Genomic DNA, 57671 nt, shown 5'->3' with positions numbered 1-57671 from the left:
GATCGTCTTCCAGGGCGCGATGCACTCCCTGAACGCGGTACGCCGGGTCGGGGACCAGATCGCCGAACCCCTGCTGCTGCACGGCCGGGTGACCCCGGGGCAGGCGCGGCGGCGCACCGCCGAACTCCTCGAACAGGTCGGCCTGCCCGCCGCCCGCGCCGCCGCCCATCCGCATGAGCTGTCCGGCGGGCAGCGTCAGCGCGTGATGATCGCGATGGCGCTGGCGTGCGACCCCCGGCTGATCATCGCGGACGAGCCGACGACGGCGCTGGACGTGATGGTCCAGGCCCAGATCATGCGGCTGATCGAAGGGCTCGTCACCGACCGCGATCTGGCGCTCGTCCTGATCAGCCACGATCTCGCGGTACTGGCGGACACCTGCGACCGGCTCGCGGTGATGTACGCGGGCCGGGTCGTCGAGGAGGGCCCGGCCCGCGCCGTGTACGAGGACGCCCTGCACCCTTACGGCCGGGCGCTGTCGGCGGCGTTCCCCCGGATCGGTGACCCCGCCTCCCGGTTCGCCCCGCGCGGACTGCCCGGCGACCCGCCGGACCCGTCGGCGCTGCCGCCCGGCTGTTCCTTCCATCCGCGCTGCACGGCGGCCCTCGACACCTGCGCCGAGGACGACCCCGCGCTGCGCGGGACCGAGGACGGTCGACGGCGCGCGGCGTGCGTCCTGGTGGGGGTCGGCGATGTCCCGGGCCCGGGAGCCGTCCCGGCGGCGGAGGCCGTCCCGGTGCCGGGGGCGGTCACCGAAGCGGGCGGGCCGGGCGGCGGACCTGCCGACGGGCCCAGGGCGCCGGAGACCGCGCCCGGCCAGGAGCCGGAGGACGGCGTGAGGAGCGGGACGACACCATGAACGCTGACCACGACGGCATCGGCCACGGCCCGGGGGGCGACGGAACCGGCCCGGCGGGTGACGGGAACGGCCCGCGGTACGACGCGAGGGGACCCCACGGCAACGGGGACAGCCCGGGGAACGACGGACCCGGACCGCACGGCGGCGCAACCGGCCCCGGCAACGACGGGACCGCGCCACCGCTGCTCAGCGCCCGCGACCTGCGGGTCGCCTTCCCCGGCAGGCGGGGCGCGGCCGAGGCCCGCGCGGTCGACGGTGTCGACCTCGATCTGCGGCGCGGCGAGATCGTCGCCCTGGTCGGTGAGTCCGGCTGCGGCAAATCGACCCTGGCCCGCACCCTGCTGGGGCTGGTGCGCCCCACCTCGGGCACGGTCGGCTTCGCCGGGAAGCCGCTGGAGTACGGCGGCCGGGCCCTCAAGGCGTACCGCCGCCGGGCGCAGCTGGTGCTCCAGGACCCGAGCGGATCGCTGAACCCACGGCACACCGTGTACGACGCGGTGGCCGAAGGGCTGCGCATCCACCGGTACGGGGGCGACGAGCGGGCGGCGGTGACCGGGGCGCTGGCCCGGGCGGGGCTCCGGCCGCCGGAACGGTTCCTGCTGCGGTACCCGCACGAGCTGTCGGGGGGCCAGCGGCAGCGGGTGGTGATCGCGGGCGCGCTGGTGCTGGAACCGGAACTGCTCGTCGCGGACGAACCGGTGGCCTCGCTGGACGCCTCGGTGCGCGGGGAGATCCTGGCGCTGCTGCTGCGGCTGCGCGCCGAACTGGGGCTGGCCGCGCTGGTGGTGACGCACGATCTGGGCCTCGCGTGGAACATCGCGGACCGGGTCGCGGTGATGTACCTGGGGCGGATCGTGGAGACGGGTTCGGTGGAGACGGTCCTGACCGCCCCTCAGCACCCGTACACCCGGGCGCTGCTGTCGGTCCTGCCGGAGGCGCCCGGCACCCCGGTGATCCTGTCGGGCGAGGCACCCGACCCGTCACGTGTGCCGTCCGGCTGCCGCTTCCATGTGCGCTGCCCGGTGCTGGCGGAGGGCGGGGCGGGGCACAGGGGCGTCGCCGCCGCCTGCCGCACCCAGGACCTCCCCGTCCTCCCGGCGACGCCCCTGGCCCATACGGCGTGCCACTGGGTCGCGGCGGGGCGGACCGGCGGACCGGGGTAGATCAGGCCCGTACGACGTGAGGGACGGGTACGGGTCGGGTGGGCCGGGGTGCAACGCGTAGTGCGCGCACGGGCCGTACGGCCGGTGCTACGCCTCGGCGATCAGTTCGCGGGCCTGTTTGACGTCCTCGGCCATCGCGACGAGCAGCGCGTCGATCGTCTCGAACTTGGCCATCCCCCGGACGTACGCCAGGAAGTCCACGGCGACGTGCAGCCCGTACAGGTCCAGTCCGACGCGGTCGATCGCGTACGCCTCGACCGTGCGGGCGGTGCCGTCGAAGGTCGGGTTGGTGCCGACGGAGATCGCCGCGGGCATCGCCTCGTCCCCGACGTTCAGCCAGCCCGCGTACACACCGTCGGCGGGGATCGCGGTGTGCGGCAGGGTCTCGACGTTGGCCGTGGGGTAGCCGAGCTCCCGGCCCCGCTGCGCGCCGCGGACGACGACGCCCTCGACGCGGTGCGGACGGCCGAGGATCTCCGCGGCCCCCGCGACATCGCCCGAGGCGACCAGCCGCCGGGTCAGCGTGGACGAGAACGGTTCGCCGCCGCCCGCCGTGCCGCTCACGTACAGATCGACCAGGTCGACCTTGAAGTCGTTGGTGGCGCCCAGCTGTTCGAGCAGGGCGACGTTCCCGGCGGCCTTGTGGCCGAAGCGGAAGTTGGGGCCCTCGACCACGGCCTGGGCGTGCAGCTTGTCGACGAGGACCTTCTCCACGAAGTCGGCGGGCGACAGCTTCGAGAACTCCGCGGTGAACGGCAGGATCAGCAGCGCGTCCACCCCCAGCGCGGCCATCAGTTCGGCGCGCCGGTGGTGCGGGGCGAGCAGCGGGGGGTGGCTGCCGGGGCGGACCACCTCGCTGGGGTGCGGGTCGAACGTGACGACGACCGCGGGTACGCCCAGCTCGCGGGCGCGTGACACGGCACGGCCGATGATGAGCTGGTGCCCGCGGTGGACCCCGTCGTAGGACCCGATGGTGACGACGCTGCGCCCCCAGTCCTCGGGGATGTCCTCCAAGCCACGCCAGCGCTGCACTGTGCCGCTCCTTGTCGCAATTCCTGGTCGAACCTGTGCCGTACGTCGGTTCCGCGCCATGGGCCGGACCCCGGCCGGACGCGGACGGACCGCCGGGGCGGTCCGCCGGAACCGTACCGCTCCGCCGGAACCCGGTGACCCGGTGCTGTCCGCCGGACCCGCCGAATCCGCAGGTCTAAGAGTGCCATGCCGTACCGGTCGGCCCGGCATCGGCATCGGGCTGTGACACGACGCACCCCCGGGTGTCCGGACTGTCCCGGTAGGCCGATGGTGCGAAGCCGTCCGGAACACGGCCGGGGGCGGGACCGGGGGGACCGGGGAGGGCCGGGGGGACCGGCAGGGCTGGAAGAGCCAGGACGGCCGGGACAGCCGGGAGGACCGCGCGGCCTCCAGGGCCTTCGGGGCGGGCGGTTGAGGTGTGACGGGCGGGTCCCGGGCGGGTCGGGGCGGCCTCCCCGGCGCGCGCGGTCCCCCCGGCGGCGGCACGCAGCGCCGCGGCGAGCACCTCGGGATCGTGTTCCCCGGCCAGCAGGGCGTCCAGCAGTTCCCGGCGCGGCCCACGGGACCCCTCCGCGCCGGGAGTGGCGAGCACGGCGGCGAGCACGGCCCGGACCTCGGCTGCGGCACCCTCCGCGAGTGCGGTGACCAGCGGACGGAGCACGTCGACGGCCGCCGCGCCCTGCTCGGCCCGGCGCTGGACGTACCCGGCGGCGGCACGGGCCGCCTCCGGCCGCCGCACGGCCAGTTCCCGTACCAGCGCGGCGATCCGGTGGGCGGGTCCGGGCGCGGTGACCCCGGCGAGGGTGCGCAGCCCCTCGGCAACGACCGCCGGGGGCGCGTGGCGCAGCCGGGCCTCGAACGCGGCGAGCACGGGTCCGGGGTGGGTGCGCAGCGCCCCTTCGAGGGCGGCGGAGGGCATCGCGCGGTCGCCGGAGGCGAACCGGTCCAGTGCGGCGGTCAGGAAGCGTGCCCTGGTCAGCGGGTCGAGGACGAGCATGGCGAGTCCGGCGCCGGCCGGTTCGCCCGCGCCGAGCAGGAGGTGCGCGGCGTCGCGGAGCGCGGCCCGGTCCCCCTCACGGACGGCGTGGGCCGCGGCCCGGGGCCCGTACCGGGCGGCCTCGGCGTGCCGGCCGTGCCGGGCCCAGCGGGCGACGGCCGCGCACAGTGCGGCGGTCTCGTCGGCCGCGAGTGCCGCCATCAGTTCCTCGCCCCGGGGGTGCGGGTCGGCGGCGAGGGCCTCCACCAGGGCCGCGGGGGCGCGGCGGCGTTCCGCGTACAGGACGGACTGGGCGACGTCCGCGACGGTGGCACCGGGTGCGGCGGTGAGTGGCCGTCCGTCGGTGAACCAGCGCAGCAGCGGGGGCGCCGTCCGCTCGGGGTCGGCGCGCAGGAGGGCGGCCACGGTGTCCAGATAGCGGGGGCCGGCGGGACCGCCGCCGGGGCCGTCGGCCACGACGAGCAGCCGCAGCAGTTCCAGCCGGTCGGCGTCCGGCAGCCGGGGCGTCAGCCAGAACGACGGCCCGAACGGGGGCCCGGTCCCGGGCGGTCCGTCCCCGTCACGGCGGGTGGCCGCGGTCCGCGCGGTCCGCTCCGCGAGATCCCGCAGGACCCCGAGGTACGGGGTGGCGTCCGGAAGGCGGGCGAACACGTCGGCGAGCACCACGGCGGCCCACCGCCCGCCGGGCCCCGGTTCCGGCGCACGGGCCACGAGAGCCGTGAGCAGGTCCCGCAGCCGGTCGGGACCCCGCTCCCGGCCGGTCCGCAGCAGCGCGGCGACGACGGGCCCGAGCCGGAACGGAGGCGGAAGCACGGCCGTCCCACCGCCCACGACGTCGCCACCCCCACCACCGGCGTCCCGCGCCCTGACGATGCCCCACCCCGCACCACCCCCCGGAACCACCCCGAGCCCTCCGACCGACCCAAGGCCCCCTGCCGGACCGAAACCCCGTACCGGACCGATCTCACGCCGCGGGTCGCCGTCACGCACCAGACCGGAGTCACCCACCGAGCCGGTGCCATCCCACGGGCCGATGCCCCTCCCGGAGCCGTCACCCACCGAGCCCCCGTCACGTACCGCACCGATGCCCCTCCCCCCGCCGAGCTCCGGCCTGCCCGGTCGGTCCGGACCGTCGGGGCCCTGGCTCCGGCCCCGGCTCCGGTCCTGCGGCGGCACCCGCTGCTCCACAGCGGTGAGCAGCGCGGCGACCGCGCGCGCCGGGTCCAGCCGGACGGCCTGGAGGCGGTCGCCGAGCTCCTCGTGGCGGAAGCGGTACCCCGTGCCGGTCGGGACCAGCAGCTCCTCCATGAGGACGGCCGCCGCCCAGCCGGTCCGCCGGGGGAACAGCTCCTCGAAGACCGCGGGGGACACCTCGCCCCGCCCGGCGGGACCGGGGTGCGCGCGGGAAGCCGCCTGCCGCGCCCGGCCGCGGAGCCCGGCGGCGAGCCGCCGCAGCTCGCCGGGGTCCGCGCGGCCCGGCCCGGTGAGGCATTCGGCGGTGCGCAGACAGAGCAGATCCAGCTGGGCTCCGAGGATCTCGTGCCTGCCGGGTCTGCCGGGCGGCGGTACGGGCAGGGCCGCGCGGACCCCGGCGAGCAGGGTGAGGGCCAGCGGATGGGCGGCGGCGTCGGGGGCGACGGCGTCGTCCGGGACACCGAGCCGGGCGCGCAGCCGCCGGGCCTCGTCCGCGGTGAGGTCACCGAGGGGTACGCGGACGGGTGCCGCCCCCCGTCCCCCGGTGCCGGGCGGCGCGGCGGTCAGGAATCCGTGGGCGGCCCGGTCCGCGTACTCCGGTCCGCACGCCAGGACCAGCCGCACCCCGTACCGGTCGAGCCACGCGGCCGTGCGGGCCGTCCACGCCATGGTCCAGTCGTGGAGGCGTCCCGGTGAGCCGTGGGCCCGGCCGTGGCCCATGTCCTCGGGTGCGTCGAGGACCACCACCAGCGGGCGCCCGCCGACCCGGGCGACCTGGGCCAGCCGCGCGGCGGCCGTACGCCACTCCTCGGGTCCGGCGGCGGGGAACGGCGCGGGTGACGGGGAGGGCGGGGACACGGCGGTGCCCCGGGGCGCGCGGCGGTGCAGGACCCGGCCCACCGCGTCGGCCAGCCCCGTGTCGGTGCCGGGGATGTCGCCGCCCCGCAGCCACACGGTGGGGGCGGGCGTACGGCCCCGGGCGCGGCGGGCGGTGTACGCGGCGAGCTCCGTGGTCCGTCCGCTGCCGGGCGGACCGGTGAGGAGGCATACGGCCGCCGGTCCGTCGCCGAAGGCGGTGAGCCGCCGGGCGGGCTCGTCCCGAGTGATGTGGTGCGCGGGCAGGGACGGCGACCGGTCGTGGGCGGCGGTCAGGGCGAGGACGCCCGCGAGGTTGAGGTCGGCGCCGTAGGCGGGGACCGTCGTCGTGTTCACGGCCAGGGCGCGGGCGAGCGGTCCACGGGAGCCGGTACGGAGCGGCACGGCGAGGCCCGCCGCACGGCGCCCCGCGTCCAGGGCGGTGCCGACGACACCGAGGACCGCGCCGGTCGCCGCGTCGATGACGGGTCCGCCCGCGGCGCCCCCGCCGGGGCGCAGCGCGTCGCTGCCCGCGGTACCGACGGCGAGTTCCAGCGCCCCGCCGATCCGGTGCGCGCCCCTGGCCGAGGTGTAGGTGACGGCGGACTCGCCGAGGACCCGGGCCTCCCGCCACCCGGCGGCGGCGATCCGCACATAGCTGCCGGTGGCGACCTGGGGCCGGGTGCTCACCGGAAGGGGCACCAGACCGAGGCCGTGGCTGCGGACCAGGGCGAGTCCGGTGTCGGGGAGCGGGACCACGTCGTCGTCGGCGACGACACAGGTGCGGCCGTCGGCGCCGTGCAGCACGGTCCGGGTGACGGAGTCGACGGTCTCATGGCTGGTGAGGAGGGTGCCGAGGGTGTCGATGGCGAAGCCCGTGCCGCGGGGGCGGCCGGCCAGGTCGCATATCCGCACCATGCTGCCGTCCGGGGGCGCCCAGGCTTCGGCCGCCCCTGCCACGGAACCCGGCCGTACGGGTCGCCTCGTCCCCATCCCGACCTCCCGCCGTGCCCGGGTGCTCCGACGGTAGGCAAGCGGTGATCAACGGGCCAGCGGGCGGTACGAACGCGCCCCCTTCCGCTCCCCTACTCGCTCCGAGCGCCCACCCGTAGGGGCGGGGTACCCGGGGCCGACCCCGTTGTCCCGGGTGCACGTTCCACCCCGTGTCCCTGCGGCACCATCCGCAGCCGGACACCCACCGCAAGGGGCACGATCAAGGGGCGCGGGGAACTGCGCGAAAGACGAGAACAGCCCCGCACCCGGCGAACCACACCGAGCGGCACCAAGCGCCCCGCCCAGGAACCGCGGGGAACCGCGCGAAAAACCCACGACGGGCACCCGGCGGACAGCACAAGGCAGCACCGGACCGCCCCCGCCCGACGGACCCCGTCAGGCGAAGACCGCGAGGCTCTTCGCCTTGCCCCGATGCTCCTCGACCAGCACGATGAACCGCCCCTCGGCGTCGAAGACGCCCACCGCGCCCCGCCCGGCGTACTCGTCGGGCATGTCCACGCGTACCCCGTTGAGGAGCAGCTTGGCGCGCCGGGTGTCGACGTCCCAGCGGGGGAACGCGGCCTCGGCCGCCTCCGCGACGGGCATGACCGTCAGTTCCTGCTGGAGCTGGTCCAGGGTGCGGGCACCGTCGAGCTTGTACGGTCCGACCCGGGTCCGCCGCAGCGCGGTGAGATGTCCGCCGACGCCGAGCGCGCCGCCGAGGTCACGGGCGAGGGCGCGGATATAGGTGCCGGAGGAGCAGACCACCGAGACCACGAGGTCGAGGACGGGCGTACCGTCCTCGGCGACGGCCTCCCGGACGTCATGCACGGCGAACGACTTCACGGTGACCGGGCGGGCCGGGATCTCGAAGTCCTCGCCCTCACGGGCCCGCTTGTAGGACCGCTTGCCGTCGATCTTGATGGCGCTGACCTTGGACGGGACCTGCATGATCTCGCCGGTCAGTACGGCGACCTGCGCGTCGACGGCCTCGCGGGTCACACCGGCGACGGATGTCGAGGAGGTCAGATCGCCCTCGGCGTCGTCCGTGACGGTGTTCTGGCCGAGGCGGATCGTGCCGAGGTATTCCTTCTCGGTGAGCGCGAGATGCCCGAGGAGCTTGGTCGCGCGTTCGACGCCGAGGACGAGGACCCCGGTGGCCATCGGGTCGAGGGTTCCGGCGTGGCCGATCCGCCGGGTGCGGGCGATGCCCCGCATCTTGGCGACCACGTCGTGCGAAGTGAAGCCCGACGGCTTGTCCACGATGACAAGGCCGTCGGGCGTGGGGTGCGTGCTGGTCATGCCGGGGTGCCGCCGCCGTCCCGGTCACCGGTGCCCGGGGCTCCGGTACCGCCGGTCGCGCCGCCGTCCTCCTGGGCGGGCTCGGCCGCTTCGGCCGCCTCGTCCGTGTCGTCCGCCTCGTCCGTGTCGTCCTCGGGCTTGCGGTAGGGGTCCGCCCCGCCCGCGTAGTCGGCGCCCGCCGAGACCTCGCGGACCTTGGCGTCGGAGGCCCGCGCCCGGTCGAGGAGGTCCTCGATGGCCTTGGAGGTGTCGGGCAGGGCGTCGGCGACGAAGGTGAGGCTCGGGGTGAACTTCACCCCGGCGGCGCGGCCCACCTCGGAACGGAGGATGCCCTTGGCGCTCTCCAGTCCGGCGGCGGCATCGGCCCGCTGCTCGTCGTCCCCGTACACCGTGTAGAAGACGGTCGCCTCCCGCAGATCACCCGTGACCCGGGTGTCGGTGATGGTCACATGCGTGCCCAGCCGGGGGTCCTTGATCCCGCGCTGAAGCTTCTGGGCCACCACCTCCCGGATGAGGTCCGCCAGCCTCTTCGCCCGCGCGTTGTCGGCCACTGGTCCGTCTCCTTCTTCCAGCCTTGCGTGTGCTGCTCGTGCTTCCGATGGTGCTCCGGAGCGGCCGCGGATGCGGCCGGTCCGGTGGTGACGCTGTGGTGGTTCGGCCCGCCGGGGTGCCCGTGGGCGCCCTGGCGTTCCCGTCCCGCCGACCGTGTCCCGCTCGTCGTCCCTAGTCGTCGTCCCAGTCGCCGTCGTGGTGGAGTCTGCGCCGTACCGACAGCAGTTCCACCTCGGGCCGTGCCGCGACCAGCCGTTCGCAGCGGTCGAGCACGTCCGCCAGATGACCGGTGTCCCCGGAGACCACCGCGAGACCGATCTCGGCCCTGCGGTGGAGGTCCTGGTTCCCGGTCTCCGCGACACTCACCGCGTACTTGCGGTGGAGTTCCGCGACGATCGGCCGGACGAGTGAGCGTTTCTCCTTCAGTGAGTGAACATCACCGAGGAGCAGGTCGAAGGACAGTGTCCCCACATACATGGATGTCCGGATGTCCCGCCGGTTCGGGTTCAAGGACCTGACCGCCCGCGCGGCCGGCCCGACGGCCCCGCCCTTCGAACGGGCGGGGACATCAGAACCGTACACGCAACGGCCGGGGCCGATCGACGGGAATTCCTCCCCGCCGACCGGCCCCGGTCCGGGATGCCGGGCCGCCCGGGGTGAGCCGGGCGGCCGCCGGGCGCCTAGGCGCGCGGCTTCTCGCGCATCTCGTACGTCGCGATGACGTCGTCGACCTTGATGTCGTTGAAGTTGCCGAGGTTGATACCGCCCTCGAACCCTTCGCGGATCTCGGTGACATCGTCCTTGAAGCGGCGCAGACCCTCGATGTTGAGGCTCTCCGCGATGACCTTGCCGTCGCGGAGCAGTCGGGCCTTGGTGTTGCGCTTGACCTCGCCGGACCGGATGAGGACACCGGCGATGTTGCCCAGCTTGGACGAGCGGAAGACCTCGCGGATCTCCGCCTTACCCAGCTCGACCTCTTCGAACTCCGGCTTGAGCATGCCCTTGAGGGCCGCTTCGATCTCCTCGATCGCCTGGTAGATGACCGAGTAGTACCGGACGTCCACACCTTCGCGCTCGGCCATCTGCTGCGCACGCCCAGCGGCGCGCACGTTGAAGCCGATCACGATGGCGTCGGAGCCCATCGCCAGGTCGATGTCCGACTCCGTGACCGCACCGACGCCGCGGTGCAGGACCCGGATGTCGACCTCTTCACCGACGTCGAGCTGGAGCAGCGAGGACTCAAGGGCCTCGACCGAACCGGACGCGTCGCCCTTGATGATGAGGTTGAGCTGCTGGATCTCGCCGGCCTTGAGCACCTTGTCGAGGTCCTCGAGGGAGACCCGGCGGACCCGCTTGGCGAAGGCCGCGTTGCGCTCGCGCGCCGCACGCTTCTCCGCGATCTGACGCGCCGTACGGTCCTCGTCGACAACGATGAAGTTGTCGCCGGCGCCCGGGACGTTGGTCAGACCCAGGACCTGGACCGGGGTGGACGGACCGGCCTCGTGGAGCGTGTTGCCCTGGTCGTCGTGCATGGCGCGCACACGGCCGTAGGCGTCGCCGACGACCATCGTGTCGCCGACCCGCAGGGTGCCTCGCTGGACCAGGACGGTCGCGGTGGCGCCACGGCCGCGGTCGAGGCGGGCCTCGATCGCGATGCCCTGCGCGTCCTGCTCCGGGTTGGCCCGCAGGTCGAGCGAGGCGTCCGCGGTCAGGACGACGGCCTCCAGGAGGCCGTCGATGTTCAGGCCCTGCTTGGCGGAGATGTCGACGAACATGGTGTCGCCGCCGTACTCCTCGGCCACCAGCCCGAACTCGGTGAGCTGACCGCGCACCTTGGTCGGGTCGGCACCCTCGACGTCGATCTTGTTGACCGCGACCACGATCGGCACCTCGGCCGCCTTGGCGTGGTTCAGCGCCTCGATCGTCTGGGGCATCACACCGTCGTTGGCCGCCACCACGAGGATCGCGATGTCGGTCGACTTGGCACCGCGGGCTCGCATGGCGGTGAACGCCTCGTGACCCGGGGTGTCGATGAAGGTGATGCGGCGGTCGTCGCCGTTGACCTCGGTGGCGACCTGGTAGGCACCGATGTGCTGGGTGATGCCACCCGCCTCGCCCGCGATGACGTTCGTCTTGCGGATGGCGTCGAGCAGTCGGGTCTTACCGTGGTCGACGTGACCCATGACGGTCACGACCGGCGGACGCGAGACGAGGTTCTCCTCGCCGCCCTCGTCCTCGCCGAACTCCAGGTCGAAGGACTCCAGGAGCTCGCGGTCCTCCTCCTCCGGGCTGACGATCTGAACCGTGTAGTTCATCTCTTCGGCCAGCATGACCAGCGTGTCGTCGGACACGGACTGGGTCGCGGTGACCATCTCGCCGATGTTCATCATGACCGCGACGAGCGACGCCGGGTTGGCGTTGATCTTCTCGGCGAAGTCGGTGAGCGAGGCACCACGCGACAGACGAATGGCTTCGCCGTTGCCGCGGGGCAGCATCACGCCGCCGACCGACGGGGCCTGCATGGCCTCGTACTCCTGGCGCCTCTGCCGCTTCGACTTGCGACCGCGACGCGCGGGACCGCCGGGACGCCCGAAGGCACCCTGCGTGCCACCACGGCCACCGGGGCCACCGGGACGGCCGCCGAAGCCGGGACGGCCACCGCCGCCACCGAAGCCGCCGCCGCCACCGCCGCCGCCGGGGCGACCGGCGAAGCCGCCGCCACCACCGGGACGGGCACCGCCGCCACCGCCGCCGGGACGACCGGCGAAGCCCGGACGACCGCCGCCACCGGCACCGCCGGGACGGGCGCCGCCCGCACCACCGGGACCACGGCCACCGCCGGGGCCACCACCGGGACGCGGGCCGGCAGCGGGACGCTGCGGCATCATGCCCGGGTTGGGACGGTTACCGCCGGGGCCGCCGCCGGGGCGGGGCGCCTGCGGACGGGGCATCCCACCGGGGGTGGGACGTGCGCCACCGGGACCGGACTGCGGACGGGGACCGCCCTGTCCGGCGCCCTGGGGGCGCGGCGCACCGGGGGCACCGGGGCCACCGGGACGGGGGGCGCCGCCCGGACGGGGCGTCTGCGGACGCGCCATTCCGGTGGAGCCGCCCGAGGTGAAGGGATTGTTGCCCGGACGCGGGCCCGCGGGGCGGGCACCGGGACGCGCGGCCTGACCACCGGGGCGCGAGGCACCGGGACGGTCGGGACGGTCGCCACGGCCCTGGCCGCCCTGGCCGCCACCCTGACCGGACTGGCCGGGACGGGCGGGACGCGGGGCGCCGGGGCGCGGGGCGTCACCGGGGCGGTTGCCGCCGGGACGGGCGCCGGAGCCGCTGGGGGCACCGGAACCGCTGGGCGCGCTGGGGGCACCGGAGGGAGCCGCGGGCGCCGACGGCGGCGCGGTGAACTCCGGAACCGTGGGCGCGGGCGACGCGGGGGCCGCCGGGGCGGGCCGCGGGGCCGGCTTGGGACCCGGCCGCGGACCTGCCGACGGCGCGGACGCCGCGGCGGGACGCTCCGCCTCGGGGGCCTTGGGGGCCGCCGGGGCGGGGGGCCGCGGGGCGGCCGGACGGGCCGCCTGCGCGGGGCTCGGGGCCGCCGCGCCGGGGGTCGCCGAAGGCGCCGACGGCATCGGGGGCCGCGGCGCTGCCTTCCTGGGTGCCCCGGGCTTGGCGCCGGACCTGCCGGAGCCGCTGCCCTGCTGGAAAGCGTCAGTCAGTTTACGTACCACAGGCGCCTCGATCGTCGAGGACGCCGAACGGACGAATTCACCGAGTTCCTGGAGCTTGGCCATGACGACCTTGCTCTCCACACCGAACTCCTTGGCGAGTTCGTATACCCGGACCTTAGCCACTTCGCTCCTTTGAGGTCCGGGTTACGCCGGACCGTCGCTACTTCATGGGCGTACTCATCGCGTACTCATCGAGTGCTCATCGCAATCTCGACCTACTTCCGACTCGCGAGGTACTGGGCCGTGCGGGGATTCACACGGCACCTCTTCATCACTGTTCTTACGGGGTTTCGCCTGCGACCACCTGGGTCAGCGCCTGGGTGTCGAGCTGTCCCCGGGCTCGGAAGGCCCGAACGAAAGCCCGACGGCGCACCGCCAGGTCGAGACAGACCGGGACGGGATGTACGTACGCACCCCGGCCGGGCAGCGTACCGCGAAGATCGGGGACGCATGCGTCCCCCTTCTGCACGATGCGCAGCAGTTCGCTCTTGGCCGCTCGCTCCCGGCACCCCACACAGGTGCGCTCAGGGCATGCGCGGGCATGCGTCCGGCCAGACACGTTCTAGTCTACCTCCCCGTACGGACCCCACTTCTTCCGGGCGGGGTCCGGCCATCCGACGGTCCTTCTCAGCGGTGCTCCGGGCGCCCCTCGCGGGGCGCCCGCCGGCCGGATCAGTCCCGGTCGGACGACTGCTCCGGCTGCTCGGTGTCGGGTCGGATGTCGATACGCCAGCCCGTGAGCCGGGCGGCGAGGCGGGCGTTCTGGCCCTCCTTGCCGATGGCCAGGGAGAGCTGGTAGTCGGGGACGATGACCCGCGCGGAGCGGGCCGCGAAGTCCACCACCTCGACCTTGGACACCCGCGCCGGGGACAGCGCGTTGGCGACCATGTCGGCCGGGTCGTCCGACCAGTCGACGATGTCGATCTTCTCGCCGTTCAGTTCGGCCATCACATTGCGCACCCGGCCGCCCATCGGGCCGATGCAGGCGCCCTTGGCGTTCAGTCCGGCGCGGGTGGAGCGCACCGCGATCTTCGTACGGTGTCCGGCCTCGCGGGCGATCGCGGAGATCTCGACGGAACCGTCGGCGATCTCCGGGACCTCCAGCGCGAACAGCTTCTTGACCAGATTCGGATGCGTGCGCGAGAGGGTGACGGAGGGACCCCGTACGCCCTTCGCCACCCGTACGACGTACGAGCGCAGCCGCATCCCGTGCTGGTACTCCTCGCCGGGGACCTGCTCCTGCACCGGGAGGATGGCCTCCAGCCTGCCGATGTCCACGAGGACGTTCCTCGGGTCACGGCCCTGCTGGACCACGCCCGTGACGATGTCGCCCTCACGGCCGGCGTACTCACCGAGGGTCGCGTCGTCCTCGGCGTCCCGCAGCCGCTGGAGGATCACCTGCTTGGCGGTGGTGGCGGCGATCCGGCCGAAGTCCGACGGGGTGTCGTCGAACTCGCGCGCCTCCTGCCCCTCCTCCAGGTCCTCGGGGTCCTCCTTCGCCCAGACGGTCACATGACCCGTCTCGCGGTTGAGTTCCACGCGCGCGTGGCGGCGGCTTCCCTCGGTGCGGTGGTAGGCGATGAGGAGGGCCGATTCGATCGCTTCGACCAGCAGTGAGAAGGAGATCTCCTTCTCCCGCACCAGTCCCCGCAGGGCACTCATGTCGATGTCCACGACTACGCCTCCTCCGCTTCCGTCATGCTGCTGTCGCTGTCGTTGCCGTCATTGCTGTCTTTGTCGTGCTGCTTGCGGTTGAACTCGATCTCGACGCGCGCCTTGGCGATCTCGTCGAAGGCCAGCCTGCGGGCGGTGGGCTTGCGGCCCTTCACCCCGGGGATCTCCAGATCCAGGCCGTCGTCGTCGACCGTGATGATCCGGGCGGTCAGCTCGCCGCCCTCGGTGAGCTGGAACCTGGCCAGCCGGCCGACGGCGCGTACGTAGTGCCGGTGCTCGGTGAACGGCCGGTCGGCGCCCGGGGAGGTGACCTCAAGGACGTACTCCCCCGCGCCCATGGCGTCGGTCGCGTCGAGCTTGTCCGAGATAGCCCGGCTCAGCTCCGCGCAGGTGTCCAGCTGAACACCCTCGTCCGAGTCCACCACGATACGCAGCACACGCCGCTTGCCCGCCGGGGTCACGGTGATCTCTTCGAGATCGAGCTCCTGGGCGGTCACGAGCGGTTCGAGTAGTTCTCGCAGCCTCTCGCTTGGGGTGGTGCTCATCCGGGTGACTCCTCGGCCGCGTGTGCTGTTGTGGAAGGTCCTGTGTCCGCTCAAAGGGTATCCGCTCCGGGAGGGTGTTGCCGTCCGCGGTGGGCCGCCGCCAGGTACGGTGATCAAGGGCGTACCGCCCCTCCCCGCCGCCTTGAGTCCCGGAGGACGTCTGCCGTGCCGTTCCCGCTGCCGACGCGTTCCCGGTCCGGGCCGCGAAGAAGGAGTCTGCTCGCCGGGTTGGCGGGCACCGCGCTGCTCACCGGCTGCACGTCCGGCGACGGCGACGCGGTCTCCGCCACCAGGGCGAGGCAGGCGTCCGCCGCCGAGCGGACCCGGGCCCGGGCGGCCCGGGACAGTGCCGCGCTGGGCGCCCGCTACGACGAGGTGATCGCCGCGCACCCCTCGCTCGCGCGGCGGCTGGGTCCGCTGCGGGCGGAGGTCGCGAGCCACGCGAAGGCGTTCGGGTCCGGCGGGCCGGGCGGCTCGCCCTCCCCCTCGTCGTCCCCTTCATCGTCCGGGGCGCCGTCGGGTGCCGCCTCCGCGGTGCCGGTGCCCGCGGCGCCCAAGGACGCGCTGGCCTCGCTGGCCGCGCGGGAGCGGGAGCTGGCCGACACCCGGACCGTCCAGTCGGTGGACGTGCCCGGGGAACTCGCGCGGCTGCTGGCGTCCGTCGCGGCGTCCGGCGCCGCGCACGCGTATCTGCTGACGGAGGGCGGGAAGTGACCGGCGAGCCGGGTACCCGGAAGCGGCGTAGCCGCGCCGAACTGACCGCGCTGCACGCGGCGCTGGCCGCCGAGCACGCGGCGGTGTACGGCTACGGCGTCGTCGGCGGCAAGGTCGGCGGCGGCGGGGACGCGCAGGTGCGGGCCGCGTACGACGCGCACCGGGCCCGCCGTGACGAGCTGGCGCGCGCGGTGCGCGACCTGGGCGGCACCCCGCGGCCCGCCGCGGCGGCGTACGCGCTGCCGTTCCCGGTCGCGGACCGGGCGGGGGCGCGGCGGCTCGCGGCGCATCTGGAGGACCGGGTCGCCGGGGTGTACGCGGATCTGGTGCGGGCGTCCGAGGGGGCGCGGCGGCGGTCGGCGGCGGGCGCGCTGCGTGAGGCGGCGGTCCGGGCGGCGGGCTGGCGGGGCGGCAGCGTAGCCTTCCCTGGGCTCGCGGAGCGGGCCGCGGGACCGGACGGGTCCGCGGTGCCCCGGGCGTAGGCACTGACGTACATCCGCCGGACGGACGGCGGTGTGCGGACAGGGCGCGGGGACCTCGTACGGTCGCGGTCCCCGTCGGGCGGCGTGTGCCGTCGCGGCAGTCAGGAAGGACACCCCCCACGCATGGTTTTCGAAGCGCCGGAGCGCCTGGTCCGGGCGCTCGCCGAGGCACGCGCCCTCGCGCACGGCGGCTCTCCCCCGGCCGGCGACGCGGCTGACGGCGCGGTGGACGACGAGTGGCTGGACGCGTTGCCCGGCCTGTTCGCCGACGCCGTGGCGCGGGCCGGGCTGAGCGTCGAGCGGGTCCGGGTGCCCGGCGGGCGCAGCAGTCTGGTGGCGCTGGTGCGTGACGCGGACGGGACGCCCGCCGCGCTGAAGCTGGCGCCGCCCGGGGCGGGGCCGGAGCGGGAGCGGGCGGCGCTGGAGCACTGGGCGGGGGTCGGGGCGGTACGGACGCTGGCCGGACCGGTGCCGCCGGGCGCGATGCTGCTGGAGCGGCTGAGCCCCGATGTGCCGGTGCGGTCGCTGCCGGAGGCCAAGTCGATGCTGGAGGCCGTCGGGGTGCTGCGGCGGCTGTGGGTCGCGCCGCCCGTGGGGCACGGTTTCGAGACGGTGGCCGGGCTGACCGGGCGGCAGGCCGCGCAGATGCGGGCGGGCGCGGACGCGCAGTCGGCGGATCTGGTGGACGCGGCGCTGGCGGCCCGGGAGGAGCTGCTCGCGGGCCCGCCCGGCGACGAGGTGCTGCTGCACGGGACGTTCCGGCAGAGCAAGGTGCTGGCCGGTGAGCGGACGCCCTGGCTGGCGGTCGGGCCCGATCCGCTGGTCGGGGAGGGCGCGTTCGACCTGGCGCGGCTGGTCCGGGACCGGGTGGAGGACCTGGTGGCGGCCCCGTCCGGGGCGGGTGTCGCACGGCGCCGGGTGCGCAGGCTCGCGGAGGCGCTGGAGCTGGACGCGGAGCGGGTACGGGGCTGGGCGCTGTTCCGGGCGGTGGAGTCCGGGGTGCGGGCGCACCGGGCGGGGCGGACGGCGGACGCGGAGCTGACGCTGGAGTTCGCGACCTGGCTGTAGGGGTCCCGGCCCGTTCGGGAACCGGATACGGGGGTGCCCCGGAGGGGATGCGGGATTCCTCCGGGGCACCGCCGTGTCCGGCGTGGGTCAGGAGCGGGCGGTGAGGCGCGCCACCGCTTCGGCGACGGGCAGTTCCTCGCGCTCGCCGGTGCGGCGGTCCTTCAGCTCCACGACGCCTTCGGCGGTGCGGCGGCCCGCGACGAGGATCGTGGGCACCCCGATCAGCTCGGCGTCGGTGAACTTGACGCCCGGGGAGACCCCGGCGCGGTCGTCGACGATGACACGGACACCGGCGTCGGCCAGCTGCTGGGACACGTCGAGCGCCAGCTCGGTCTGGGCGGCCTTGCCCGCGGCGACCACATGGACATCGGCGGGCGCGATCTCACGCGGCCAGCACAGCCCCTGGTCGTCGGCGGTCTGCTCGGCGAGCGCGGCGACCGCGCGGGACACCCCGATGCCGTAGGAGCCCATCGTCACGCGGACGGGCTTGCCCTGCTGGCCGAGGACGTCGAGCTGGAACGTGTCGGCGTACTTGCGGCCGAGCTGGAAGATGTGGCCGATCTCGATCGCGCGGTCGAGCCTCAGTCCCGTACCGCACTTCGGGCAGGGGTCGCCCGCCTCGACGACGACCACGTCGAGGTGGTCGTCGACGGTGAAGTCACGGCCGGCGACGACGTTGCGGGCGTGGGTGCCGGGCTTGTTGGCGCCGGTGATCCAGGCGGTGCCGGGGGCGATCCGGGGGTCGGCGATGTAGCGGACCTTCTCCAGGCCCTGCGGGCCGACGTAGCCGCGGACGAGGTCGGGGCGGCCCTCGAAGTCCTCGGCGGTGACGAGCTCGACCACGGCCGGGGCGAGGTGCTCACCGAGCTTGCCCAGGTCGACCTCGCGGTCGCCGGGCACCCCGACGGCGACGATCTCGCCGTCGACCTTCACCAGGAGGTTCTTCAGGGTGGCGGAGGCCGGGACGTCCAGGAACTCGGCCAGGGTCTCGATGGTCGGGGTGTCGGGGGTGTCGAGCTCCTCGACGGGTCCGTGCGCGGCGCCGTCGACGGGGTTCAGCGGGAAGGTGACGGCCTCGGTGTTCGCGGCGTAGTCGCAGGCGGGACAGTCCACGAAGGTGTCCTCACCGGCGGCGGCGGGCGCCAGGAACTCCTCGGACGCGGACCCTCCCATGGCACCGGAGACGGCCGAGACGATCCGGTAGTCGAGGCCGAGGCGCCGGAAGATGTTCTGGTACGCCTCGCGGTGCAGCCGGTAGGACTCGGCGAGGCCCTCGTCGGTGGTGTCGAAGGAGTACGAGTCCTTCATCTGGAACTCGCGCCCGCGCAGCACACCGGACCGGGGGCGGGCCTCGTCGCGGTACTTGGTCTGGATCTGGTAGAGCATGACCGGGAGGTCCTTGTAGGACGAGGCCTGGTCCTTCACCACGAGGGTGAAGATCTCCTCGTGGGTGGGGCCGAGCAGGTACTCGCCGCCCTTGCGGTCCTTGAGGCGGAACAGCAGGTCGCCGTACTCCTCCCAGCGCCCGGACGCCTCGTAGGGCTCCTTGGGCAGCAGGGCGGGGAGCAGGACCTCCTGGGCGCCGATGGCGTCCATCTCCTCGCGGACCACACGGGAGACGTTGTCGAGGACCTTCTTGCCGAGCGGCAGCCAGCTCCAGATGCCGGCCGCGTTGCGGCGGACGTACCCGGCGCGGACCAGGAGCTTGTGGCTGAGCGTCTCGGCGTCCGCCGGGTCGTCGCGCAGTGTCTTGATCATCAGCTTGGACATGCGCTGGACCTGGGCCATGGTGAACTCCTGCTCGGAAAGGGTGATGGCAGGAGGTTAGCCGGGCCCGTGGGGCCCGCGGAAATCGGTTCTTCCGCCGGTGGTCCCTCCGGGGGCGGGTCCGCGGCTCAACGGACGGGCGGTCCGGGCTCCTCACGGCGGTGCAGCGGCAGGTCCGCGCCCATCACGGCGTACGGCTTGGGGGCGCTCGGGAAGTGCACCCGGCGGGCCAGGTCCTGGTAGCCGAGCGCGCGGTACAGGGCGCGGGCGGGGCTCTCGACATCGATGGCGGAGAGGATCGAGCGGGGCTGCGTCACGGCGTCGGTGACGGTGGTGATGAGCGAGCGGCCGACGCCCTGGTTCTGGTAGCGGGTGTGCACATGCAGCTCGGTGATCACGAAGGAGTCGTCGAGCCAGTGGTCGTGTCCCGCGCGCCGCAGATACGGCTGGACGACGGTGGACCACCAGTGGAGACGGTCGTTGGGCATGCCGTAGACGAAGCCGACGAGCCGTCCGTCGGTGAGGGTCGCGCCGAGCGCGCGGGCGCCGGGGTATCCCATGTGCCGCAGGACGATCTGGCGGCGTACGCCGATCTCGTCCTGGCTGAGCCCGAACGCCTCGGCCTGGACCGCCAGCGCCTCGTCCACCCGGGCCGCGAGATCGAGGGGTCCGATCGTGACGTCGTGGGGCGTACGCGAGCCGAATCCGGGGAATCGCAGCATGCGGGGAGAGTACCCCGCGTGCCTGGTGGGGGCACGGGGCGGCGGGGGTGGTGGCCGGGGGCGGCCGGTTCGCGCCGGTGGGGCGCGGCGGCGGGCACGGGCGGGCGCCGACGGTGGTGCGTCGGGGCGGGACCGGGCAGGACGGGGTGGGTGCGGGCGGGACCGACGGGGTGGGTGCGGGCGGGGCCGGGCGGACGGTTCGGAACAGGACACCGCGGGGTCGGGCGGACCGGTCAGAACAGGACACTCATAAAGGCCCCGACCTCCTGGAAACCGACCTTGCGGTACGTGGCGCGGGCCGCGGTGTTGTAGTCGTTGACGTACAGGCTGGCGACGGGCGCGATGTCGGCGAGCGCGTAGCGCAGGACCGCCGCCATGCCGGGGGCGGCGTAGCCGCGGCCCCGGTACTCGGGGGCGACCCAGACGCCCTGGATCTGGCACGCCTGGGTGGTCGCGGCGCCGATCTCGGCCTTGAAGAGGACCTTGCCGTGCCGGTCGAGACGGGCGAAGGAGCGGCCGGAGCCGACGAGTTCCGCGACCCGTGCCTGGTAGAGCAGCCCGCCGTCCCCGGCGAGCGGGGAGACCCCGACCTCCTCGGTGAACATGGCCACGCACGCGGGCATGATCGTCTCCATCTCGTCCTTGCGGACGCGCCGGACGTACGGGTCGGGGGCGACCGTGTCGGAGAGGCGGTCGGTGACCATCAGGGGCTGGTGTTCGCGGACCTCGCGGGCGGGGCCCCAGTTCGGTTCGAGCAGACGCCACAGCAGGGCGGTGGACTCGGCGGGGCCGACGATGGAGGAGCAGCGGCGGCCCGCGCGGCGGGCGCGGTCCGCGAAGCCGCGGATGGCCCGGGGGGTGGCGCAGAGGGGGACGAGGTTGGCGCCCGCGTAGCAGAGGGACGCCAGCATGCCGTCCTCGTACCAGCCCCACATCTCGCCGCCGAGGCGCCAGGGGTCCAGGCCGGCGACCTGGACCCGGGAGGTCACGAAGGCGTTCGCCACGGGGTCGCGGTGCAGGACCGCGAGGGCCGCGGGTAGGTCGCTCGGTTCGAGGACCCTGGTGGTGGTCTGGGTCAACACGGGTGCGGGGCCTCACCGGGTGGGCTGCTGGTCCCCGCACTGTACCTGCCGGTGGGGGTGGGTGCCCGCCCGCCGGGGGCTCGGGCTTCGCCCTTCGGCCCCCGGGGCGGGCGGGGTTCCTCCTGCGGTGGCGCGGGCCTGTGCGGGGCGCCTTCGCTTGCGCCCCTGGGTACTCGGTGGTGGGCGCACCCTTCCCGTGCGGGTCGCCCTTCGCTTGCGCCCCCGGGTACTCGGTGGTGAGCGCACCTTTTCCGTGCGGGGCGCCCGGGGGGTGCGCAGTTCCCCGCGCCCCTTTGGGGGCGCCTCCTGGCGTTGTCCGCCGGGTGCGGGGGGCCCTTGGCTTGCGCCCCTGGGTACGCGGGGGTGGGCGCGCCCTTTGCCGTGCGGGTGCTCGGTGGTTTTGCGCAGTTCCCCGCGCCCCTCCGGGGGCGCCTCCTGGCGTTGTCCGCCGGGTGCGGGGGGCCCTTGGCTTGCGGTGCTGGGTACGCGGGGGTGGGCGCACCTTTTTCCGTGCGGGTGCTCGGTGGTCTTGCGCAGTTCCCCGCGCCCCTTTGGGGGCGCCTCCTGGCGTTGTCCGCTGGGTGGGGGGGTCAGCCGGCTACGGAGATCTGGGGTTCGCCGGAGGGGACGCCGTCCTTCTCCATCTGTTCGGCGATCTTCATGGCCTCGTCGATCAGGGTCTCCACGATCTTCGACTCGGGGACGGTCTTGATGACCTCGCCCTTCACGAAGATCTGGCCCTTGCCGTTGCCGGAGGCGACGCCCAGGTCCGCCTCGCGGGCCTCGCCGGGGCCGTTCACGACGCAGCCCATGACCGCGACGCGCAGCGGGACCTCCATGCCCTCCAGGCCGGCCGTGACCTCTTCCGCCAGCTTGTAGACGTCCACCTGGGCGCGGCCGCAGGACGGGCACGAGACGATCTCCAGGCGGCGCTGGCGCAGGTTCAGCGATTCCAGGATCTGGATGCCGACCTTGATCTCCTCCACCGGCGGGGCGGAGAGGGAGACGCGGATCGTGTCGCCGATGCCCTCGGCGAGCAGCGCGCCGAACGCGACGGCGGACTTGATGGTGCCCTGGAACGCGGGGCCCGCCTCCGTGACGCCGAGGTGGAGGGGGTAGTCGCTCTGGGCGGCGAGCTGGCGGTAGGCGTTGACCATCACGACGGGGTCGTTGTGCTTGACCGAGATCTTGATGTCCTGGAAGCCGTGCTCCTCGAAGAGGGACGCCTCCCACAGCGCCGACTCGACCAGCGCCTCCGGTGTCGCCTTGCCGTACTTCTGGAGCAGTCGGCGGTCCAGCGAGCCGGCGTTCACGCCGATCCGGATCGGGGTGCCCGCCGCGCCCGCCGCCTTCGCGATCTCGCGGACCTTGTCGTCGAACTGCTTGATGTTCCCCGGGTTCACCCGTACCGCCGCGCAGCCCGCGTCGATCGCGGCGAAGACGTACTTCGGCTGGAAATGGATGTCGGCGATCACCGGGATCTGGGACTTGCGTGCGATCACCGACAACGCGTCCGCGTCGTCCTGCGTCGGGCACGCCACCCGGACGATCTGGCAGCCCGACGCCGTCAGCTCCGCGATCTGCTGAAGCGTCGCACCGATGTCCGACGTACGTGTCGTCGTCATCGACTGCACCGAGACCTGGGCGTCGCCGCCCACCGCCACGGATCCGACCTGGATCTGCCGGCTTTTCCGGCGCTCGGCGAGCTTGGTCGGAACGGACGGCATGCCGAGCGAAATCGCAGTCATCTGCTGTGCAACCCCAAGGAGTGGATCGAGGTCCCGTCATCAGCGGGCTCCGACCCCCGAGATTACGGCACCGACACGCCGTGGAGCACATCGCGCCACACGGTCCGCCACATGAGTGGGCGGCCGGACAGGCGTGCTGTCCGGCCGCCGCGCTCCCTGGTGGGTCAGGAGATTCTGACGGGGTTCACGAGGTCCGCCACCAGGACAAGAAGGGTGAAGCAGACGAATACCCCGGCGACGACATAGGCGACGGGCATCAGCTTCGCCACGTCGAACGGCCCCGGGTCGGGCCGCTTGAAGAGCCGGGCCGTCCTGCGCCGCACCGACTCCCACAGGGCGCCCGCGATGTGTCCGCCGTCGAGCGGGAGCAGCGGGAGCATGTTGAACAGGAACAGCGAGAGGTTGAAGCCCGCGACAAGGAACAGCATCATCGCGACCTGGTTCTCCGGCGGGATGTCCAGGTTGAGGACCTCGCCGCCGACCCGGGCGGCGCCGACGACCCCTATCGGGGAGTCGGCCTCGCGGGGGCCGTCACCGAAGGCGGCGTCCCAGAGGGCGGGGACCTTGGTGGGCAGGGCGATCAGCGACTCGACGCCGTTCTGCATCATGTCGCCCATCCGGTCCACGGACTGGCCGAACGACTGTTCCACGATCCCGGAGGCCGGGGTGAAGCCGAGGAATCCGGCGGTGACGTACTCGCCCTTGACGTAGCCGCCCTCGCCGTCGGTCTTGCCGACCTGGTTCCTGATCAGGGTGGCCTGGAGGTCCTGGCGCTGTCCGTCCCGCTCGACGGTGATGGTGGCGGGGCCGATGGTGTCGCGGATGCGCGACTGGAGGGCCGACCAGTCCTGGACCTCCTGGCCGTTGAACGCGACGATCTTGTCGCGCTTCTGGAGTCCGGCCTGCTTGGCGGGGGCGGCCTGGTCGCCCTGGGCGCACTTGGTGCGGTTCTCGCTCTGCTGGATGACGCAGTCGGAGACGGCGCCGACGGTGGTGGTCTGCTGCTCGATGCCGAAGGTCATCAGCACACCGAGGAAGATCGCCACGGCGAGGATCAGGTTCATGAACGGTCCGGCGAACATGACGATGACGCGCTTCCACGGCTTGCGCGTGTAGAAGAGCCGCTTCTCGTCGCCGGGCTCCAGCTCCTCGTACGCGGCGGAGCGGGCGTCCTCGATCATGCCGCGCCACGGGGAGGTGGAGCGGGCCTCGATCCGGCCGTCGGTGCCGGGCGGGAACATCCCGATCATGCGGATGTAGCCGCCGAGCGGGATGGCCTTGATGCCGTACTCGGTCTCGCCCTTCTTGCGGGACCAGATCGTGGGCCCGAAGCCGACCATGTACTGCGGGACCCGGATGCCGAAGAGCTTGGCGGTGGACAGATGCCCGAGCTCGTGCCAGGCGATGGAGATCAGCAGGCCGATCGCGAAGACCACTATCCCGAGGATGGTCATCAGGAGTGTCATGCACGCGCCTCCGCGGTCGTCTTCGCTGTCCTGGTCGCCCGGGCTGTCAGTTCACGGGCCCGGGCGCGGGCCCAGGTCTCCGCTTCGAGGACGTCCGCGACGGTCAGGGAAGTTCCCGTACCGGGGGTGCCGTGCTCGGCGACGACCTCGGTGACGGTCTCCATGATCCCGTTGAACGGCAGCCCGCCGTTCAGGAACGCGTCCACGCACTCCTCGTTGGCCGCATTGAACACCGCCGGAGCGGTTCCCGCGAGCCCGCCCACGTGCCGGGCCAGCCCCACGGACGGGAACGCCTCGGTGTCCAGCGGGAAGAACTCCCAGGTGGACGCCTGCCTCCAGTCGAACGCGGGGGCCGCGTCCGGTACCCGTTCGGGCCAGCCGAGGCCGATCGCGATGGGGCCGCCCATGTCCGGCGGGGTGGCCTGGGCCAGGGTGGAGCCGTCCGTGAACTCGACCATGGAGTGGACGTACGACTGGGGGTGGACGACGACCTCGATACGGTCGAAGGGGATGTCGTAGAGGAGATGCGCCTCGATGACCTCCAGGCCCTTGTTCACCAGGGTCGCGGAGTTGACGCTGATCACCGGGCCCATCGCCCAGGTGGGGTGGGCGAGGGCGTCGGCGGGGGTGACATCGGCGAGCTCCGCCTTGGTCCGGCCGCGGAACGGCCCGCCGGACGCGGTGACGACCAGCTTGCGGACATCGGCGCGGGTCCCGGCGGCGAGCGCCTGGAAGAGGGCCGCGTGCTCGGAGTCCACGGGGATGATCTGGCCCGGCTTCGCCAGCGCCCGCACCAGGGGTCCGCCGGCGATCAGCGACTCCTTGTTGGCGAGCGCGAGGGTGCGGCCCGCCTCCAGCGCGGCGAGGGTCGGGGCCAGCCCGATGGAGCCGGTGATGCCGTTGAGCACGGTGTGGCAGGGGGAGGCGGCCAGCTCGGCGGCGGCGCCGGGTCCGGCCAGGATCTCCGGGAGCCGCCCGCCGGGCCCGTACCGGGCGGCCAGCGCGTCCCGCAGCCGCGGGACGGTGTCCTCACGGGCGACCGCGACAGTGCCGACACCCAGCCGGTGGGCCTGCTCGGCCAGGAGGTCCGTACGGCCGCCCGCGGCGGACAGCGCGGTGACCCGGAAGCGGTCGGGGTTGCGCAGGACGAGGTCGATGGCCTGGGTGCCGATCGATCCCGTGGAGCCGAGGATGACGATGTCCCGGGGACCGCCGCTCCCGACGGGGTCGAAGAGACGGTGCGGGTCGGCGAGGGGGGCTGGGCTGTCGCTCATCCCCCCATTGTCACCGCACCGGGACCCCGGGCGGCAGGGGCGGGGTGCCCGGCGGGGCACGGACGCCTCCCCGCCCGCGGGGGCGCGCGGGGCGTACGCCTGTCCCGCACGCCCCCTGGGAGCGCCCCGGGGCGTACGGGGTCAGGGAATCGGGCGGTGCAGATCGGGCCGGGGGGTGTCGGGGGGCGAGGTGTCGGCGATCCAGGGACCGTCACCGCTCGGGTCGACCACCCCCTGCTCCAGCCAGGTGTACGCCCCGGCCAGGGTGGCCCTGACGACCTTCCGGTCGGCCTCGTCCGTGTTGGTCCACAGCCGCCCGAACAGCTCGTCGGCCCGCACCCTGGCCTGCTGGCAGAACACATCGGCGAGCTGGTACGCCTCCTTGCCGTGGTCGCCGGTCGTCCGCAGATGCTCGGCCCGTACACACGCCGCGCTCATCGCGAACAGCTCCGCGCCGATGTCGACGATCCGCCCGAGGAAACCCTGCTTGGTCTCCATCCGCCCCTGCCAGCGGGACATCGCGTAGAACGTCGAACGCGCGAGCTTGCGCGAGGCCCGCTCCACGTACCGCAGATGGGTTGCGAGATCGGCGTAGCCGCCGGGGTGGAACGCGGTGTACGCGTTCGGGAGCTGGCCCGCGCCCGTGACCAGCCGGGGCAGCCAGCGGGCGTAGAAACCGCCCGCCTTCGCGCCCGCGCGCGCCTTGTCCTGAAGGGACACCTCGGGGTCGATGAGGTCGCCCGCGACCGACAGATGCGCGTCGACGGCCTCTCGGGCGATCAGCAGATGCATGATCTCGGTGGACCCCTCGAAGATCCGGTTGATCCGCAGGTCCCTCAGCATCTGCTCGGCGGGCACGGCCCGCTCACCGCGCGCGGCGAGCGACTCGGCGGTCTCGAAGCCGCGTCCGCCGCGGATCTGCACCAGTTCGTCGGCCATCAGCCACGCCATCTCGGAGCCGTACAGCTTGGCGAGCGCGGCCTCGATGCGGATGTCGTTGCGGTTCTCGTCGGCCATCTGGGACGACAGGTCGACCACGGCCTCCAGGGCGAACGTGGTCGCCGCGATGAAGGAGATCTTCGCCCCGACCGCCTCGTGGTGGGCGACGGGCTTGCCCCACTGCTCCCGGACCGCCGACCACTCACGGGCGATCTTCAGACACCACTTGCCCGCGCCGACGCACATCGCGGGCAGCGACAGCCGTCCGGTGTTGAGCGTGGTCAGGGCGATCTTCAGCCCCGCGCCCTCCGCGCCGATACGGTTCGCCGCCGGGACCCTGACCCCCTGGAAACGGGTGACGCCGTTCTCGATGCCGCGCAGCCCCATGAAGGCGTTGCGGTTCTCGACGGTGATGCCGTCGCTGTCCGCCTCCACGACGAACGCCGTGATGCCGCCCGGATGCCCCTCGCCATTCGGGACCCGCGCCATGACGACCAGGAGATCCGCGACGACCCCGTTGGTGGTCCACAGCTTCACCCCGTCCAGGACGTACTCGTCACCGTCGGGGACGGCCGCGGTGGCCAGGCGTGCCGGGTCGGAGCCGACATCGGGTTCGGTCAGCAGGAACGCGGAGATATCGGTACGGGCGCAGCGCGGCAGGAACTCCTCGCGCTGCTCCTGGGTGCCGAAGAGCTTCAGGGGCTGCGGCACACCGATGGACTGGTGGGCGGAGAGCAGCGCGCCGATCGCGGGGCTCGCGGTGCCGACGAGGGCGAGGGCCTTGTTGTAGTAGACCTGGGTGAGGCCGAGCCCGCCGTACTTGACGTCGATCTTCATCCCGAGGGCGCCGAGCTCCTTGAGGCCGGTCACCGTCTCGTCGGGGATACGGGCCTCGCGTTCGATCCGCGCGGAGTCGATCCGGGTCTCGCAGAAGTCGCGCAGCCTGGACAGGAACTCCTCGCCGCGCCGGACCGCGTCGTCGGCGGGCGCCGGGTGCGGATGGATCAGGTCGAGGCGGAAGCGGCCGAGGAAGAGTTCCTTGGCGAAGCTGGGTCTGCGCCAGCCCTGCTCACGCGCCTCCTCGGCCACCTGACGGGCCTCGCGTTCGGTGACGGCGGGTTTCGGGGGTGATGCGGTCATGAGGGTCACCTCACCGCGAGTCGGGACAGGGGTACGCCCGCGGCCGCGCGTACCCGCTCGGGGCGCGGTGCGCGCCCTGGGTTGTCGAAAGGTGTTACCCGACCTCTACCCCAATCCCCCGGCGCCAGCCAGCCTTCTTACGGCCGTTCGGACCAAGCCCGCGAGGCCGGTCCACCACCCCCGGACACCGGGCCACCGGCTCCCGGGAATCCCTCCCGGGAACGCCGACGGCCGGAGCCCCCGCACAGCGGGCTCCGGCCGTGGCCACCGGCGCCCCGGGACAGGTGGGGCGCCGGTGGTGTGAGGTGGCCGGTGGGGGCCGCCTCGGGTCCGCTACGTCAGAGGTCGAGGCCGGTGAGGACCAGGACCCGCTCGTAGGTGTAGTCGTCCATGGCGTAGCGGACGCCCTCGCGGCCGACGCCGGAGAGCTTGGCGCCGCCGTAGGGCATCTGGTCGGCGCGGTAGGACGGGACGTCGCCGATGATCACGCCGCCGACCTCCAGGGCCCGGTGGGCGCGGAACGCGGCCCGCACGTCATGGGTGAAGACGCCCGCCTGGAGTCCGTACTTGGAGGAGTTCACGGCGGCGAACGCCTCGTCCTCGCCCTCCGTGCGCGTCACGACGAGGACGGGTCCGAAGACCTCCTCGCGGGCGATGGTGACCTCACCGGGTACGGAGGCGAGGACGGTCGGGGCGTACGCGGCGGCGTCGCGCTTGCCGCCGGTGAGGACCTCGGCGCCCGCGGCGGCGGCCTCGTCGACCCAGGACTCCACGCGCTTGGCGGCGTCCTCGCTGACCAGCGGGCCGACATCGGTCGCGGCGTCGGAGGGGTCACCGGTCACCTGGGCCTCGACGGCGGCGACGATCCTCGGGACGAGCCGGTCGTACACGGCGGCGTCGGCGATCACCCGCTGCACGGAGATGCAGGACTGGCCGCCCTGGTAGTTGGAGAACATGGCGATGCGCTGGGCGGCCAGGTCGAGGTCCGCGTCGCTGGACCAGTCGGCGAGGACGACGGCCGCGCCGTTTCCGCCCAGCTCCAGGGTGCAGTGCTTGCGCGGGACCGAGTCCATGATCGCGTAGCCGACCGTCTCGGAGCCGGTGAAGGAGATCACCGGCAGCCGCTCGTCCTGGACCAGCGCGGGCATACGGTCGTTGGCGACCGGGAGGATCGACCAGGAGCCCTCGGGCAGGTCCGTCTGGGCCAGCAGCTCACCGAGGATCAGCCCGGACAGCGGGGTGGCCGGGGCGGGCTTCAGGATGATCGGCACACCGGCGGCGATCGCGGGGGCGACCTTGTGGGCGCAGAGGTTCAGCGGGAAGTTGAACGGGGCGATGCCGAGGACGACGCCCTTGGGGAAGCGGCGGGTGAGGGCGAGGCGGCCCTGGCCGCCGGCGTCGGTGTCGAGGCGCTGGGCCTCGCCGCCGTTGAAGCGGCGGGCCTCCTCGGCGGCGAACCGGAACACGGAGACCGCGCGGCCGACCTCGCCGCGGGCCCACTTGATCGGCTTGCCGTTCTCCGCGGAGATCAGCTGGGCGATCTCCTCGGTGCGGGACGCGAGGCCCTCGGAGACGTGGAGGAGGGCCGCGGCGCGGACGTGGGCCGGGGTCGCGGCGAACCACTCCACGGTGGCGTGGGCCTTGGCCACGGCCTCCTCGACCTGGGCCTCGGTGGGCACGCTCACCTTGCCGACCAGGCGGTTGTCCCACGGGGAGGTGACGTCGAACGTGGTGTCGCCGGTGGCCTGGCGGCCGGCCAGCCAGAAGGCGGTGGTGGGGGTCATGTCCGGGGTCCGGCCCTTCCCTGTCGCGGTGCGGTGTCTGCACCACGGTAGAGGCGCCGGTCAGCCCCGTCGTTTGTCCACCCCGTACGGAACGTCACCACATCCTGGCCACATTGTCCGAGGGCCGCCTTCGCTTGCGCTGGACCGCCTTCGCTCGCGCTTCCGAGGTCCCTTGCGCTGGACGCACCTGTCCCTGTGCGGGTCGGACGGGGGTGCGCAGTTCCCCGCAGGCCGCCTTCGCTTGCGCTTCCTAGGTCTGTCCGGCTGGACGTACTTCGTTCCTGTACAGGTCGTCCGTGGGTGCGCAGTTCCCCGCGCCCCTATGGGGGCGCCCACCTGGGGCTGCGGTCAGGCTGCGGGCTGTCATCAGCCCGGGGCTGGGGTTCAACCACCCTCCTCGCGGACTCGCATGGCTGCGGGAGGGGGTGGGCGGGAATCTCTGCTCGCAGACTCCGATGCTCTTCAGTCGGACCACTGAACGTGTTACCGAGCGTGTCGGATCGAGGACGGAGAATCCCGACCGGCCCCGACCCGAAGAACAAGCAGAACGCGCCCCAAAGGGGCGCGGGGAACTGCGCGAAACCACCGAACGACGGCACAGGAACAAGCGCGTCCAGCCGGACAGACCTGGGAAGCGCAAGCAAAGGCGACCTGTACAGGAACGAAGTACGCCCCGCCGGACGGACCGAAAAGGCGCAAGCCAACTGCGCTCACCGGGGAATCTTCAGCGCCAGCCACAGCTCCATCCGGACGTCCGGGTCGTCGAGAGAGCGCCCGAGGATCTCCTCGACCCTCCGCATCCGGTACCGGAGCGTATGCCGGTGCACCCCGAGATCCGCCGCCGCCGCGTCCCACTGCCCGTGCCGCGACAGCCACGCCCGCAGCGAGGCGACCAGGTCCCCCCGCCCGGTGGCGTCATGCTCCCGCAGGGCCCGCAGCAGCCCGTCCGCGAACGCCCGCACCGCGTCGTCCGCGAGCAGCGGCAGCACGGACCCTGCGGCCACCTCCTCGTGCTCGACGTACGACCGCCCCCGCCGCCGCGCCACGGCCAGCGCCTGCTCGGCCTGCTGATGCGCCTCGGGCGCCCCGCCGACCAGCACGGGCGGCGACACCCCGATCACCAGCCCGGCGGACCCCGGACCCCCCGCACCGTCCCCCTCCGCGTACCCCGCGCAGGCGTGCGCCGCCGCGCCCCCGTCGGCCAGCACGAGGGTCAGCCGCTCCGGGCCGTCGGGCTCCACGGGACCGGGCGCGAGGAGCACCGGCTCCCCCGCACGCGCCGCGGCGGACTCCACCGCCTCGGCGAGACCCACGGCAACACCCGAACCCGAACCGCCCCCGGTCCCCGCACCGCCCGTGGACCCGGCGGGTGCCACCGCGACGGCGATCCGGAACGGCGCGTCGAGGAGCGCCCCGTACAGATCCCCGGCGACGGCACGCGCGTCGTCGGGCCGCGCGGCGAGCAGCAGCCGCAGCACGGCCGTCCCGATGCGTTCCTCCGCCGCGTGCAGCGCCCGCGAGCGCTCGGTGGTGAGGGTGAGCAGGGCGATCGCGGAGTGCACGGCGTAGCGCTCGGCGGTGCCCAGCGCGGACGCCGTACCGACGGCGAGCGCGGAGCGGGGCCGCCGTCCGGTGCCGAGCGGATGGAGTTCGACGCGGTCCTCGGCGCCGCCGACGACCGCGCTGGCGGTGGCCGCGCTCCGGCCGAGCCGCGCCACGTCGGCGGTGAGCCGGGCGGCGCGCCGCGCGGCCCATTCGGGCGCGGCGGCGACGACGGCGCCGGAGGCGTCGTACAGCGCGGCCCAGCCGTCGACCTGGGCGGCGAGCACGGCGAGCAGCCCCTCGGGGCCGTCGGCGAGCGTGCGCCGGGTCAGCTCGCGCTGGGCGGCGAACCCGGCGGTGACGGCGCGGTACTGGTCGCGGGCGATGGCTTCGGAGACGGCTTTGCTGATGGCGATGAAGGGGGTGCGGCGCGGTACGGCGAGCAGCGGGAAGTCCTCGTCGCGGGCGGCGTCGAGAAGGGCGTCGGGGATGTCGTCGTAGTGGACCCCGACGGCGAACCCGAGGCCGACGACGCCCGCCTTGGCCAGCCGCCGCACATAGCGCCGCATCTCGCCCGGGTCCTCGGCGTCGAGCTTGAGTGCCGTGATGAGCAGCAGCTCGCCGCCCTCCATATAGGGCACGGGGTCGGCCAGCTCGCTCACATGGGCCCACCGGACGGGGGTGTCCAGCCGGTCGCCGCCCGCCCGGACGGTGAGTTTGAGGGCGGAGTGCTGGACGAGGGAGGCGAGCGTCGGGGGCATGGGACCTTCAGGTCGGCCGGGGGCCGGGCCGCCGGGACCTGGGGGGGGACCGGCGGTGGTCCGGAGGGCGGGATCAGTTGGCCGTCCTGTCGGAACGGGCTCTTTCGATTCTGCCTCACCGGCCGGTCCGGCTCATCCGCGCAGATCCACCAGGAGCGGGGGCGCGTGCTCGCCTCGGACGGTGGTGAGCGACAGTACGGCGTGCCCGGCGGGTACGCCGTGGGCGAGTTCGGAGGCGGACCAGCGTTCGCGTTCGACCTGGCGGACGGTGACGGCGCGGGCGGTGGGCGACCGGCCGGTGATCACCCGGCGCAGCGCGTGGGCGGTCTTGCCGAGCGGTGTCTCGGCGATGATCTGGCGGTCGGTGACGTCGCGCGCCTCGGTCCATTCCTTGCCCCAGACCTCGGCGAAGTCCTGGCCGTCCCACGGGGTGAGTCCGGCGAGCGCCATCCGGCAGCCGATCGCGCCGAGCAGGGGGCCGCGCAGCGGGCGGGGTACGTCGTCGAGGGTGCGCAGGGTGAGGACGGCCCCGGCGTGGCCGGAGCGCAGCCGCTGGATGCCGCGGACGGCCTCGGGGGTGATGACGCCGGTGGCGTCGTCGAGGACGAGGCAGGCGAACAGGGAGCGGTCCTCACGGGCGGCGACACAGGCAGTGAACTGGGCGAGGACGAGGCGGGCGATGATCCGGGAGGCGTCGGCGTGGCCGCGTTGCGGCAGGTCGATCCGGACCCGGACGGGGCGGTCGATGGCCCGCAGCGAGAACGGGGCGGCGGCGCCGGAGGTGTCGAAGAACCCGGCGAAGGCGGGCCGGTCGAGGAGCGCGATCCGGTCCGCGAGCACCCCGCCGACGTCCCCGGGCTGGGAGAGCTGCCGTTCCCGGGCGGACAGCTCACGCAGCATCCCGTCCTGTCCGGCGTCGATGAGGGCCCGGCGCAGTTCCCGCAGGGGGCCGGGTGCCCCGTCGAGCAGTCCGCGCAGCTCGGGAACGGAGGGGAAGCGGCCGTGGACGGTGCGGAAGGGGCCGAGGAGCTGGGCGAGGACGGTGGTGGAGCGGCGGCTGTCACCGCCGGGGTTCGGGTCGGTGAGGTCGCCGACGAGGGCCTCGGCGAGGACGGCGGCGGCCTCGTCGGCGTCGGTGGCGCCGCCGTACAGGTCGAGGTCGTGGGCGGAGTCGGGCGCTCCGATCCGGACGACGATGTCGTAGCCGTCGACGGCGCCGAGTCCCGCTCCGGCGGCGCCGACCACGACGACGGCGGCGCGTCCGGCGAGTGCCTGAAGGCACAGGGACTCGGCGACGGGCCGTACGAGGCCGCCGGTCTTGCCCGAGCCGGCCGGGCCGACGGCGAGCAGGGAGGTGCCGAGCAGATCGGGGCCGAGGCCGAGGCCGGCGCCCCGGAAGCGGTAGGGGTTGCGGGAGTCGTCGGCGGTGGTGCCGATACGGACCTGTGCGGTGAGCAGGTCGTGCGGGGCGGCGCGGCCGGGCAGGTCACGGTCGCCGGAGGGGTGGAGGCAGGCGGCGGCGCCCCGGGCGGTGACGGCGGCGGAGAAGTCGGCCATGCTCTGGCGTCCGGCGCGTACGGCCTGCCAGGCGCGGGTGATCCGGGCGTGGTCCACGTCGCGCATCAGTCCGGTGCGCGCGTCGGCGGTGAGCCGGTCGGCCGCGCCGAGGAGTCCGGCGGCGCGCAGCTGCGGCCACTGGGCGGGGTCCTCCTCGGGGGTGGCCGGGGCGGCGCCGGTCACGGGTGCGGGTCGGCGCAGCCGGGGGGCGAGGTAGCGCTGCCAGATCTCGGGCCAGCGGCCCATCCGGGCGGCGGTGAGCAGGATGCCACCGCCGACGAGGACGTAGTAGAGCGTGGAGGTGACGAAACCGGCCTTCTCCTCGCTGGGGGTGAGCGGTTTGGCCCACTCCTCGGGGGTGAGGACGTAGTAGGGCCACATCCAGTAGCCGCCGAGGTAGTTGTTCCACAGCAGCGACCAGAACAGCCAGCCCACGAGGAACGCGATGAGCGCGCCGCTGAAGAGCTGGCGGGCGGGGGTCTCCTCGGGCTCCTCGTCGGGCCGGGGCCGGTGGCCGAACCGCCAGACGCCGGGTGCGGCGTCGGGGCGGGGCGTCCGGAGCCAGCCGAGGAATCCGGCGCCGTCGGGCGCGGGCGGGGCGCCGGTGGGGCCGCCGGACGCGGGCGGCGCGCCGGGCGCTCCGGTGGGCCGGGGCGGCAGGGCGGCGGGGCGCGGCGGCGGGCCGCCCGGTCCGGAGGTGCCGGGGTACGCGCCGGGCGCGGGGTGTCCCGGCCGGGCGCCCCCGGGCGGGTACGCGCCGGTGCCGTCGTGACCCGCGTACGGGTCCGGGTACGGGTCCGGTGCGGCGTCCGGGGCTCCGTACCGGGGCTGTGGTGTGTGCCAGGGCGCCACTGGCGCCGGGTCGCCCGTACGGCGTACCGGCCCGACCGGTCCGTCCGGCGTTCTGGCCGGACGGGGCACGGGTGCGGCGTGCGTACCGCGTGTGTCCTGTGTGCCGTCGTCGCCGTCGCGTCCGTCGTGCTTCACGACCCTGCCCCCTGACCTGCCGGTCCCCTGTGTACGGCCGTCAATCTAGTGCCCCTGCCCGGGGAGCGCGGCGGTTACGCGCCGCCGCCGTGGGGAAGGCGCCGTCCGGCGCGCCTCCCGGCGGCCCGGGCGGGACTATGTCCATGGCGGACAACGACCCGTCCGAACAACTCCCCCGTGGAGCATGCCCACCTTCCCGGACCGGCTCTAGCCTGCGGAGGAACCCCGACAGACCAGCGGAACCGGAGCAGCGGCGAGCGGCCGCGTCCGCGCCACCGCGTCCGTGACACCCCCAGGAGCCCCATATGACCGCACTGCCGCAGGAGCGCCGCGTCGTCACCGCCATCCCCGGCCCGAAGTCCCTGGACCTCCAGGCCCGGCGCACCGCCGTGGTCGCGGCGGGTGTGGGCTCCACGCTGCCGGTGTTCACGGCCCGCGCGGGCGGCGGCATCATCGAGGACGTGGACGGCAACCGGCTGATCGACTTCGGTTCCGGTATCGCCGTGACCAGCGTCGGCGCGTCCGCCGAAGCGGTCGTACGCCGTGCCACCGCGCAGCTCGCCGACTTCACCCACACCTGTTTCATGGTCACGCCGTACGAGGGTTACGTGGCTGTCGCCGAGGCGCTGGCGGAGCTGACCCCGGGCGACCACGCGAAGAAGTCGGCGCTGTTCAACTCGGGTGCCGAGGCCGTCGAGAACGCCGTGAAGATCGCCCGCGCGTACACCAAGCGGCAGGCGGTCGTGGTGTTCGACCACGGGTACCACGGCCGGACCAATCTGACGATGGCGCTGACGGCGAAGAACATGCCGTACAAGCAGGGCTTCGGTCCGTTCGCGCCCGAGGTGTACCGGGTGCCGGTGGCGTACGCGTACCGCTGGCCGACCGGTCCGGAGAACGCCGGCGCGGAGGCGGCCGCCGAGGCTATCGACCGGATCGTCAAGCAGATCGGCGCGGACAACGTCGCCGCGATCATCATCGAGCCGGTGCTCGGCGAGGGCGGCTTCATCGAGCCCGCGAAGGGCTTCCTCCCGGCGATCAGCGAGTTCGCCACCGAGAACGGCATCGTGTTCGTGGCGGACGAGATCCAGTCCGGGTTCTGCCGCACGGGCCAGTGGTTCGCGTGCGAGGACGAGGGCATCGTCCCGGACCTGATCACCACGGCCAAGGGCATCGCGGGCGGGCTGCCGCTGGCCGCCGTCACGGGCCGCGCCGAGATCATGGACGCCCCGCACGCGGGCGGCCTCGGCGGCACCTACGGGGGCAACCCGGTGGCGTGCGCGGGCGCGCTGGGCGCGATCGAGACGATGAAGGAGCTGGACCTCAACGCGCGCGCCAAGCGCATCGAGGAGCTCATGAAGGCCCGGCTCGTCGCGATGGCGGAGAAGTTCGACATCATCGGTGACATCCGCGGACGCGGCGCGATGATCGCGATCGAGCTGGTCAAGGACCGTACGACCAAGGAGCCGAACGCCGAGGCGGCGGGCGCGCTCGCCAAGGCGTGCCACGCGGAGGGCCTGCTGGTGCTCACCTGCGGTACGTACGGCAACGTCCTGCGGTTCCTGCCGCCGCTGGTGATCGGCGAGGACCTGCTGCACGAGGGCCTCGACATCCTTGAGGGCGCCTTCACCCGGATCTGATCCGGGCCCGGCCGATACCGGCCGGCGTCCCGGGTCCGCCCGGTGCGCCGGTCCCGTCGGCCGCCCGTCCCGCACTCCTCGTCCTGTACTTTCCGTACAGGGACGGTCACTGTCCGCCCCGGACCGTTCACATGCGGACGCCGAGCGGCAGAGGGTGTGAAGAAGGTGTGCGGGGCCCATGTCGGGGTGCCGTTCCGGCTGTCGGAAGGGCGTCCCGCTGTCGTAGGTTCGGTGCGGATGAGAGAAACACCTCGCCCGGGGGTGACCCCGGGCGGCTCCGGTGCGTGGCCTCCCCAGTCGCGTACCGGCCGTGCGTTCGCGCACACCACCGGAGCCTTCGGCGCCGGGACTCCTCACCGATCGGACGGCCGCCCGCCCCAAACCCCCCGGGGCGCGCGGCGTTCCGGTCACCCCGGCCGCCCCGGAACCACCCCCCCTGTTCCGGGGCGGCCGAACACACTTCTGGGCCGCTGGCCCCTGGCCGCCTTCGTGCTGTGCGCGCTGGTCCTCGTGTGCGTCACCTGGCAGGTCGCCGCCGGTGGTCCGCTGCTGAGGGCCGATGTCCGCGCCGCCGGAGTGCTGCGGACCTCCGCGATGCCGGACGGCCCCGCCGAACTCCTGGCCGACCTCGGCAATGTCCCCGTGGCGCTGTCCGTCCTCGCCGTCGCCGCCGGATACGCGGCCTGGCGGGCGCGGCGGGCCCGGATCGCCCGCTGGTGGGCCGGACCGGCCGCCGCCGCACTGCTGCTCCTGGTGACTCTGCTGCTGGTGGTGGCGATGAAGGCGCTGATCGGCCGTCCGGGGCCACCGGGACCGGTCGGCGGTACGGGGTTCTACCCGTCGGGTCATGCCGCGACCTCCGCCGCCGCGTACGGCGCGGCCGTCCTTCTGCTGCTGCCCTGGACGCGCGGCCGGACGGCGCGGCGGGGGCTCGTCACGGGCTGTCTGCTGGTCGTGGTGGGCACGGGGTACGGGCTGGTGCGCCGGGGCTACCACTGGCCGCTGGACGTGCTCGGGAGCTGGAGTCTGTGCGGGGCGCTGCTGGTGCTGGTCGCGCTGTGCGTGCCCGGCTCCGGCGGGCGCACCGGGCGGCGGGACACGGACGGGCCGCCGGACCCCCCGGTGGGCTGAGGGGTCCGGCGGCCCGGGGCCGCGAGGTGTCAGGGGCGGCACGTCATCGTGCCGCCGCGCGTCACACGGCCGGGAAGTACGTGTCGAAGTTGCGGGAGAACTGCCAGTTGTTGTGGCGGTCCCAGTTGATGGACCAGGTCATGAGTCCGCGCAGGGCGGGCCAGGTGCCGTGGGTCCGGTACGAGCCGCAGTTGGTGTTCTTGGTGAGGCAGTCGAGGGCCTTGTTGACCTCGGCGCTGGAGACATGGCCGTTGCCGGCGTTGACGGAGGCGGGCATCCCGATGGCGACCTGCTCGGGGCGCAGCGCCGGGAAGACGTTGGCGGTGTTGCCCGCGACGGGGAACCCGGTGAGCAGCATGTCGGTCATGGCGATGTGGAAGTCCGCGCCGCCCATGGTGTGGTACTGGTTGTCGAGGCCCATGATCGGGCCGGAGTTGTAGTCCTGGACGTGCAGCAGGCTGAGGTCGTCCCGCAGGGCGTGGATGACCGGCAGATAGGCGCCGCAGCGCGGGTCCTGGCCGCCCCACTGGCCCCGGCCGTAGAACTGGTAGCCCATCTGGACGAAGAACGTCTCGGGGGCCATCGTCAGCACGAACTTGTTGCCGTACTTGGCCTTCAGGGTCTTGAGGGCGTCGATCAGGTTGACGATCACCGGGGTCGTCGGGTTCTTGAAGTCGGTGTCACCGGCGTTCAGGGACAGGGAGTGGCCCTCGAAGTCGATGTCGAGTCCGTCGAGGCCGTACTCGTCGATGATCCGGGAGACGGAGGTGACGAACGCGTCCCGGGCGCCGGTGGAGTTCAGCTGGACCTGGCCGTTCTGGCCGCCGATGGAGATCAGGACCTTCTTGCCCGCGGCCTGCTTGGCCTTGATGGCGGCCTTGAACTCGGCGTCGCTCTCGACGTTCGGGCACTCGGTCACCGGGCAGCGGTTGAAGCGGATGTCGCCGGAGGTGACGGAGGTCGGCTCACCGAAGGCGAGCTGGATGACGTCCCAGCTGTCGGGGACGTCGGCCATCCGGGTGTAGCCGGAGCCGTTGGCGAAGCTGGCGTGCAGATAGCCGACGAGGGCCTTCGGGGGGAGACCGCCGTCGCCCCCTCCGCCGCCCTCGGTGGTCCGGGCGGGCACGGCCGCCGATCTGGCGGACTCCCCCGCGTCGTTGGCCGCGGTCACCTGGAAGCTGTAGTCCGTGACGGGCCGCAGTCCGCTGATGGTGGTGGAGGTGCCGGTGACGGTCTGGACCTTGACGCCGCCCTGGTAGACCGAGTAGCTGGTGGCGTTCGCGACCGGGTTCCAGGTCAGCGGGACGCTGGTGGCGCCGATGGTGCCGGTGCGCAGGCCGGTGGGGACGGCCGGCGGCTGGCCGGGGTCGACGGACGGGCCGACCAGGGAGATGTCGTCGGCGTGGTAGGCGGCCGTGCCGTACCAGCCGTGGGTGTAGAGGGTGACCCGGTTGGTGCCCGCGCCGGTGCGGAAGGTGGTACTGAGGCGCTGCCAGTCGGCGGCGGACTGGGTCCAGTTGAACCCGTCGCCGTTGGGTGTGCCCGTACCGGTGACGCCGAGGTAGACGTAGCTGCCCCGGACGAATCCGCTGAGGGTGTACACCGAGTCGGGCTTGACGGTGACGGTCTGGGAGCAGCGCGCGTTGTCGCCGCCCGAGGGGGTCGCGCGCAGCGCGGACGTGCCGGTGCGCACGGGTGTGGTGACGGTGGCTCCGCTGCCCGCGGAACAGTTCCAGCCGTCGAGGCCGGTTTCAAAGCCTCCGTTGCGGGCGAGGTCGGCATCGGCCGCACGGGCGACCGATGACGTGATGGTGAGGCCGGGCAGTACGGCCAGCGCTGTGGCCGCCAGCACGGCGAGAAGTCTGGGACGGAATCCGCGGACGGGGGGACGTACGCGCGGTCTGGTGCGATCCACGACAGCCTCCGGACATGGGGGGATGTGGCAACACGAAGTGCGTGGGTGGAGCGCCGCTCAACTTGGTCCAGACCAATTCCGTTGTCAAGACCTCCGGCGGTTATCCGCTGTCGCGGGGCCGCCCGTCACGACGGCCGCGGCCGCCGCCCTCGCCGCCCGTCAGCCTCCGGTCCCGCGCGCGAGATCCGCCGCCGCCTCGTGCATGGCCAGTTCGAGCAGCACGGGGTCGGTGAGGGTGCCGGAGCCGTCCGGCGGGATCAGCCACCGCACCCCGCCGGTGGCCCGGCCGGGATAGGGGACCACGATCCAGGTCCCCGGCCCGGCGGCGCGCACCCCGGTGCCGAGCCAGCGCGAGGCGGTGCCGGACGGGACGAAGAAGCCCGTCCGGGAGTCGCCGAAGTCGGCGAGCACGGGGCCCGGCCGGTCGATGACCCGGCTGAGCACATCGAGCGTGGGGCAGCCGAGTTCCCCCGGCAGGATCAGGACGTCCCAGAGCCGGCCCGCCGGAAGGAGGGTGACCCCGAGGGGGTTGCGCTCCCACTCCCAGCGGCAGACGTCGGGGTCTGGTGCCACCGACACCAGCCATTCCACAGCGGACTTGGCCATTGGCCCGGTCATGTCGTGCCTCCGATTCCCTCAAGGACCGCGGGTGCGGCCCCTGTTGGGAGGCGGTGGAACGCCAAGCGTTACGCGGGTTCCGGCTACTAGTTGGTAGTGAACTGCGTCACAGCCCCTGACCTGCGGCGACACAGAGCCGCCCACCGGGATGACCGATGGTCATATCAACCGACCGGACCGATGTCCCGACGGCCGGGCGCTCGCGGCGGGACACCGGCGCGACCCGGACGGCGATCGCTAGCTGTCGAACCCGAGCCCCAGCCGGTCCATCGTGCGCAGCCACAGATTGCGGTGCCCCTCGTTGGCGTCGGCACGGGCGAGGGACCACTTGGTGAGCGCGATCCCCGTCCACGCGAACGGTTCGGGCGGGAACGGCAGCGGCTTCCTGCGGACCATCTCCAGCTCCGTGCGCTCGGTCCGCTCCCCCGCGAGCAGGTCCAGCATCACCTCGCCGCCGAAGCGGGTGGCGCCGACGCCCAGCCCGGTGTACCCGGCGGCATAGGCGACCCGGCCGCCGTGGGCGGTGCCGAAGAACGCCGAGAACCGTGAGCAGGTGTCGATCGCCCCGCCCCACGCATGGCTGAAACGGACCCCTTCGAGCTGCGGGAAGTACCGGAAGAAGTGCGCGGCGAGCTTCGCGTACGTCTCGGGCCGGTCGTCGTGCTCGGCGCTCAGCCGCCCGCCGTACGGGTACACCGCGTCGTACCCGCCCCACAGCACCCGCCGGTCGGCGGAGAGCCGGAAGTAGTGGAACTGGTTGGCGCTGTCCCCGAGTCCCTGGCGGTTGGCCCAGCCGACGGACGCCAGCTGCGCCTCGGTCAGCGGCTGGGTCATCAGCGCGTAGTCGTACACCGGGACCGTGTACGGGCGCACCCGCTTGACCAGCGACGGGAACACATTGGTGCCGAGCGCGACCCGCCGCGCGAAGATCCTGCCGTACGGGGTGCGCACCGCCATGCCCGCGCCCCGGGCGAGCAGAGTCAGGGCGGGGGTGTGCTCGTACACCCGGACGCCCAGCGACACACAGGCGCGTTTGAGGCCCCAGGCGAGCCGGGCCGGGTTCAGCATCGCCACCCCATCCCGGTCCCAGACGCCCGCGCGGAACAGCGGTGAGTCGACCTCGCCGCGCACGGCGTCCTCGTCCAGGAACTCCCGGCCGTCCGCGAGACCCCGGCGGCGCATGTCCTGGTACCAGGCGCGCATCTCGTCGGCCTGGTACGGCTCGGTCGCCACGTCCAGCTCGCCGGTCCGCTCGAAGTCGCAGTCGATGCCGTAGCGGGCGACCGCCGCCTCGATCGCGTCGAGGTTCTGGACACCCAGCTTCTCCAGCCGGCCGATCTCGCCGGGCCAGCGCGCCAGACCGTTGTCCAGCCCGTGGGTGAGCGAGGCGGCGCAGAAGCCGCCGTTGCGGCCGGAGGCGGCCCAGCCCACCGAACGGCCCTCGACGAGCACCACGTCCCGGTCCGGGTCGCGTTCCTTGGCGAGCAGCGCGGTCCACAGCCCGCTGTAGCCGCCGCCGACCACCAGCAGATCGCAGTGCTCGGTACCGGTGAGCGCGGGCTCGGCGGGAGGCCTGCCGGGGTCGTCCAGCCAGAAGGGGACGGGCCGCGCGTCGGCGAGGGACGTGGTCCAGCGGGTCATGGCACTCGGGGCCATGATCTCAACTCCCTACAGGGATCGTACGGTTGTGCCGTGGTACGGGGGATCTCGCGCGGGCGCGGTTATGCGTGACGCTTTCTGCGGCGGTTCCCGATCACCATGCTGATCAGCACGAACAGTACGGCGATCAGGAACATGGCCGTACCGATGACATTGATCTGAACGGGTGTCCCGCGCTGCGCCGAACCCCAGACGAACATGGGGAAGGTGACGGTGGAACCCGCGTTGAAATTGGTGATGATGAAATCGTCGAAGGACAGGGCGAAGGCGAGCAGCGCGCCCGCCGCGATCCCGGGCGCCGCGATCGGCAGGGTCACCCGGAGAAATGTCTGGACGGGGCCCGCGTAGAGGTCCTGGGCGGCCTGTTCCAGACGGGGGTCCATCGACATGACCCGCGCCTTGACGGCGGTCACCACAAAACTCAGACAGAACATGATGTGCGCGATCAGCACCGTCCAGAAACCGAGTTCCGCGCCCATGTTGAGGAACAGCGTCAGCAGCGAGGCGGCCATCACGACCTCGGGCATGGCCATCGGCAGGAAGATCAGCGAACTGACCGCTCCCCGGGCCCGGAAACGATATCTGACCAGGGCGAACGCGATCATCACCCCGAGGACCGTGGCCCCGATGGTGGCGAAGGCGGCGATCCGCAGACTGAGCGAGAGCGAACCGCACAGATCGGCGACGCCGCACGGGTCCCGCCAGGCGTCGGTGGAGAAGTTCTGCCACTCGTAGTTGAAGCGGCCCTTCGGTTTGTTGAAGGAGAACACCGTGACAACGACATTCGGCAGCAGCAGATAACCGAGGGTCAGCAGACCGGCGATGACGACGAGATTACGGCGAATCCAGCGCAGAACGGCCATCAGACCAGATCCTCCGTCCCGGACTTGCGGATGTACAGCGTGACGATGACGAGGATCGCGGCCATCACGATGAACGACAGCGCGGCGGCCGTCGGATAGTCGAGAACCCTCAGGAACTGCGTCTGGATGACATTGCCGATCATTCGGGTGTCGGTGGAACCGAGGAGATCGGCGTTCACATAGTCACCGGAGGCGGGAATGAAGGTGAGCAGCGTCCCGGAGACCACACCCGGCATCGACAGCGGCAGGGTCACCTTGCGGAAGGTGGTGAAGGGCCGGGCATAGAGATCGCCGGAGGCTTCGTGGAGCCGTCCGTCGATGCGCTCCAGCGAGGTGTACAGCGGCAGGATCATGAACGGCAGGAAGTTGTAGGTGAGTCCGCAGATCACCGCGAGCGGGGTCGCGAGGACGCGCTCCCCGTCGGTCATCCCGAGCCAGCTGGTCACATCCAGGATGTGCAGGGTGTTGAGGAGTTCGACCAGCGGTCCGCTGTCGGCGAGGATGGTCTTCCAGGCCAGGGTGCGGATCAGGAAGCTGGTGAAGAACGGCGCGATGACCAGGACGAGGACGACATTGCGCCAGCGTCCCGCGCGGAACGCGATCAGATACGCCAGCGGATAGCCGAGCAGCAGGCACAGCACGGTCGCGGACCCGGCGTAGAGCACCGAGCGCAGGAACTGCGGCCAGTAGTCGGTGAGCGCTTCCCAGTACGTGGCGAAGTGCCAGGTGACCTCGAAGCCCTCCTCCAGGGACCCGGTCTGTACGGAGGTGGACGCCTGGTAGACCAGCGGCAGGGCGAAGAACACCAGCAGCCACAGGATGCCCGGCAGCAGCAGCCAGTAGGGGGTGAGTCTGCCGCGTCTGCGCGGCGGGCGGGCCGCCGGCCCGGGGGCCGTGTCCGCCGGCGCCCCGGGGGCGTCGGTGACCGTACTCATGCGGCCTCCTCCACCGACTCGACACCCGCGTCGATGTCCTGGGCCGCGTCGAGGCCGAAGGTGTGGCCCGGGTTCCAGTGCAGGACGACCGGGGTGCCCGGGACCAGCCGGTCGTCACGCTCGACGTTCTGGACGTACACCTCCAGCTCCGGGTGGACCGGGCTGTCCACGAGGTACTGGGTGGACACCCCGATGAAGCTGCTCGCGGTGATCGTCCCGGGCACCCGGTTGCGGCCGCCGGGTATCGCGTCGGCGTCGTCCGCGTGGGTGAGGGACATCTTCTCCGGCCGGACCCCGGCCAGGACCTTCCCCCCGCCGCCGGTCGGCGCCGAGCAGCGGGCCGCCGGGAGCACCAGCCGGCTGTCCGCGACGGTGAGCACCAGTTCCTCGCCGGAGCGGCTGTCCACGGTCGCCTCGATGAGGTTGGAGGTGCCGAGGAAGTTCGCGACGAACGTGGTGCGCGGGTTCTCGTAGAGGTCGGCGGGCGCCCCGAGCTGTTCGACCCGGCCCTTGTTCATCACCGCGACCGTGTCGGCCATCGTCATGGCCTCCTCCTGGTCGTGGGTGACATGGACGAACGTGATGCCGACCTCGGTCTGGATGCGCTTGAGTTCGAGCTGCATCTGGCGGCGCAGCTTGAGGTCCAGGGCGCCCAGCGGCTCGTCGAGGAGCAGCACCTTGGGGTGGTTGATCAGCGCGCGGGCGACGGCCACCCGCTGCTGCTGGCCGCCGGAGAGCTGGTGCGGTTTGCGGCGCGCGAAGTCACCGAGCTGCACCAGGTCGAGCATCTCCTCGACCTGCTTCTTCACCGACCTGATGCCGCGCCTGCGCAGTCCGAAGGCGACGTTCTCGAAGATGTCGAGGTGCGGGAAGAGCGCGTACGACTGGAAGACGGTGTTGACGGGCCGTTTGTACGGCGGCAGCGCCGTCACGTCCTGCTCACCGAGGAACACCGTGCCGGAGGTGGGCTCCTCCAGTCCCGCGATCATCCGCAGGGTGGTGGTCTTGCCGCAGCCGGAGGCGCCGAGCAGCGCGAAGAACGAGCCGTGCGGCACGGTCAGGTCGAGCGGATGGACGGCGGTGAAGGAGCCGTACGTCTTACTGATCCCGGTGAGGCGGACATCGCCGCCGTGTTCGGTCGTCATGGTGGTTCCCGGGGTTCGAGGGGCGAGGGACACGGGCGGGACTCAGGGGACGTGCGGGCCGCCGTGGGGCCGTGGCCGGGGGTTCCCGCCGGGGCGGTGCCGGTTCGGACGGGCCGTGCCGTGGGGCGCGGGCGGTGGCGGCCGGACGGGTGAGGAGCCGTGCGGAGCGGGGCCGGGCCGCGCCGGGTCAGGCGCCGGACAGCTTGGCGAACTTCTCCTCGTACGCCGTCTCCTCCTTGGAGCTGAGGGAACGGAAGGAGTGCGACTTCGACGCCATCTCCTTGTCGGGGATGATCAGCGGGTTCTCCGCCGCCCCGGGGTCGATCTTCGCCAGTTCCGCCCTGACCCCGTCGACGGGGCACACGTAGTTGATGTACGCGGCGAGCCGGGCAGCGGGGCCGGGCTCGTAGTAGTAGTCGATGAGCCGTTCGGCGTTGCGCTTGTGGCGGGCCTTGTTGGGGATCAGCAGATTGTCGGAGGCGATCATGTAGCCGCTGTCCGGGACGACGAAGTCGATGTCCGGGTTGTCGGCCTGGAGCTGGACGACGTCCCCGGCCCAGGCGACACAGGCGGCGATGTCGCCCTTGGACAGGTCGGAGGTGTAGTCGTTGCCGGTGAAGCGGCGGACCTGTCCCTTGTCGACGGCCTTCTGCACCCGGGCGATCGCCGCGTCGAAGTCGTCGTCGGTGACCTTGCCGGGGTCCTTGCCCATGTCGAGCAGGGCGAGCCCCATGGTGTCCCGCATCTCGGAGAGCAGCGAGACGCGGCCCTTGAGCTTCGGCTCGTCCAGCAGGTCGGACAGCGAGCGGACCTCCAGCCCGTCGAGGGCCTTGCGGTTGTAGGCGATGACCGCCGGGATGCCCGTCCAGGGGTACGAGTACGCCCGCCCGGGGTCCCAGTCGGGGCTGCGGAACTGCTGCGACAGATTGGCGTACGCGTGCGGGAGGTTCGACGCGTCCAGTTTCTGGACCCAGCCGAAGCGTATGAGGCGCGCGGCGAGCCAGTCGGTGACGTTGATCAGGTCCCGGCCGGTGTCCTGACCTGCGGCGAGCTGCGGTTTGACCTTCCCGAAGAACTCGACGTTGTCGTTGATGTCCTCGGTGTACTTGACGGTGATCCCGGTGCGCTCGCGGAAGGCGTCCAGGGTCGGGCGGCGTTTGCCGCTGTCGTCCACGTCCATGTACTCGGTCCAGTTGGAGAAGGTGACCCGCTTCTCCTTGTCCGAGTGGTCCTGCGACGACACCGTCTCCGTCCTGCCGGCCGGGGGGATGCCGCAGCCGGTGAGGGCCAGGGCGCCCCCGGCGGCGAGCGCGCCGCCCGTGGAGGCGCGCAGCAGGGTGCGACGGGAGAGCGCGCCCCTGCCGCCCTGGAAACTGCGCCGCATGGCGGCCTTCTGCGCCGGGGACAAGGTCTCGGGCTCGGAACTCATGCGCGTGATGCCCTTTCGGAACAGGGGGACCGGGTTCTCGTCACGGCCGGTCCCGGCGGTCACGCCGCCTGGGGCGAAGGGGTTACCGGTCCCCGAAGATCGTGCGGTGCCAGTCCTTCCTGGCGACCGCGGTGTTGTCGAACATGACGTGCTTGACCTGCGTGTACTCCTCGAAGGAGTAGACGGACATGTCCTTGCCGAAGCCGGACGCCTTGAAGCCGCCGTGCGGCATCTCGCTGATGATCGGGATGTGGTCGTTGACCCAGACACAGCCCGCCTTGATCTCACGGGTGGCGCGGTGGGCCCGGAACACGTCCCGGGTCCACGCGGACGCGGCGAGACCGTAGGGGGTGTCGTTCGCGAGCCGCAGGCCCTCGTCGTCGGTGTCGAACGGGACGACGACCAGGACCGGGCCGAAGATCTCCGCCTGCACGATCTCGCTGTCCTGCGGGGCGTCCGCGATCAGGGTCGGCCGGTAGAAGGCGCCGCTCGACAGATCACCGCCGGGGATCTCCCCGCCGGTCACCACCCGGGCGTAGCCGCGGGCCCGCTCCACGAACGCGGCGACGCGGTCGCGCTGGGCGTACGAGACCAGCGGCCCCAGGTCGGTGGCCCGGTCGAAGGGGTCACCGAGCCGGACACCGGCCATCAGGTCCGCGACCCCGGCGATGAAGGCGTCGTACAGCGGGCGCTGGACGTACGCGCGGGTGGCGGCCGTGCAGTCCTGACCGGTGTTGATCAGGGAACCGGCGACGGCGCCCTGGATCGCGGCCTCCAGATCGGCGTCGTCGAAGACGACGAAGGGGGCCTTGCCGCCCAGCTCCAGATGGAGGCGCTTGACGGTGGCGGTGGCGATCTCCGCGACCCGCTTGCCGACCCCGGTGGAACCGGTGAACGACGTCATCGCGACCCCCGGGTGCCCCACCAGATGCTCGCCCGCCTCCGGCCCGGCGCCGGTGATGATGTTGACGACCCCGTCGGGGATGCCCGCCTCGGCCGCCGCCTCCGCGAACATCAGCGAGGTCAGCGGGGTCAGCTCGGCGGGCTTCAGCACGATGGTGTTGCCCGCGGCGATCGCCGGGAGCACCTTCCAGGCGGCCATCTGGAGCGGATAGTTCCAGGGCGCGATCGACCCGACGACACCGATCGGCTCACGGCGCACGTACGAGGTGTGGTCGGCGGAGTACTCCCCCGCCGACTGGCCCGCCAGCTGCCGGGCGGCACCCGCGAAGAAGGCAGCGTTGTCGATGGTGCCCGGTACGTCGAACTCCCGGGTCAGCTTGATCGGCTTGCCGCACTGGAGGGACTCGGCCCACGCGAACTCGTCCGCCTGCTCGGCGAGGACGGCCGCGAAGCGGTGCAGCGCGTCGGAGCGCTCGCCCGGGGTGCGGCCCGACCACTCCGGGAACGCCGCGGCGGCCGCGGCGACGGCCGCGTCCACGTCGTCGCGGCCCGCCAGCTGATACGTGTAGACGTCGTCGCCGGTCGCGGGGTCCACCACCGTGTGGGCGCGCTCGGAGGTGCCCTTGCCGAGCCGGCCCCCGATGTACTGGGCGCCGTCCGCGAAGCGTTCCTGTGCCTGGAACCGATGGCCCGGGTTGTGCATGACGCTCTCCTCCGCCGGCCCTTCCCGTCACCCGGGTGCGGCGTAGCTTCAGCTCGATTTGAGTGCCGATCCTGGCAGAGGCGTACTGGTCCAACAAGTGATTCAGTTGTTGCCTTTTGGTCACGCGACGGAATCTGTTGACCAGGTGTCGAGCCGAAGCGGAAAACAAAGGACGGGATGTCCGTGGTGCGTGGCACAGTGGCGTGCATCGGCCGGGCGAGGGGGAGAACGCGATGAACGCAGGTCAGAGCATGCGCGGGGAGTCGGTGGCGGAGGCCGTCCGGGGAATTCGTTCCCGGGAGGATCTGCTGGCCGTGACCGCCGAGGGAATTCGGGTGAAATACCTGCACTTCTGGCGTCACCAGCCGGCGGTGGAGGGCGAGGTCGACGGCGGTTGCTTCAGCCAGTGGTATCCCTCGCCGTTCACGGTCGAGGGGGTCGAGTACGCGACGGCGGAGCACTGGATGATGGCCGAGAAGGCGCGGCTCTTCGGTGACCCGGAGGCCGAGCGGGCGGCCGTCGCGGCCAGGCATCCGGCCGACGCGCAGAAGGCGGGGCGCCGTGTCCGGGGCTTCGACGAGGCGGTCTGGGCGCGGGAGCGGTTCGGGATCGTGGTGGCGGGCAGCACGCGCAAGTTCGCCGCGCATCCGCGGCTGCGGGAGTTCCTGCGCGGTACGGGTGAGCGGGTGCTGGTCGAGGCGAGTCCCGTGGACCGGGTCTGGGGGATCGGGCTCGCCGGGGACGACGAGCGGGCGGGTGATCCCGCGCGGTGGCGGGGGCTGAATCTGCTCGGTTTCGCACTGATGGCGTGCCGCCCGCACGTAGGCCACTGACGGTCACCGTCCCGTACGGGTCGCCTTCGCTTGCGCTTTCGAGGTCTGTCCGGCGGGACGTACTTCGTTCCTGTACAGGTCGTCCGTGGGTGCGCAGTTCCCCGCGCCCCTGGGTACTCGGTGCTGAGCGCACTTCGTTGCTGTGCCGTCGCTCGGTGGTTTCGCGCAGTTCCCCGCGCCCCTTTGGGGCGCGTCCGGTCGGTTCTTCGGGTCGGTGCCGGTCGGGATTCTCCGTCCTCGATCCGACACGCTCGGTACGACGCCCCCTTACCCGACTGAAGAGCATCGGAGTCTGCGAGCAGAGATTCCCGCCCACCCCCTCCCGCAGCAGCGCGAGTCCGCGAGGAGGGGGGTTCCGCAAGCGAAGGACCTTCACCTGACCAACAGCCTCAAGTGGCGCCCCAAAGGGGCGCGGGGAACTGCGCAAAGACGAGGACAGCCCCGCACCCGACGAACAACCCGAAGGGGCAGCATCCAGGGGCGCGAGGAACTGCGCGAGCAACCAAGGACCACCCGCACCCGAACGAGAACCGCAAGCGGGCGCGACCCCAGGGGCGCGGGGAACTGCGCACCCACGAACGTACCCGCACCGGAACAAGTACGCCCAGGAGTGGAACCCCAGGGGCGCGAGGAACTGCGCGAGCAACCAAGGACCACCCGCAGCCGAACGAGAACCGCAAAGGGCGCGGCCTCAGGGGCGCGGTGAACTGCGCAAAACGACGAGCGACGGCACAGGAACAAGTACGCCCACCCGGACAGACCTAGGAAGCGCAAGCGAAGGCGACCCGTGAGGTCAGCGGAGGCTCGAAAGCGCGAGCGAAGGCGACCCGTTGTCGTCGTAGAGGCTGTCCGGCCAGTTGCCGGGCGCGACGATCAGCAGGACAAGGAGCCCCGCGGCCAGCGCCGCGCCCACCGCCCCGCAGATGAGACCCGCCAGGGCCTGCCCCGGGTTGGACGCGAGCCCCTTGCTCGCCCGCGAGCGGGCGATCGCGCCGAAGATCACCGCGAGGGCGCCCGTGATCAGCGCCACCGGCCAGAGACAGAAGATCACCACCGAGATGATCCCGAGGACCAGGGAAGCGACCCCCATCCCGTCCCGCGGCGGCTGCGGCATCCCGCCCCAGCCGAAGCCGGGACCGTTCGGATACGGCGGCTGAGGCATCGCCGCACCGGGGTACCCGGGGTATCCGTGCGGGTACTGCTGACCCGGGCCCTCGGGCCCGGTCGGGGGCGGCGGCACCGGGCTGCTCATGGGCACCGTCCCCGGCGGTGGGAACCCGGCAGGCGGGGTGGGATGCCCGGTGCCGGGCACGGCGAAGGGGTTGGGTGCGCCCCCGGTGCCGTGCGGCGTCGGCATCGAGGCGACGGTCGGCTGGCTGTGGGCCGGGGTGTCACCCGTGGGCGGCGCCCACGGGTCCCGGTGCGCCCCGCCGTTCCCGGCACCGGGGACCTCCAGCGGCGTACCCGCACCGGCCGGGGTGGCCCGCTTGGTGAGGTCGGGGCCCGAGGCTCCGCCGGGACGCGAGGTGTCATCGGCCGGGGGTACCGGCGCCCAGGGGTCGGCGGGAGCCGCACGCTCGGCCGACCCCGTACCCGTACCCGTACCCGGGACGGAATCCGTACCGCTGCGGGGGTCGGTGGGTGCGGCGTCCGCCGGGCCGGCCGGGCCGCCGTCCAGGTACTCGGGACCGTCGCCCGGTCCCCCGGACCCCGCAGTCCGGTCGTCCGCGTGCCACTGCTCGCTCATCCGTTCGCCCCCTCCGTGCATGTCCCGACATGCTACGGCCCCCCGTCGCGCGGACCGCCCGGCCGCCTACGATGGGGCCGCAGCAACGATCAGCCGATCACCGCGCCCGGCAGAGGCGCCGTTCCCGGGGAGGAACCCTTGACCGATCCGCACGCCTTCATCAACGGGCTGCCGAAAGCCGAACTGCATGTGCACCATGTCGGCTCCGCCTCCCCCCGGATCGTCTCCACACTGGCCGCGCGGCACCCGGACTCGAAGGTCCCCACGGACCCCGAGGCCCTGGTCGACTACTTCACGTTCACCGACTTCGCGCACTTCGTCCAGGTGTACCTCTCCGTCGTGGACCTGATCCGCACCCCGGACGACGTACGGCTGCTGACCTTCGAGATCGCGCGTGATCTGGCGCGGCAGCAGGTGCGGTACGCGGAGCTGACCCTCACGCCCTGGTCGTCGACCCGGCGGGGCGTCCCCGAGCGGGAGTTCATGGCCGCGATCGAGGACGCCCGCAAGGCCGCCGAGGCGGAGCTGGGTGTGGTGCTGCGCTGGTGCTTCGACATCCCCGGTGAGGCCGGGCTGGAGGCGGCCGAGGAGACGACCCGGCTCGCCGTCTCGGACCATCTGCGCCCCGAGGGACTGGTGTCGTTCGGGCTGGGCGGACCCGAGATCGGGGTGCCCCGGCCCCAGTTCAAGCCGTACTTCGACCGGGCCATCGCGGCGGGCCTGCGGTCCGTGCCGCACGCGGGCGAGACCACCGGACCCGGCACCATCTGGGACGCGCTGCGCGAGCTGCGCGCCGAGCGGATCGGCCATGGCACCAGCGCCACCCAGGACCCGGAACTGCTCGCCCATCTCGCGGAGCACCGCATTCCGCTGGAGGTGTGCCCGACCTCCAACATCGCCACCCGCGCGGTGCGCACCCTGGAGGAGCACCCGCTGAAGGACATGGTCGACGCCGGGGTCCTGGTCACGATCAACTCCGACGATCCGCCGATGTTCGGTACCGACCTCAACGGCGAGTACGCGGTGGCGGCCCGGCTGCTGGACCTGGACGAGCGGGGTATCGCCGCGCTCGCCAAGAACGCCGTCGAGGCGTCGTTCCTCGACCCGGCGGGCAAGCGGCGGCTGACCGAGGAGATCGACGCGTACACCGAGGCATGGCCGGCGGGCTGAGTCCGACGGGGCGATGAGCCCGGCGGAGGGGTCCCGGGGCTGCCCGCCCCGGGGCCCCTCCCGCACAATGTGCGCATGCGCGCTGTCACCGCCGTCGCCCACCGCGGCGATCCCTACCGGGCCCGTGAGAACACCCTGCCGTCCCTGCGTTCCGCGCTGGAACGCGGCGCGGACGCCGTGGAGATCGATGTCCGGCTCACCCGGGACGGGGTGCCGGTGCTGCTGCACGACGCGACCCTGAAGCGGCTGTGGGAGCACGACCGGCCGCTGGACGGGCTCTCCGCCGACGAGGTACGGGGACTGACCGGCGGCGGGGTGCCCACCCTGGCCGAGGCCCTGCGGGAGACCGGGGGCAGCCGGGTGATGGTCGACCTGCCGGGCGCGGGGGCCGCCGGGGTGCGCCGGATCATGGGAGTGATCCGGGACTGCGGCGCCGCGGAGCGGGTGTACTACTGCGCGGGCGCCCGGACGATGCTGATGGTCCGGGCCGTGGACCCGCGCGCCGAGATCGCGCTCACCTGGACGACGCTGGCGCCGCCCCGGCCCGCGCTGCTGGACGCGGTGCGCCCGCGCTGGCTCAACTACCGCTTCAGCCTGGTCGACCGGGAGCTGGCACGGCGCGTCCACGACGGCGGACAGCTGCTGTCGGTGTGGACGCCGGACACCTCCCGCTCGATGCGGCGGCTGCTCGCGGCGGGCGTCGACTCGATCACCACGAACCGCGTCGGCACCCTGACCGCGCTGCGCGCCCGTACCGCCCCGCGGGTGTGACAGGGCGCCGGTCTCACGGCACCCGGGTGAGCAGGATCTGGCCGCCTGCCGTGAGCGGCCGGGCGTCCACCAGAGCGCGTACCCAGCTGACGACGGCGTAGCGGCCGGAACGCATCGGCATCCGCAGGACGGCCTCATGGCCCGGGGTGAGCGGGGTGGCGCCCAGCGCCCCCGAGAAGTCGACCGGCGGCGGGCCCGGCTCACCGGCGAAGAACGCCACGATGTCCGCCTCGGTGACCGCGTCGTCGGGCACCGGGTACAGCCGTGCCTCGGCGACCTGTTCCCGCATGGCGTTGACGAACCGCAACGGCTGGTCGGCGAGCACCCGGCCCCGCAGCGTGAACCGTGGCGCGCCGGCCGCGTTCTCGTGGGCCGTCAGCGTCCCGCACGGTACGGGTGCCCGGCCGCCGGGGCCGTCGGCGGTGACGGTGAGCGGGCGCACGTACTCCGCGCCGGGCGCCGGACCGCGGCCGATGCCGGGCATGAAGTCCAGGTACTCCAGCAGGAGATGACGGCCCGGGGCCAGGGTGACGGTGGCGTCCGCGACGATCCCGGAGTGGTGGGAGGCCCCGCCGAGCTGGGTGGCGGTGGCCATCATCACGCGGGACGCGTGGATGACGTCGGCGGGCGCCTCCGCGGTGAACAGCGCGCGCAGCCGGGTACGGAACTGCTCCTCCGTGACGCCCGGGTGGAGGCGTACGACCCCGACGGTCCCGGTGCGGGGGCTGGTGTTGCGGACCCGGAGCGTCACGGCTCCGGCCACGGTCCGGGCCGGGGCGGTGAACGCGTCCTCCCCGGTGCCGATCTCCAGGACCGGCGCGGACGGGACGTTACGCCGTCCCCGCTGGGGCGGTGCCGCGCCGATGAGGGCGGCGGCGCCCGCCGCCGTCACGGCGGTCAGGGCCGCTCGCCGGGTCCACTGTTCCATGGGTACCTCCAGATGTGCGTGTTCCCGGGGGCCGCATGAAGCACGGTGGCCCCCGCAGGAACTCCAGTGAATCCATGGCGCCCGGTGACGGTCATCGTGCCTGCGGAGGAAGGGAGGTGATGGATGGTCAGGGAAGCGGAGCGCTTTCCTGGGGCCTGGTCCCGGTGGCACGCCCCGTCCGCCGCCGACCGCCCGGCGCCGTACCGGTGACGGACCCTAAGGGCCGACCCTGAGGTCCGGGGGCCGTGGCGCGGTGTTCCACCCTGGCGTCCACCAGGGTCGCGAACCTCCTCGGCGACGATACGGGGACGGGACGCGGCGGACACGATGGTCCTTGTCGTCTCCCCCAGCCGCTCCCGGAGGACCCATGCCCGGCACCCGTACCGCCGCCGTCGCCACCGCTCTCGTCGCCGCCCTGTGCGCGGGACCGCTCGTCGTCCCCTCGTTCGCCGCGTCGGGTACGGCGAAGGTGACCGCCGAGCGGGACGGCCTCGACCGTCCGGCGCTGCGCGCGGCCGTCGCCGGTCTGCCGCACGCCGACGCGACGGCCGCGCTGGTCCGGGTCGGCGGTGAGCACGGTGTGTGGCGCGCGGGCGCGGGTGTCCGCGATCTGGCGACCGGGCGGGACGCGATCCGGGACGGACGGTTCCGCGCGGGGTCGACCACCAAGGTCGTCACGAGCGCGCTGGTCCTCCAGCTCGCCGCCGAGGGCCGCGTCGACCTGGACGCCCCGGTCCAGGACTATCTCCCCGGCCTGCTGACACCGGAGTTCAAGCCGGTCGCGGTACGGCAACTGCTCAATTGCACCAGCGGTATCCGGTCGGCCTGGGCGGAGTCACCCTGGGACGAGCTGTACGCGGGACGGCTGGACACCGTCGACCACCGCAAGGTGGTGGCGGCGGCCGTCGCCCAGGGCCCGGCGCACGATCCGGGTGAGGTCCAGCTGTACTCGAACATCCACTACACGATCCTCGGCATGCTGATCGAGAAGGTGACGGGCCGCGATTACGCGCGGGAGGCGCAGCGGCGGATCTTCCGTCCGCTCGGGATGGACGACACGTACTTCCCCGGCGCCGATCCGCGGATACGCGGCCCGCACAACCGCGGCTACCAGAAGGTGCGGCAGCCGGACGGGACCGCCGAGTACGTCGATGTGACGCGCTGGAACCAGTACGACCGCTTCGCCGCCGGGGACATGATCTCCACCACGGCCGATCTGGAACGGCTGCTGACCGCCCTGTTCAAGGGGAAGGTCGTCCCGCGACCGCAGCTGGAGGAGATGTTCACCGTCCCGGACGTGCCGAACTCGCTGGACCCGGCCAGGGCGGGCAGGGCGTCCATGGGCGCGGGCCTCCAGCGGTACGTCACCGCGGGCGGTACGGAGGTGTGGCTGAAGACCGGCGGCCGGTACGGGTACCACACACTCGTCGCCGGGACCAGGGATCTGTCGCGGACGCTGGTGTACTCGATCGGGTCGACGGACGCGAAGGGCGAGGGGATGAACCGGGTCGGGGAGGGGCTGGCCGTGGCCGTCTTCGGCAGGTGACCCGTCGCGGTGGGCGGGGGCGGCCGGGCGGCGCGTGACGCGTGGTCCGGCGCGGGCCCCTGTCCGTCGTACCGGTGGGCCGGGGGACGGCGATGGACGGGGTGTCCGTCGCCGTCCCCCGGGCTCCTACGGAGCGCTGCGGCCCCTGGATCACCGAAGTGCGGGCGGTCAGCCCTCGATCGACGTCATCACGTGCTTGATGCGCGTGTAGTCGTCGAAGCCGTACCCGGAGAGGTCCTTGCCGTAGCCGGACTTCTTGAAGCCGCCGTGCGGCATCTCGGCGACCAGCGGGATGTGGGTGTTGATCCACACACAGCCGAAGTCGAGGACCTTGGACATCCGCATGGCACGGGCGTGGTCCTTGGTCCATACGGAGGAGGCCAGGGCGTAGTCGACGCCGTTGGCGTAGCCGATGGCCTGGGCCTCGTCGGTGAACGACTGGACGGTGATGACGGGGCCGAAGACCTCGTTCTGGATGATCTCGTCGTCCTGCCGAAGGCCGGAGACCACGGTCGGGGCGTAGAAGTAGCCCTTGTCCCCGACGCGTTCGCCGCCCGTCTCGACCTTGGCGTGGGCGGGCAGCCGCTCGATGAACCCGGAGACCTGCTTCAGCTGGGCCGGGTTGTTGAGCGGGCCGTAGAGCACGTCCTCGTCGTCGGGCTGTCCGGTCCTGATCTCGGACGCGGCCTTGGCGAGGGCCTCGACGAACTCGTCGTGGATGGACTCCTGGACGAGGACGCGGGTGGCCGCCGTACAGTCCTGGCCGGCGTTGAAGAAGCCCGCGGTGGAGATGTCCTCGACGGCCTTGGCGATGTCGGTGTCCTCGAAGACCACGACCGGCGCCTTGCCGCCCAGCTCCAGATGGACGCGTTTGAGGTCCTTGGCGGCGGACTCGGCGACGGACATGCCGGCGCGTACCGAGCCGGTGATGGAGGCCATCGCCGGGGTCGGGTGCTCGACCATCGCGCGGCCGGTGTCACGGTCGCCGCAGACGACGTTGAAGACGCCCTTGGGCACGATCGCGCCGATGATCTCCGCGAGCAGCACCGTGGAGGCGGGCGTGGTGTCGGAGGGCTTGAGGACGACGGTGTTGCCCGCGGCGAGGGCCGGGGCGAACTTCCACACGGCCATCATCATCGGGTAGTTCCAGGGGGCGACCTGGGCGCAGACACCGATGGGCTCACGGCGGACGATGGAGGTGAGGCCCTCCATGTACTCACCGGCCGAGCGGCCTTCGAGCATCCGGGCGGCGCCCGCGAAGAAACGGATCTGGTCGACCATCGGCGGGATCTCTTCGCTGCGGGTCAGCCCGATCGGCTTGCCGGTGTTCTCGACCTCGGCGGCGATGAGTTCCTCGGCGCGCTCCTCGACCGCGTCGGCGATCTTCAGCAGGGCCCGCTGCCGCTCGCTGGGCGTGAGGTCGCGCCAGGCGGGGAAGGCGGTCGCGGCGGCGGTCATGGCGGCGTCGACGTCCGCCGCGCCGGACAGCGGGGCGCTCGCGTACGGCTCGCCGGTGGCGGGGTTGACCACCTCGGTGGTCCGTCCGTCGGCGGCGTCCCGGAACTCTCCGTCGATGTAGTTGCGCAGACGACGCAGCTCGGTGCTCACTGCCAGGCCCTCCAGTCAGCTGGGGTGGGTGTCTCGGTGGGTGAGACACCCACCGAGAGCCGATGCTAGCCATGGACTGACGCTTTCAACATAGCTAGGCATGGATGACTACGAAATCCGTGCAGAAAGAAGCCTTCGACAACGAATTACATCGCTTTGGTCTTGCGAAAGCGCCGAGACGTCGTGCACAGTGAGGTCGTGGCCAGTCGTAGCGCAGACCCCAGGGACTCCCGGAACGGGAACGGCTCTCCCCAGCTTGACGCCGTCTCCCTCGCCATCATCGAACAGCTTCAGCAGGACGGCCGCAGGCCGTACGCGGCGATAGGCAAGGCGGTCGGCCTGTCGGAAGCCGCCGTACGCCAGCGCGTCCAGAAGCTGCTCGACCAGGGCGTGATGCAGATCGTCGCCGTCACGGACCCGCTCACCGTGGGTTTCCGCAGGCAGGCGATGGTCGGGATCAACGTCGAGGGCGATCTGGACCCGGTGGCCGACGCCCTGACCGCGATGCCGGAGGTCGAGTACGTGGTGATGACCGCGGGCTCGTTCGACCTCCTGGTGGAAGTCGTCTGCGAGGACGACGACCACCTCCTCGAAGTGATCAACAAACGCATCCGGGCCCTGTCCGGGGTGCGCTCCACCGAGAGCTTCGTCTATCTGAAGCTCAAGAAGCAGACCTATATGTGGGGAACCCGATAGCCGTGAGCAAGGACCTCAGCAGAACCGCGTACGACCACCTCTGGATGCACTTCACGCGCATGTCGTCGTACGAGAACGCGCCCGTCCCCACCATCGTGCGGGGCGAGGGCACCTACATCTTCGACGACAAGGGCAAGCGCTACCTGGACGGTCTCGCGGGTCTGTTCGTCGTCCAGGCCGGGCACGGCCGCACGGAGCTGGCGGAGACCGCCTTCAAGCAGGCACAGGAACTGGCCTTCTTCCCCGTGTGGTCCTACGCCCACCCCAAGGCGATCGAGCTGGCGGAGCGCATCGCGCACCACGCGCCGGGCGACCTCAACAAGGTCTTCTTCACCACCGGCGGCGGCGAGGCGGTCGAGACCGCCTGGAAGCTCGCCAAGCAGTACTTCAAGCTCCAGGGCAAGCCCACCAAGTACAAGGTGATCTCCCGCGCGGTCGCCTATCACGGCACCCCGCAGGGCGCCCTGTCCATCACCGGCCTGCCCGCCCTGAAGGCCCCGTTCGAGCCGCTGGTACCGGGCGCGCACAAGGTCCCCAACACCAACATCTACCGGGCGCCCCTCTTCGGCGACGACCCGGAGACGTTCGGCCGCTGGGCCGCCGACCAGATCGAGCAGCAGATCCTGTTCGAGGGCCCCGACACCGTCGCCGCGGTGTTCCTGGAGCCCGTCCAGAACGCCGGCGGCTGCTTCCCGCCGCCGCCCGGCTACTTCCAGCGGGTCCGCGAGATCTGCGACCAGTACGACGTACTGCTCGTCTCCGACGAGGTCATCTGTGCCTTCGGCCGCCTCGGCACGATGTTCGGCTGCGAGAAGTTCGGCTACGTACCGGACATGATCACCTGCGCCAAGGGCATGACCTCGGGCTACTCCCCGATCGGCGCCTGCATCGTCTCGGACCGGCTCGCCGAGCCGTTCTACAAGGGCGACAACACCTTCCTGCACGGCTACACCTTCGGCGGCCACCCGGTCTCCGCCGCCGTGGCCCTCGCCAACCTCGACCTGTTCGAGCGCGAGAACCTCAACCAGCACGTCCTGGACAACGAGAGCGCGTTCCTCAGCACGCTCCAGAAGCTCCACGACCTGCCGATCGTCGGAGACGTCCGCGGCAGCGGCTACTTCTACGGCATCGAGCTGGTGAAGGACAAGCACACCAAGGAGTCCTTCAACGACGAGGAGTCCGAGCGCATCCTGTACGGCCATGTCTCGAAGAAGCTGTTCGAGAACGGTCTGTACTGCCGCGCCGACGACCGCGGCGACCCGGTCATCCAGCTCTCCCCGCCGCTGACCGCCGACCAGTCGACGTTCGACGAGATCGAGCAGATCGTCCGCGGAGTCCTCCAGGAGGCATGGACCCTGCTCTGACCGGCGGCCTGCCGAACGGGACGCTCCCTTAGTCCCTCCAGCTGTACGTCCACGGCCCGGACGCACCCTTCCGAGTGAGAAGGGGGCGTCCGGGCCGTGTGCTTTCCCGGGAGTCCGAGCGCTCCTGCCTACGG

The 57671-nt window shown here is 72.7% G+C and carries 43 protein-coding genes (1 of these 43 running past the window's edge); 13 read left to right on the top strand and 30 right to left on the bottom strand.

The window, feature by feature from the left end; genetic code table 11:
• Both AB852_RS30115 and AB852_RS30110 read left to right on the top strand, forming a co-directional pair.
• Nucleotides 1-859: the 3' portion of an ABC transporter ATP-binding protein gene (locus AB852_RS30115; RefSeq protein ID WP_079185016.1), read on the top strand. The gene continues 269 nt to the left of window position 1, outside the view; 859 of the gene's 1128 nt are visible here — the last part of the coding sequence; the start codon falls outside the window, past its left edge; the stop codon is at nucleotides 857-859.
• On the top strand, nucleotides 856-2022 hold the full coding sequence (locus AB852_RS30110) for an oligopeptide/dipeptide ABC transporter ATP-binding protein (RefSeq protein ID WP_079185015.1): 1167 nt from the start codon (nucleotides 856-858) through the stop codon (nucleotides 2020-2022). Before AB852_RS30115 ends, AB852_RS30110 begins: the two co-directional genes overlap by 4 nt.
• Nucleotides 2023-2109: 87 nt before the next feature.
• Here the strand turns inward: AB852_RS30110 and AB852_RS30105 are convergent, their stop codons facing one another.
• From AB852_RS30105 to rimP, 9 genes are all read right to left on the bottom strand, one after another.
• Nucleotides 2110-3054, bottom strand: a complete 945-nt coding sequence (locus tag AB852_RS30105) for a bifunctional riboflavin kinase/FAD synthetase (RefSeq protein ID WP_073793379.1) — start codon at nucleotides 3052-3054, stop codon at nucleotides 2110-2112.
• A gap of 175 nt (nucleotides 3055-3229) precedes the next feature.
• A complete protein-coding gene (locus tag AB852_RS40015) occupies nucleotides 3230-7093 on the bottom strand; it encodes a serine protease (RefSeq protein ID WP_178391152.1) in 3864 nt (1287 codons plus the stop codon).
• A 396-nt stretch (nucleotides 7094-7489) separates the two neighbouring features.
• Nucleotides 7490-8395 carry a tRNA pseudouridine(55) synthase TruB gene (gene truB, locus AB852_RS30095; RefSeq protein ID WP_073793377.1) on the bottom strand — a complete coding sequence of 302 codons (906 nt, stop codon included), beginning with the start codon at nucleotides 8393-8395 and terminating at the stop codon, nucleotides 7490-7492.
• Nucleotides 8392-8946: a 30S ribosome-binding factor RbfA gene (rbfA, locus tag AB852_RS30090; RefSeq protein WP_079185014.1), complete on the bottom strand. Its 555-nt coding sequence runs from the start codon at nucleotides 8944-8946 to the stop codon at nucleotides 8392-8394. Before rbfA ends, truB begins: the two co-directional genes overlap by 4 nt.
• A gap of 172 nt (nucleotides 8947-9118) precedes the next feature.
• Nucleotides 9119-9424, bottom strand: coding sequence for a DUF503 domain-containing protein (locus AB852_RS30085; protein ID WP_073793432.1), 306 nt, complete (start codon nucleotides 9422-9424; stop codon nucleotides 9119-9121).
• Between the two features lie 203 nt (nucleotides 9425-9627).
• Nucleotides 9628-12804: a translation initiation factor IF-2 gene (gene infB, locus AB852_RS30080; protein WP_073793376.1), complete on the bottom strand. Its 3177-nt coding sequence runs from the start codon at nucleotides 12802-12804 to the stop codon at nucleotides 9628-9630.
• A 157-nt stretch (nucleotides 12805-12961) separates the two neighbouring features.
• Nucleotides 12962-13240 carry a YlxR family protein gene (locus AB852_RS30075; protein WP_073793375.1) on the bottom strand — a complete coding sequence of 93 codons (279 nt, stop codon included), beginning with the start codon at nucleotides 13238-13240 and terminating at the stop codon, nucleotides 12962-12964.
• 113 nt (nucleotides 13241-13353) lie between these two features.
• Nucleotides 13354-14355, bottom strand: a complete 1002-nt coding sequence (gene nusA, locus AB852_RS30070; RefSeq protein ID WP_073793374.1) for a transcription termination factor NusA — start codon at nucleotides 14353-14355, stop codon at nucleotides 13354-13356.
• Nucleotides 14356-14357: 2 nt separating this feature from the next.
• The gene (gene rimP / locus AB852_RS30065; protein ID WP_073793373.1) at nucleotides 14358-14900 is read right to left on the bottom strand and encodes a ribosome maturation factor RimP; all 543 of its coding nucleotides are present in this window, start codon (nucleotides 14898-14900) and stop codon (nucleotides 14358-14360) included.
• Nucleotides 14901-15128: 228 nt separating this feature from the next.
• Between rimP and AB852_RS30060 the strand changes: the two genes are divergently transcribed.
• From AB852_RS30060 to AB852_RS30050, 3 genes are all read left to right on the top strand, one after another.
• The gene (locus AB852_RS30060; protein WP_342748511.1) at nucleotides 15129-15614 is read left to right on the top strand and encodes a hypothetical protein; all 486 of its coding nucleotides are present in this window, start codon (nucleotides 15129-15131) and stop codon (nucleotides 15612-15614) included.
• Entirely contained in the window at nucleotides 15611-16096 is a 486-nt protein-coding gene (locus AB852_RS30055; protein WP_073793371.1) for a ferritin-like domain-containing protein, read from the top strand. The genes AB852_RS30060 and AB852_RS30055 overlap by 4 nt, the downstream gene beginning before the upstream one ends.
• Nucleotides 16097-16219: 123 nt before the next feature.
• On the top strand, nucleotides 16220-17164 hold the full coding sequence (locus tag AB852_RS30050) for an aminoglycoside phosphotransferase family protein (RefSeq protein WP_073793370.1): 945 nt from the start codon (nucleotides 16220-16222) through the stop codon (nucleotides 17162-17164).
• An 87-nt stretch (nucleotides 17165-17251) separates the two neighbouring features.
• On the opposite strand, the gene AB852_RS30045 is transcribed toward AB852_RS30050, so the two are convergent.
• From AB852_RS30045 to AB852_RS30000, 10 genes are all read right to left on the bottom strand, one after another.
• Entirely contained in the window at nucleotides 17252-18952 is a 1701-nt protein-coding gene (locus AB852_RS30045; RefSeq protein ID WP_073793369.1) for a proline--tRNA ligase, read from the bottom strand.
• Nucleotides 18953-19059: 107 nt separating this feature from the next.
• Nucleotides 19060-19653 carry a GNAT family N-acetyltransferase gene (locus AB852_RS30040; protein WP_073793368.1) on the bottom strand — a complete coding sequence of 198 codons (594 nt, stop codon included), beginning with the start codon at nucleotides 19651-19653 and terminating at the stop codon, nucleotides 19060-19062.
• A 233-nt stretch (nucleotides 19654-19886) separates the two neighbouring features.
• Nucleotides 19887-20735: a GNAT family N-acetyltransferase gene (locus tag AB852_RS30035; protein WP_073793367.1), complete on the bottom strand. Its 849-nt coding sequence runs from the start codon at nucleotides 20733-20735 to the stop codon at nucleotides 19887-19889.
• Nucleotides 20736-21325: 590 nt separating this feature from the next.
• Nucleotides 21326-22483, bottom strand: a complete 1158-nt coding sequence (gene ispG / locus AB852_RS30030; protein ID WP_073793366.1) for a flavodoxin-dependent (E)-4-hydroxy-3-methylbut-2-enyl-diphosphate synthase — start codon at nucleotides 22481-22483, stop codon at nucleotides 21326-21328.
• A 164-nt stretch (nucleotides 22484-22647) separates the two neighbouring features.
• Nucleotides 22648-23949, bottom strand: a complete 1302-nt coding sequence (locus tag AB852_RS30025; protein WP_073793365.1) for a M50 family metallopeptidase — start codon at nucleotides 23947-23949, stop codon at nucleotides 22648-22650.
• A complete protein-coding gene (gene dxr, locus AB852_RS30020) occupies nucleotides 23946-25223 on the bottom strand; it encodes a 1-deoxy-D-xylulose-5-phosphate reductoisomerase (protein ID WP_073793364.1) in 1278 nt (425 codons plus the stop codon). Before dxr ends, AB852_RS30025 begins: the two co-directional genes overlap by 4 nt.
• Nucleotides 25224-25364: 141 nt before the next feature.
• A complete protein-coding gene (locus AB852_RS30015; RefSeq protein ID WP_073793363.1) occupies nucleotides 25365-27302 on the bottom strand; it encodes an acyl-CoA dehydrogenase family protein in 1938 nt (645 codons plus the stop codon).
• A gap of 338 nt (nucleotides 27303-27640) precedes the next feature.
• Entirely contained in the window at nucleotides 27641-29086 is a 1446-nt protein-coding gene (locus AB852_RS30010) for an aldehyde dehydrogenase family protein (RefSeq protein WP_073793362.1), read from the bottom strand.
• A 710-nt stretch (nucleotides 29087-29796) separates the two neighbouring features.
• Entirely contained in the window at nucleotides 29797-31389 is a 1593-nt protein-coding gene (locus tag AB852_RS30005) for a PucR family transcriptional regulator (RefSeq protein WP_073793361.1), read from the bottom strand.
• Between the two features lie 132 nt (nucleotides 31390-31521).
• Nucleotides 31522-33606: an ATP-binding protein gene (locus AB852_RS30000; protein WP_073793431.1), complete on the bottom strand. Its 2085-nt coding sequence runs from the start codon at nucleotides 33604-33606 to the stop codon at nucleotides 31522-31524.
• 632 nt (nucleotides 33607-34238) lie between these two features.
• Between AB852_RS30000 and gabT the strand changes: the two genes are divergently transcribed.
• Together gabT and AB852_RS29990 are read left to right on the top strand one after the other, a co-directional pair.
• A complete protein-coding gene (gene gabT / locus AB852_RS29995) occupies nucleotides 34239-35573 on the top strand; it encodes a 4-aminobutyrate--2-oxoglutarate transaminase (RefSeq protein ID WP_073793360.1) in 1335 nt (444 codons plus the stop codon).
• Nucleotides 35574-36062: 489 nt separating this feature from the next.
• Nucleotides 36063-36704, top strand: coding sequence for a phosphatase PAP2 family protein (locus AB852_RS29990; RefSeq protein WP_342748510.1), 642 nt, complete (start codon nucleotides 36063-36065; stop codon nucleotides 36702-36704).
• Between the two features lie 61 nt (nucleotides 36705-36765).
• Here AB852_RS29990 and AB852_RS29985 read toward each other — a convergent pair whose 3' ends face one another.
• The 8 genes from AB852_RS29985 to AB852_RS29950 all read right to left on the bottom strand — a co-directional run bounded on the left by AB852_RS29985 (nucleotide 36766) and on the right by AB852_RS29950 (nucleotide 46874).
• Nucleotides 36766-38619 carry a chitinase gene (locus AB852_RS29985; RefSeq protein WP_073793359.1) on the bottom strand — a complete coding sequence of 618 codons (1854 nt, stop codon included), beginning with the start codon at nucleotides 38617-38619 and terminating at the stop codon, nucleotides 36766-36768.
• 159 nt (nucleotides 38620-38778) lie between these two features.
• The gene (locus AB852_RS29980) at nucleotides 38779-39237 is read right to left on the bottom strand and encodes a hypothetical protein (protein WP_073793358.1); all 459 of its coding nucleotides are present in this window, start codon (nucleotides 39235-39237) and stop codon (nucleotides 38779-38781) included.
• Nucleotides 39238-39474: 237 nt separating this feature from the next.
• Entirely contained in the window at nucleotides 39475-40893 is a 1419-nt protein-coding gene (locus tag AB852_RS29975) for an NAD(P)/FAD-dependent oxidoreductase (RefSeq protein ID WP_073793357.1), read from the bottom strand.
• A gap of 65 nt (nucleotides 40894-40958) precedes the next feature.
• Complete coding sequence (locus AB852_RS29970; RefSeq protein WP_073793356.1) at nucleotides 40959-41759, bottom strand: ABC transporter permease; 801 nt, start codon at nucleotides 41757-41759, stop codon at nucleotides 40959-40961.
• A complete protein-coding gene (locus AB852_RS29965) occupies nucleotides 41759-42694 on the bottom strand; it encodes an ABC transporter permease (protein WP_073793355.1) in 936 nt (311 codons plus the stop codon). The genes AB852_RS29970 and AB852_RS29965 overlap by 1 nt, the downstream gene beginning before the upstream one ends.
• Nucleotides 42691-43839 (bottom strand): ABC transporter ATP-binding protein, encoded by a 1149-nt coding sequence (locus tag AB852_RS29960; RefSeq protein WP_073793354.1) that lies wholly within the window; start codon nucleotides 43837-43839, stop codon nucleotides 42691-42693. The genes AB852_RS29965 and AB852_RS29960 overlap by 4 nt, the downstream gene beginning before the upstream one ends.
• Before the next feature lie 187 nt (nucleotides 43840-44026).
• The gene (locus AB852_RS29955) at nucleotides 44027-45268 is read right to left on the bottom strand and encodes an ABC transporter substrate-binding protein (protein WP_073793429.1); all 1242 of its coding nucleotides are present in this window, start codon (nucleotides 45266-45268) and stop codon (nucleotides 44027-44029) included.
• An 82-nt stretch (nucleotides 45269-45350) separates the two neighbouring features.
• Complete coding sequence (locus AB852_RS29950) at nucleotides 45351-46874, bottom strand: gamma-aminobutyraldehyde dehydrogenase (protein WP_073793353.1); 1524 nt, start codon at nucleotides 46872-46874, stop codon at nucleotides 45351-45353.
• Nucleotides 46875-47107: 233 nt separating this feature from the next.
• On the opposite strand from AB852_RS29950, the gene AB852_RS29945 reads away from it, so the two are divergent.
• A complete protein-coding gene (locus AB852_RS29945) occupies nucleotides 47108-47707 on the top strand; it encodes a riboflavin biosynthesis intermediates N-glycosidase (RefSeq protein ID WP_245876969.1) in 600 nt (199 codons plus the stop codon).
• A gap of 793 nt (nucleotides 47708-48500) precedes the next feature.
• On the opposite strand, the gene AB852_RS29940 is transcribed toward AB852_RS29945, so the two are convergent.
• Nucleotides 48501-49454: a DUF4190 domain-containing protein gene (locus AB852_RS29940; RefSeq protein ID WP_073793351.1), complete on the bottom strand. Its 954-nt coding sequence runs from the start codon at nucleotides 49452-49454 to the stop codon at nucleotides 48501-48503.
• A 96-nt stretch (nucleotides 49455-49550) separates the two neighbouring features.
• Between AB852_RS29940 and AB852_RS29935 the strand changes: the two genes are divergently transcribed.
• Nucleotides 49551-50624 carry an adenosine deaminase gene (locus AB852_RS29935; protein WP_073793428.1) on the top strand — a complete coding sequence of 358 codons (1074 nt, stop codon included), beginning with the start codon at nucleotides 49551-49553 and terminating at the stop codon, nucleotides 50622-50624.
• Nucleotides 50625-50699: 75 nt separating this feature from the next.
• The gene (locus AB852_RS29930) at nucleotides 50700-51395 is read left to right on the top strand and encodes a glycerophosphodiester phosphodiesterase (protein WP_073793350.1); all 696 of its coding nucleotides are present in this window, start codon (nucleotides 50700-50702) and stop codon (nucleotides 51393-51395) included.
• A gap of 13 nt (nucleotides 51396-51408) precedes the next feature.
• On the opposite strand, the gene AB852_RS29925 is transcribed toward AB852_RS29930, so the two are convergent.
• On the bottom strand, nucleotides 51409-52323 hold the full coding sequence (locus AB852_RS29925; RefSeq protein WP_073793349.1) for a hypothetical protein: 915 nt from the start codon (nucleotides 52321-52323) through the stop codon (nucleotides 51409-51411).
• A 367-nt stretch (nucleotides 52324-52690) separates the two neighbouring features.
• On the opposite strand from AB852_RS29925, the gene AB852_RS29920 reads away from it, so the two are divergent.
• Complete coding sequence (locus AB852_RS29920; RefSeq protein WP_073793348.1) at nucleotides 52691-53869, top strand: serine hydrolase domain-containing protein; 1179 nt, start codon at nucleotides 52691-52693, stop codon at nucleotides 53867-53869.
• A 168-nt stretch (nucleotides 53870-54037) separates the two neighbouring features.
• On the opposite strand, the gene AB852_RS29915 is transcribed toward AB852_RS29920, so the two are convergent.
• Nucleotides 54038-55477, bottom strand: a complete 1440-nt coding sequence (locus tag AB852_RS29915; RefSeq protein WP_073793347.1) for a gamma-aminobutyraldehyde dehydrogenase — start codon at nucleotides 55475-55477, stop codon at nucleotides 54038-54040.
• Between the two features lie 183 nt (nucleotides 55478-55660).
• Here AB852_RS29915 and AB852_RS29910 point away from each other — a divergent pair, with 183 nt between their 5' ends.
• Both AB852_RS29910 and AB852_RS29905 read left to right on the top strand, forming a co-directional pair.
• On the top strand, nucleotides 55661-56173 hold the full coding sequence (locus tag AB852_RS29910) for an Lrp/AsnC family transcriptional regulator (RefSeq protein WP_073793346.1): 513 nt from the start codon (nucleotides 55661-55663) through the stop codon (nucleotides 56171-56173).
• Complete coding sequence (locus AB852_RS29905; RefSeq protein WP_073793345.1) at nucleotides 56158-57537, top strand: aspartate aminotransferase family protein; 1380 nt, start codon at nucleotides 56158-56160, stop codon at nucleotides 57535-57537. The genes AB852_RS29910 and AB852_RS29905 overlap by 16 nt, the downstream gene beginning before the upstream one ends.
• The last annotated feature ends 134 nt before the right edge of the window (nucleotides 57538-57671 follow it).

Origin of the sequence: Streptomyces uncialis (assembly GCF_001905345.1) — a bacterium.
In the GTDB taxonomy this organism is placed as follows: domain Bacteria; phylum Actinomycetota; class Actinomycetes; order Streptomycetales; family Streptomycetaceae; genus Streptomyces; species Streptomyces uncialis.
This window is presented reverse-complemented; position numbering and strand designations above follow the sequence as displayed.

What these genes read in the sequence shown, in the direction of transcription:
- AB852_RS40015 (WP_178391152.1), bottom strand. Translation starts at nt 7,093, where the DNA reads ATGGGGACGAGGCGACCCGTACGGCCGGGTTCCGTGGCAGGGGCGGCC.
- AB852_RS30045 (WP_073793369.1), bottom strand. Translation starts at nt 18,952, where the DNA reads ATGGCCCAGGTCCAGCGCATGTCCAAGCTGATGATCAAGACACTGCGC.
- AB852_RS29930 (WP_073793350.1), top strand. Translation starts at nt 50,700, where the DNA reads ATGCGCGCTGTCACCGCCGTCGCCCACCGCGGCGATCCCTACCGGGCC.
- truB (WP_073793377.1), bottom strand. Translation starts at nt 8,395, where the DNA reads ATGACCAGCACGCACCCCACGCCCGACGGCCTTGTCATCGTGGACAAG.
- AB852_RS29955 (WP_073793429.1), bottom strand. Translation starts at nt 45,268, where the DNA reads ATGAGTTCCGAGCCCGAGACCTTGTCCCCGGCGCAGAAGGCCGCCATG.
- dxr (WP_073793364.1), bottom strand. Translation starts at nt 25,223, where the DNA reads ATGAGCGACAGCCCAGCCCCCCTCGCCGACCCGCACCGTCTCTTCGAC.
- AB852_RS30005 (WP_073793361.1), bottom strand. Translation starts at nt 31,389, where the DNA reads ATGCCCCCGACGCTCGCCTCCCTCGTCCAGCACTCCGCCCTCAAACTC.
- AB852_RS29970 (WP_073793356.1), bottom strand. Translation starts at nt 41,759, where the DNA reads ATGGCCGTTCTGCGCTGGATTCGCCGTAATCTCGTCGTCATCGCCGGT.
- AB852_RS30085 (WP_073793432.1), bottom strand. Translation starts at nt 9,424, where the DNA reads ATGTATGTGGGGACACTGTCCTTCGACCTGCTCCTCGGTGATGTTCAC.
- gabT (WP_073793360.1), top strand. Translation starts at nt 34,239, where the DNA reads ATGACCGCACTGCCGCAGGAGCGCCGCGTCGTCACCGCCATCCCCGGC.
- AB852_RS29960 (WP_073793354.1), bottom strand. Translation starts at nt 43,839, where the DNA reads ATGACGACCGAACACGGCGGCGATGTCCGCCTCACCGGGATCAGTAAG.
- AB852_RS30015 (WP_073793363.1), bottom strand. Translation starts at nt 27,302, where the DNA reads ATGACCGCATCACCCCCGAAACCCGCCGTCACCGAACGCGAGGCCCGT.
- AB852_RS30040 (WP_073793368.1), bottom strand. Translation starts at nt 19,653, where the DNA reads ATGCTGCGATTCCCCGGATTCGGCTCGCGTACGCCCCACGACGTCACG.
- AB852_RS29980 (WP_073793358.1), bottom strand. Translation starts at nt 39,237, where the DNA reads ATGACCGGGCCAATGGCCAAGTCCGCTGTGGAATGGCTGGTGTCGGTG.
- AB852_RS30010 (WP_073793362.1), bottom strand. Translation starts at nt 29,086, where the DNA reads ATGACCCCCACCACCGCCTTCTGGCTGGCCGGCCGCCAGGCCACCGGC.
- AB852_RS29950 (WP_073793353.1), bottom strand. Translation starts at nt 46,874, where the DNA reads ATGCACAACCCGGGCCATCGGTTCCAGGCACAGGAACGCTTCGCGGAC.
- AB852_RS30025 (WP_073793365.1), bottom strand. Translation starts at nt 23,949, where the DNA reads ATGACACTCCTGATGACCATCCTCGGGATAGTGGTCTTCGCGATCGGC.
- AB852_RS30050 (WP_073793370.1), top strand. Translation starts at nt 16,220, where the DNA reads ATGGTTTTCGAAGCGCCGGAGCGCCTGGTCCGGGCGCTCGCCGAGGCA.
- rimP (WP_073793373.1), bottom strand. Translation starts at nt 14,900, where the DNA reads ATGAGCACCACCCCAAGCGAGAGGCTGCGAGAACTACTCGAACCGCTC.
- AB852_RS29940 (WP_073793351.1), bottom strand. Translation starts at nt 49,454, where the DNA reads ATGAGCGAGCAGTGGCACGCGGACGACCGGACTGCGGGGTCCGGGGGA.
- AB852_RS29945 (WP_245876969.1), top strand. Translation starts at nt 47,108, where the DNA reads ATGAACGCAGGTCAGAGCATGCGCGGGGAGTCGGTGGCGGAGGCCGTC.
- AB852_RS30110 (WP_079185015.1), top strand. Translation starts at nt 856, where the DNA reads ATGAACGCTGACCACGACGGCATCGGCCACGGCCCGGGGGGCGACGGA.
- AB852_RS29925 (WP_073793349.1), bottom strand. Translation starts at nt 52,323, where the DNA reads ATGGAACAGTGGACCCGGCGAGCGGCCCTGACCGCCGTGACGGCGGCG.
- AB852_RS29975 (WP_073793357.1), bottom strand. Translation starts at nt 40,893, where the DNA reads ATGGCCCCGAGTGCCATGACCCGCTGGACCACGTCCCTCGCCGACGCG.
- AB852_RS29920 (WP_073793348.1), top strand. Translation starts at nt 52,691, where the DNA reads ATGCCCGGCACCCGTACCGCCGCCGTCGCCACCGCTCTCGTCGCCGCC.
- AB852_RS29965 (WP_073793355.1), bottom strand. Translation starts at nt 42,694, where the DNA reads ATGAGTACGGTCACCGACGCCCCCGGGGCGCCGGCGGACACGGCCCCC.
- ispG (WP_073793366.1), bottom strand. Translation starts at nt 22,483, where the DNA reads ATGACTGCGATTTCGCTCGGCATGCCGTCCGTTCCGACCAAGCTCGCC.